This window comes from Enterobacter sp. BNK-34, assembly GCF_048684445.1.
In the GTDB taxonomy this organism is placed as follows: domain Bacteria; phylum Pseudomonadota; class Gammaproteobacteria; order Enterobacterales; family Enterobacteriaceae; genus Enterobacter; species Enterobacter pseudoroggenkampii.
Window position 1 is genome coordinate 282,565 of sequence record NZ_JBLQUA010000001.1, and the last position, 57,307, is coordinate 339,871.

The window sequence follows — 57,307 nt, forward strand, 5'->3', positions numbered from 1 at the left end:
CACGTGAAGGCTTCAACGGTATGGTGATTAAATCTCTGCGCGGTAAAGGCAAGAGCATTGAAATCAACAAGCTGAACAAAATCACTGCACTGTTCATGCTGCTCACCACCTGGGCGGTAGCAACGCTGAACCCAAGCATCCTGGGCATGATTGAAACCCTGGGCGGCCCGGTCATCGCGATGATTCTGTTCCTGATGCCGATGTACGCGATTCAGAAAGTCCCTGCTATGCGCAAGTACAGCGGTCATGTGAGCAACGTCTTTGTGGTTATCATGGGTCTTATCGCAATCTCTGCGATCTTCTACTCCCTGTACACCATGTTCTGATTATCACCCGCGCCGTCTTCGGACGGCGCACTCCTCCCTCTCTGACTGAAAGCAATGGACGCATCATGATTAGCGTATTCGATATTTTCAAAATCGGTATTGGTCCTTCCAGCTCTCACACCGTCGGACCAATGAAAGCCGGTAAGCAGTTCACGGATGACTTGATTGCACGCGGCATCTTGCATGACGTTACCCGCGTGGTTGTCGATGTATACGGCTCGCTTTCCCTGACCGGGAAAGGCCACCATACTGATATCGCCATTATCATGGGCCTGGCGGGAAACCTGCCGGATACCGTTGATATTGATGCGATCCCTGGCTTCATCCAGGATGTGAACACCCACGGTCGCCTGCTGCTGGCGAACGGTGAGCATGAGGTTGAATTCCCGGTTGATCACTGCATGAACTTCCATGCGGACAACCTGTCGCTGCACGAAAACGGCATGCGCATTACCGCACTGGCCGGCGACAAAGCGGTATACAGCCAGACGTATTACTCTATCGGCGGCGGTTTTATCGTCGACGAAGACCACTTTGGTCAAACCGATAACGCTTCTGTCGAGGTGCCGTATCCGTACAAAACGGCGGCGGATCTTCAGCGTCACTGCCAGGAGACGGGCCTTTCCCTCTCCGGCCTGATGATGAAAAACGAGCTGGCACTTCACAGCAAAGAAGAACTCGAACAGCACTTCACCAACGTCTGGGACGTGATGCGCGGCGGTATTGAGCGCGGGATCACCACCGAAGGCGTTCTGCCGGGCAAGCTTCGCGTGCCGCGTCGTGCTGCAGCGCTGCGCCGTATGCTGGTAAGCACCGACAAAACGACAACGGACCCAATGGCCGTCGTTGACTGGATCAACATGTTCGCCCTGGCGGTGAACGAAGAGAACGCCGCAGGGGGCCGTGTGGTCACCGCGCCGACTAACGGTGCCTGCGGTATCGTTCCGGCGGTGCTGGCGTACTACGACAAGTTTATCCGTGAAGTAAACGCCAACTCACTGGCACGCTACCTGCTGGTCGCCAGTGCGATTGGTTCGCTGTATAAGATGAACGCGTCCATTTCCGGTGCGGAAGTGGGCTGTCAGGGTGAAGTCGGCGTGGCGTGCTCCATGGCGGCGGCGGGTCTGGCCGAACTGTTGGGTGCAAGCCCGACCCAGGTGTGCATTGCTGCGGAAATCGGCATGGAACATAACCTGGGACTGACCTGTGACCCGGTTGCCGGACAGGTACAGGTGCCGTGCATCGAACGTAACGCGATTGCCTCCGTGAAGGCGGTGAACGCGGCACGTATGGCGCTGCGCCGCACCAGCGAGCCGCGCGTCTGTCTCGATAAGGTTATCGAAACCATGTACGAAACGGGTAAAGATATGAACGCCAAATACCGCGAAACCTCTCGCGGCGGCCTGGCGATGAAGATCGTGACCTGCGATTAAGCCTCTCAGGAAGCCTCGTTTTGCGAGGCTTCTTCCTGTTTTCCCCACCATTCATAGTTTCATGCTGCTGACAGTGTTACCCTTCCTGCATTAGATAGAAGGGAGATTATCTGTGGCCGTTCATTTACTTATCGTCGATGCACTTAACCTGATTCGCCGTATCCATGCGGTACAGGGGACGCCTTGTAAAGACACCTGTCTGCACGCGCTGGAACAGCTTATCCGCCACAGTGAACCCACCCATGCGGTCGCGGTATTTGATGACGAAGCCCGCAATACGGGCTGGCGGCACCAGCGTCTGCCGGACTACAAAGCCGGGCGCGCACCGATGCCGGACGATCTTCACGCTGAATTGCCCATGCTGCGCGCCGCATTTGAACAGCGGGGCGTCCCCTGCTGGGGGGCACAGGGAAATGAAGCCGACGATCTCGCGGCCACCCTGGCCGTAAAGGTGGCGAGTGCCGGGCATCAGGCCACGATCGTTTCAACGGACAAAGGCTACTGCCAGCTGCTCTCCCCCACTATCCGCATTCGCGACTATTTTCAAAAACGCTGGCTGGACGCGCCGTTCATTGCCAGCGAGTTTGGCGTCTCGCCTGAGCAACTGCCGGACTACTGGGGGCTGGCAGGCATCAGCAGTTCTAAGGTTCCGGGTGTCGCCGGTATTGGGCCGAAGAGCGCCGCACAGCTGCTGACCGATTTTCAGAGTCTGGAAGGAATTTACGCCCGTCTGGATGAGGTGCCAGAAAAGTGGCGCAAGAAGCTGGAGGCGCATAAAGAGATGGCGTTTATCTGCCGGGAAATCGCAACGCTACAGACGGATTTACAGCTGGACGGGAATTTACAGCAGCTGCGTTTAGAACGTTAATGCCCCCTCACCCTAACCCTCTCCCCATAGGGGAGAGGGAACTGCTCGGTGCGGTCTTTTCCCCCTCGCTCATTTGGGGAGAGGGCCGGGGTGAGGGGCAATCAGCGCACTATCGCTCGTCGCGACGTCCGCCGACCGCGGCCCACCAGCGACGAATATGCACCGTCACCTCTTCGCGGTCGTGATACAGCTGACGCGCCTGGATCTCCACGTTAATACCGTGTTCGTCCATCTGCTCCTGAATGTACGCAAGGTTCTGCGACACTTCCTCATAGCGCTTTTTCATCGGCAGCTTGAGGTTGAAAATGGTCTCACGACACCAGCCGTTCACCAGCCAGGAGGCCATCAGCGCGGCGACTTTTGCCGGCTTCTCAACCATATCGCACACCATCCACGAGATGTTGTTACGGTTCGGGCGATAGCGGAAACCATCTTCACGCAGCCACGTGACCTGTCCGGTGTCCATCAGGCTTTGCGCCATTGGACCGTTATCAACGGACGATACCCACATATTGCGTTTCACCAGTTGATAGGTCCAGCCGCCCGGGCACGCGCCAAGGTCGACGGCGTACATGCCGTTTGCCAGGCGCTCATCCCACTCATCCGCCGGGATAAAGACGTGGAACGCCTCTTCCAGCTTGAGCGTGGAACGGCTTGGCGCATCGGACGGGAAGCGCAAACGCGGGATGCCCATAAAGAAGGGAGAGTTGTTGGTAGTGTATGAATAGCCCGTATAACAGCAGCCCGGTGCGATAAAGAAGATATGCACCACCGGACGCTTCGGCGTTTCGTAGTTCGTCAGCACGCCCGCATCACGCAGCGCCGCACGCAGCGGCACGGTGAACTTACGGCAGAACTTCATCAGCTCTTTACTTTCGTTGGTATCCGCCACTTCAACGCGCAGATCGCCGCCCTTCTCCACCACGCCCTGCAGCATGCCGACAATGGGCGTGATGCGGTCTTCCGGCGGAAGATCCTTCAGCAGCTCACTCGCAACAAACATCTGACGCGCAAAGATCAGCGAGCTGAACGGCAGCTCGCGTGCCAGCTTGTCTGCGTCTTCAGGCTGATAGCATTCAAATACCACATAGCCCGCGTTCTCTTTTACGCGGGCAAAGCCGAAGACTTCGCGCTTCGCCGCTTTATCGGTAATTTCCGCGGCGCACTCTTTCTCAAACCCCGGGCGACAATATAAAACAACCTTATTCATGAACAACGCCCTTGCGTTTCAGACGGATAGCTCCGATAAACATTAATACCCAACCCGCCAGGAAGCTGAAGCCGCCGACAGGTGTAACGAACGCCCACAGGCGCAGATGTGAGAGCGCAAGGCAGTACAGGCTACCGCTGAACAACACGGTACCCAGCGCCATGAACACGCTGCTCCAGTAAAACCAGATACTGATACGGCGCTGCATCGCCACCGCCAGCCCAAAAATAGCCAGCGTATGGAACGCCTGATATTCAAGGCCGGTCTGGATCCAGCCCATCTCTACTGCGCCTAAAGATTTGCTTAAGACATGTGCGCCAAAGGCGCCCAGTGCAACAAAAATAAAGCCACTCACCGCGGCAAAAATCAGCATGAATCGGCTGGTCATGTTTAAGTCCTGAATTGATGCGTGCCCGGCACACAAACGTTATTGTTCATACCTGAAGCGGAATTTTTCTTGCTCGGTTGCCGCTTTCGCCAGTATCCACTGCCGGAAGGCGGCTATTTTACCCAGTTCTGCCTGACTGTCATGACAAACCAGATAAAACGCATTCTTGCTGACCAGTACATCATTAAAAGGGCAAACCAGGCGGCCTGCCTCAATTTCGGACTGCGCCATGACGTTGTTCGCCAACGCCACGCCCTGCCCGTGAATGGCAGCCTGTAACACCATCGCACTGTGGCTAAAGATGGGTCCCTGCTGCACGTTTATATGAGTAAGACCTAATTGACGGGTATAAGTTTGCCAGTCACGTCGAGAGGCATCATGCAAAAGCGTATGCTGAGCCAGGTCAGCGGGTGACTTCAGCGCCTTTTCACCTGTTAACAGCAGGGGAGAGCAGACCGGCAGGAGATATTCTGCGTATAATTTCTCAACACGCAAGCCCGGCCAGTTACCGCGACCATAAAAAATGGCGACGTCCACGTCATCTGCCAGCTTATCTTCCTGACGATCTACGGCCTGGATTCGAACGTCGATCCCCGGATAAGCTGAGTTAAAGCTTGAAAGTCTTGGCACCAGCCATTGAATGGCAAAACTGGGCAATAAACTGACGGTCAGGGCACCTTTTGCACTGCGAGCCTGCAGCTTACGCGTGGCTTCCGTAAGCTGTGAAAAAATCTCTTTAATATCCTGAAAATAGCTCTGCCCCTCTTCGGTCAACAGCAACGAACGGTTGCGTCGACGAAACAGCTTAAGGCCCAGAAAATCCTCCAGAGACTTGATTTGATGACTTACTGCGGCCTGTGTCACAAAAAGCTCATCGGCTGCGCGGGTGAAGCTCAGGTGACGTGCTGCTGCATCAAAAACACGTAATGCATTGAGGGGTGGCAATCGCTTTGACATGGTTATCTGGCTTAGATGTTAACGGATTTTAACAAACAGGAAACAACGTTTAACCTATTAGTTTTTTTTATCTGAGCCATTATAATTTGTCCGTTGAGGAACTACCAGCAAATACCTATAGTGGCGGCACTTCCTGAGCCGGAACGAAGAGCTTTTTTCGGAATGCGTGTTCTGAAGGGCTTTTGGCTTACGGTTGTGATGTTGTGTTGTTGTGTTTGCAATTGGTCTGCGATTCAGACCACGGTAGCAACGCTACCAATTTTTCACTTCCTGTACATTTACCCTGTCTGTCCATAGTGATTAATGTAGCACCGCCTATTTGCGGTGCTTTTTTTTCGCCTGCGATCTGTTAATGCTCGATCTCTTTCATCTCTTTCACGTCCGTGCGGTTGATCTGCTGCTTGTTTCCGTTAGCATCTTTGTATGAAATCATCCCGGTATCGTTATCAGTAGTCGGTTTCCCTTCCGATACGATAGAACGACCATCGTTGGTGTGCATCACGTAGTTGTTACCGGAACACGCGCTCAGGGCAAAAGTAAACGCACAGGCAGAAATGATTGCAGCTGTCTTATTCATGATTATTCTCCTTTAGCAATTAATGCTATTCAAACCTCGATTTATAACAGGCTAAAACATCCGCCTAACACTATTTAGCATAACCTGCTTTTTTAGGGTCATCAGGATAAGCAGACAATTCTGATAGATATCAACCTCCTTGCCCTGCCGCTGAAATTGCGCGACGATCGCTATATTGAAATGAGGAATCCCATGAACGCTTTCAGCCCTGCGCAGTTCCGCGCACAGTTTCCGGCCCTGGCCGATGCCGGTATTTATCTGGACAGCGCCGCCACCGCCCTTAAGCCCCAGGCGGTGATTGAGGCCACGCAGCAGTTCTACAGCCTGAGCGCCGGGAACGTGCATCGCAGCCAGTTTGCCGAAGCGCAGCGTTTAACCGCGCGCTATGAAGCGGCACGCGATCAGGTCGCACACCTGATCAATGCCGAAAGCGGGAAAAACATCGTCTGGACGCGCGGTACGACCGAGGCCATCAACATGGTGGCCCAGTGCTACGCGCGCCCGCTGCTTCAGCCGGGCGATGAGATCGTCGTTAGCGAGGCGGAACATCACGCCAACCTGGTGCCGTGGCTGATGGTGGCCGAGCAAACGGGTGCACGCGTGGTGAAGCTTCCACTGGGTGCAGACCTTCTGCCCGATGTGGCCCGTCTCCCCGAGCTGATTACCTCCCGCAGCCGCATTCTGGCGCTCGGACAGATGTCGAACGTCACGGGAGGCTGCCCGGACCTGGCTCAGGCCATTCGCATAGCCCATGCCAGCGGGATGGTGGTAATGGTCGACGGCGCCCAGGGCGTGGTGCATTTCCCCGCTGATGTGCAGGCGCTTGATATCGACTTCTATGCCTTCTCAGGACATAAGCTCTACGGGCCAACCGGTATAGGGGCGTTATATGGCAAGCCAGATCTGCTGGCAAAAATGACGCCGTGGCTCGGTGGCGGCAAAATGATTACCGAAGTGTCGTTCGATGGCTTCAAAACTCAGGACGTTCCCTATCGTCTGGAAGCCGGTACGCCGAACGTGGCGGGGGTGATTGGCTTAAGCGCGGCGCTGGAGTGGCTGGCAGAAACCGACATTGTCCAGGCTGAAAGCTGGAGCCGGGGACTGGCGACGCTGGCAGAGGAAGAACTCAAAAAGCGCCCGGGTTTCCGCTCGTTCCGCGTTCAGGACTCCAGCCTGCTCGCCTTTGATTTTGCGGGCGTTCATCATAGCGACATGGTGACGCTGCTGGCCGGATATGGCATTGCCCTGCGTGCCGGACAGCACTGCGCCCAGCCGCTGCTGACGGCGTTCGGCGTTAACGGTACGCTGCGCGCCTCGTTTGCGCCGTATAATACCCAAAGCGATGTCGACGCGCTGGTTGCCGCCGTTGACCGCGCCCTTGAAATACTGGTGGATTAATGACTAGCGCTGCTTTAGCCGGACATCCGTTTGGCACGGTCATCACAGAAGAGACCTTAAAACAGACCTTCGCCCCGCTCCAGCAGTGGGAAGATAAATATCGTCAGCTGATCCTGCTGGGTAAACAGCTCCCTGCGCTTTCAGACGATCTCAAAACGCAGGCGAAAGAGATCGCAGGCTGTGAAAACCGCGTCTGGCTGGGCGTGAGCGTCTCCGGCGAGAAGCTGCACTTCTTCGGCGACAGCGAAGGCCGCATTGTCCGGGGCCTGCTGGCCGTATTGTTAACCGCTGTGGAAGGGAAAAGCGCGGCGGAACTGCTGGCACATTCGCCGCTGGCGTTATTTGATGAGCTTGGACTGCGCGCGCAGCTCAGCGCCTCGCGCGGTCAGGGGTTGATCGCGCTCAGCGACGCGGTACTGGATGCCGCACGTCAGGCTCAGGCCTGACGTTCCGCCTTCGCCATCATTTTCTTAAGGGCGTGAGACACCGCCACAAAGCCGAAGGAGGCGGTCACCATCGTGGCCGCGCCAAAGCCTGAGGCACAATCCATTCTCTTTGGCCCTTCCGCCGTGCTTTTCATCGCACACACGGAACCGTCCGCCTGCGGGTAGACCAGCGCTTCGGTCGAGAACACGCAGTCGACGCCCAGCTTGCCTTTGCTGTTCTTCACCACGTTAAAGTCGCTCTTCAGGCGCTCACGCAGCTTGGCAGCCAGCGGATCTTGGATCGTTTTCGCCAGATCGGCCACCTGGATCTGCGTCGGATCGATTTGCCCGCCCGCGCCGCCCGTCGTGACCAGCGGCACCTTGTAGCGGCGGCAGTATGCGATCAGCGCCGCTTTTGGCCGTACGCTGTCGATGGCGTCAATCACATAGCTGTAGCCTTTACTCATATACTCCGCGACGTTATCTGCCGTCACAAAGTCGTCGATCACCGTCACGCGGCACTCCGGGTTGATCAAGCGGATACGCTCCGCCATGACCTCAGATTTTGCCAGGCCGACGCTATCACGCAGAGCGTGAATTTGACGGTTGGTGTTGGTGACGCACACGTCATCCATGTCAATCAGCGTGATTGCGCCAATACCGGTTCTCGCCAGCGCTTCTGCCGCCCACGATCCCACACCACCAATGCCCACGACGCAGACATGCGCATCCGCAAACAGCTGCAGGGCTTTTTCACCATATAAACGTGCCGTCCCGCCAAAACGCTGGCGCCAGGCGTCGCTGATTACCACAGACATAAAACCTCAGATGTAAAAAGGGTGAGGTTTTCCTCACCCTGAACAGTAATCCGTATTGCGCTCAGAATACCACAATCAGCCGCTGAATACGTTTCCGGCACCCGGCGCCGCCTTCAGTACCCACACGCGTCCGTAGTGGTTATACCAGCCCGCGCGGTGGCCAGCGTCAGGGCCAATGCCCTGATAGATATCGAAGTGCTGACCTTTGATCGCCCCGCCGACGTCCAGCGCCACCATCAGACGCAGCTCATACTGGCCGTTGAACTTGCCGTTGTTGTCCAGCAGAGGAACTTCAGCCAGCAGCGTGGTACCTGCAGGAATAATCGAGCGATCCGATGCTACCGACGCGCGGCCAATCAGCGGAACGGCACTCGCCCCTTTCACCGGGGCGAAGTTTTGCGGTTTGAAGAAGACGAACGACGGGTTCTGCTCCAGCAGCTCACGCACCTCGGCTTCGCTGTGTTTCTCGCCCCACTCGCGGATCGCCTGCATCGACATGTCTTCTTTCTTCACTTCGCCACGGTCGATCAGCACCTTGCCAATACTGCGATAGGCGTGGCCGTTTTTACCGGAATAGCTAAAGAAGTTAAGCGGTGAACCGTCGCCAAAATCAATGTAGCCGCTGCCCTGAACGTCCATGATGAAGTTATCCATCAGGGAGTTGCTGTAGGCCAGAACGTAGTTTTCGCTCAGCGCACCGGCGTAGATCTCAGCGCGAGACGGCAGACGGCCGCGTTTTGGCGGCATACGGTAGATAGGATACTGGAACTCGCCCTGACGCGAGTGTCGTGCCTGGATAACCGGGGTGTAATAGCCGGTAAACTGAACGTTGCCGTAGTTATCAGCCCCTTCCATCTGCCAGGCGTCGATACCAAACTGGCGCATGTTGCGCGTATCGCCGCCTGCTTTCAGCCAGTCCTGGACCGCGTTATACACGCTACTCTGGGTGCCATACAGACGCGGCGACGCGTTGCGGATCTGGTAGACCTGCTCGGAGAAATCACCGGCATTAATCGGTGCGCCGACCGCATCAGGCTGATTAACTAAAGAGAAAGGCTGGGATAACTTCCCGTCTTTATACTGTTGACCGCGATCGGTCGGTTTGGAAGAACAGGCCGCAAGAATCGCTACCATTGCGCCCGCCATCAGATACTTCGCCCAACGTCCTTTCATTATATCTCGTCTTTAAGTTGCCCATTTCCGCGTGATGAAGATAACAAACCGCCAGGGCTAATGAAATGCGATCGCATGCCCTTTGGCAAATTTTGCGCAAAAAGTAGTCCAAACAACGCCATGTCGTTCAATTTGCATACAAAATCATGATAAATGTGAAAAAGGGGTTGCATCACAAACCTATCCGAGTATAGTGCGCATCCACGGACGCGGGGTGGAGCAGCCTGGTAGCTCGTCGGGCTCATAACCCGAAGGTCGTCGGTTCAAATCCGGCCCCCGCAACCAATTAAAATTTGATGAAGTATCTTCTACGACTGTAGAAAGACGGACGCGGGGTGGAGCAGCCTGGTAGCTCGTCGGGCTCATAACCCGAAGGTCGTCGGTTCAAATCCGGCCCCCGCAACCAATCAAATTTGAAGAAGTAAGCTTCTACAAGAGTAGAAAGACGGACGCGGGGTGGAGCAGCCTGGTAGCTCGTCGGGCTCATAACCCGAAGGTCGTCGGTTCAAATCCGGCCCCCGCAACCAACACTTCTAAAACAATAAACACCCTTAAGGGTGTTTTTTTGTATCTGTCGTTTGTGAATTTGCCGGGCGTGAACCCGGCCAAAAGATCTACCCGCGCCGCGCCAGCGTCGCCCCGTCAGAGAAATACGCACGAATCCCTGCAAGAATCGACTCCGCAACCTCCTGCTGGAATTTTGCCGTCTTGAGCTTACGCTCCTCTTCCACGTTACTGATAAACGCGGTTTCAACCAGGATGGACGGGATATCCGGCGCCTTGAGTACCGCAAATCCGGCCTGTTCAACGCTGTTCTTATGCAGCTTATTGATGTTGCCCAGCTTGCCCAGCACCGCTTTACCAAACTTCAGGCTGTCGTTAATGGTCAGCGACTGCACCATATCGAACATAGTGTGGTCGACGTAGCGATCGCCACTTTTGCCCACGCCACCAATCAGGTCAGAGGCGTTCTGGGTGTCCGCAAGGTATCTCGCGGCGGTACTGGTCGCGCCTTTGGTCGAGAGCGCAAACACCGACGAGCCGCTTGGCTGACGGCTGGTAAACGCATCCGCATGGATCGACACGAACAAATCGGCGCGCTGCTTCTGCGCTTTCGCCACCCGGACCTTCAGCGGAATGAAGACATCCTCATTACGCGTCATATAGGCGCGCATATTACCTTCTTTATCGATTAAGGCCTTCAGACGGCGCGCAATTTGCAGTACCACGTCTTTTTCACGCGTACGGTATTTCCCCACCGCGCCAGAGTCTTCGCCGCCGTGGCCAGGATCAAGCATGATCACAATCGGACGATCGCGCCCTGCTTTCCCCGGCTGCGGACCGCTTTGCGCAGGTGGAACCTGACGCTCCAAATCGCCCTTGTTGTAATCCTCCAGCAGGGCAAGAAGCGGATCCTGAATATCCGTCGCATTGGCCGGGTAGAGATCCATCACCAGGCGCTCTTTGAAGGTCGCAACAGGCGCCAGGGCAAATAGCTGCGGCTTAACGTTCTGCTTCAGTTCAAACACCATGCGCACGGTTTGCGGATCGAACTGCCCGACGCGCGCCGATTTAATAAACGGATCGTCACCGCGGATCTGCGCCGCCATTCCTTTCAGCACGGAGTTGAGGTTAACGCCTTCGAGATCCACCACCACACGCTCCGGGTTGCTGAGGGCAAATTGCTTATATTTCAGCACGCGATTGGATTCGACCGTCACGCGCGTATAGGTCGACGATGGCCAGACGCGCACCGCCACGACCTGGCTGGTGGCGGCAAGACCGACCTGACTGACGCTAAGCAACCACATTGCCCCGGCCCCTTTTAACAAACGGCGGCGGCTTATTGCTGAATTGGATCCCGACATGCTTCTCCCGAGCAAGAACACTGACTGATATACAAAATGTCCAGATTGACCGAAAACTTTAACGAATGACGCATAAACTGTCATCTATAAAAGGGTAAACAATCATACGCTAACGCACGGATTACTTACCAATTTCTGTGGGTCGCGGAAAATTTGCGCTTGCACACGCGACCACAATCGAATAAAAATACACAAATTACGAATAAACATTCATTAAGGGTTGTGCCATGGTGAAGGAACGTAGAACCGAACTGGTCCAGGGATTCCGCCATTCTGTTCCCTATATCAACGCCCATCGGGGAAAAACGTTTGTCATCATGCTTGGCGGCGAAGCCATTGAGCATGAAAATTTTTCCAGCATCGTCAATGACATTGGCCTGCTGCACAGCCTGGGGATCCGCCTGGTGGTGGTGTATGGCGCGCGTCCGCAGATCGACGCCAACCTGGCCGCTCACCACCACGAGCCGATTTACCACAAACATACCCGCGTCACCGATGCCAAAACCCTGGAGCTGGTGAAACAGGCGGCGGGTCTGCTGCAGCTGGATATTACCGCTCGCCTGTCCATGAGTCTGAACAACACGCCGCTGCAGGGGGCGCATATCAACGTCGTGAGCGGCAACTTTATCATTGCCCAGCCGCTAGGCGTGGACGATGGCGTGGATTACTGCCACAGCGGCCGCATTCGTCGTATTGATGAAGAAGCCATTCACCGCCAGCTGGACAGCGGAGCCATCGTCCTGATGGGCCCGGTCGCCGTTTCCGTGACTGGCGAAAGCTTTAACCTGACGTCCGAAGAGATTGCCACGCAGCTGGCGATCAAGCTGAAGGCGGAAAAAATGATTGGGTTCTGCTCCTCCCAGGGCGTCGTGAACGATGAAGGAACAATCGTGCCGGAACTCTTCCCGAACGAAGCCCAGGCCCGCGTGGAAGCGCTGGAAGCCGAAGGCGATTACCACTCCGGCACCGTCCGCTTCCTGCGTGGCGCCGTGAAGGCCTGCCGTAGCGGCGTGCGCCGTAGCCATCTGATCAGCTATCAGGAAGACGGCGCCCTGCTGCAGGAGCTGTTCTCCCGCGACGGTATTGGTACGCAGATTGTGATGGAGAGTGCGGAGCAGATCCGCCGCGCCACCATCAACGATATCGGCGGCATTCTGGAACTGATCCGCCCGCTGGAACAGCAGGGTATTCTGGTGCGTCGCTCACGCGAACAGCTGGAGATGGAGATTGACAAATTCACCATTATTCAGCGCGATAACCTGACTATTGCCTGCGCCGCGCTCTATCCGTTCCCGGAAGAGAAGATCGGTGAAATGGCCTGCGTGGCGGTGCATCCTGATTACCGCAGCTCTTCACGCGGTGAAATGCTGCTTGAGCGCGTGGCGGCACAGGCGCGCCAGATGGGGCTGAGCAAGCTGTTCGTCCTGACGACGCGCAGCATTCACTGGTTCCAGGAGCGCGGGTTTACGCCGGTGGATATCGATTCTCTGCCGGAGACGAAGAAAGAGATGTACAACTATCAGCGCCGCTCAAAAGTGCTGATGGCTGACCTGGGATAATACGACGCCCTCACCGTCCGGCGAGGGCTTCGTTCAGAGGGACTCAAATATCGCGCCCAGCCCGCTTCGACGTTCCGTACGGGTGGCAATCGCCTGCACCAGCACGCGTTCATCGGTATAGAGCGACAGGCGCTGACGCGCGCGCGTTATGGCGGTATAGATCAGCTCTCGGGTAATGACGGGGGAAAGCTGCGTGGGCAGGATCAGCGCCGCGTGGTTAAATTCGGAGCCCTGGGATTTATGCACCGTCATCGCCCAGGCGGTTTCATGCTCGGGCAAACGGCTGGGCTGGAAAGACTTCACGCTCCCGTCCGGCATCTGGAACCAGACGCGCAGACCCTGACCGCAGTCGAGCGCAATCCCGATATCCCCGTTAAACAATCCCAGCGCGCTGTCGTTACGGGAGATCATCACCGGTCGCCCTTCATACCAGCGCGAGTGCGGGGTACGGTTAATTTTGCGTTTTTGCGCCAGCAGCTGTTCCAGCCTGTCGTTAAGACCCCGGACACCAAAGGGGCCTTCCCTCAGCGCACAGAGCAACTGATATTCGCCAAACGAGGCAATGACCTGCTCCGGCGTACTTTGCTGTTGTACGTCCGTCAGAAAGCGCTGGTACCCCTGCAGGGCGTCGTCAAGCATCGCCTGATACTCTTCCGCGCTTTGCAGCGATTTTTTCTCAATATCCGTAAAGGTTCCGTCAAATACCGCCGTGGTGGCGCGCCGGTCGCCCCGGTTCACCGCTGCCGCAAGCTGGCCGATGCCGGAGTCGCTGCCGAAACGGTAGCTTTTTTGCAGCAGACACAGGCTGTCGCGCAGCGCCCCTGCTAGCGAATGGTTTTCAGAGGTGAGCGAGCATCCGGTGAGACGGGCTAACTCCTGAGCGCGTTCAGCTGTATATCCCAGGCTGGCATAGGTGCAGATATCACCCAGTACCGCCCCCGCCTCCACGGAGGCAAGCTGGTCACGATCGCCGAGGAAAATGACGCGCGCGTGCGGCGGTAGCGCATCGATCAAACGCGACATCATCGTCAGGTCAATCATTGAGGCTTCATCCACCACCAGCACGTCAAGGTGCAGCGGATTACCGGCATGATAGCGCAGACGCTGGCTACCCGGCTGTGCGCCAAGCAAACGGTGCAGCGTGCTGGCCTCATTGGGGAAAAGCGCAAGCTGCTCCCCGGTTAGCGGCAGCTTTTGCAGCGCGCCGCCTAACGATTCCGTCAGACGTGCCGCCGCTTTACCGGTGGGGGCCGCCAGGCGAATACGGCACTTTTGCTCACCCGATAACTGAATCAACGCGGCAAGCAGTTTTGCCACGGTGGTCGTTTTCCCGGTACCCGGGCCGCCAGAAATCACTGAGATCCGTCGCGTTAAGGCTACGGCAGCCGCCACTTTCTGCCAGTCTGTCTCGTCGTCAGAGGTAAACAGCGCATCCAGCGTTTGCCGGAGCTGTGCTTCATCGCAGGGAAGCGGGGCGTTGGTCTCGCTGAAAAAGCGCGCTACCGTCAGTTCGTTACGCCAGAGCCGGTTAAGATACAAACGCTCGCTGACTAGGATCATCGGCGTCCCGGTATCGGCTCCGCTCACGGCAGGCGAGCCGAGTAATATCGCCTGCCAGTCCACTGCGTCACCCAGCAGCGCGAAGCACGCCTGTAAAACCGGAGGCATCTTCTCATCCACCGCCAGACGCGACAGCGGCAGACACACGTGCCCCTCCCCCGCGTCTTTGCTCAGAATGGCGGCGGCAAGCATGACGGCAGGCTCCTCGCCTGCCACCATCATGGCGAACTGCACATCCAGGTGGCGCAGTAATCGTTGTTCAACCGCGTCCAGCAGTAGCGCCTGCATCGTCATGCCACCTCCTCCGTGCCTGCAGCAAACAGGTTATCCATTTTTTCAATCAGTTCCGCAGCCGGACGCGTGCTAAAGACGCCGGAACGCGGGTCGTTAGCATCCACTCCGCGCAGGAACAGGTAAATTACGCCGCCAAAATGCGCTTCGTAGCGGTAATCAGCCATGCGATGGCGCAGGTAACGGTGCAGCGCCAGGGTATAAAGCTGGTACTGCAGATCGTAGCGATGCATCTGCATGGCCGCGGCCATCGCGTCTTGCGTGTAGGCTTCGCTGCTTTCACCCAGCCAGTTCGATTTGTAATCCAGCAGGTAGTAGCGTCCTTCGTGGCGGAAAACCAGGTCGATAAAACCTTTGAGCATCCCCTGCACCTGGCGGAAGTTCAGCGGCGGGCACCCGGCGGATAACGGATCGTACTCGCGGATCACCGCATCAAGCGCCTCTGCCCTGAGCGGACTGGCGATGGGGAGATAAAACTCCATCTCCACCTGCTTATCTTTGGTAGTCAACTGGCTAAGCGAGATCCCCTGCGCGGTGAGCGGAGCATGCAGAACCGCGCGGATCCAGTCGGTGAGAACCGGCTGCCAATGCGCGTCGTAACCACCACTCTGTAACATCTTCAGCACCCACTCTTCGGAAACCGGCTGGGTAAAATCCAGCTCTTCAAACAGGCTGTGCAAAAACGTGCCTGGAGAAGCGCCGCGCGGGAACTGGTGCGGCGTGAGCACCGGCTCAGCGGGTACGCTACCGGCCCCCGCGGCATCCACGTCCAGTTTTGGCATCAGATCCTGAGCGATACTCTGCCCGTGCTGTTGTAAACCGGAGTAGCTGGTGACGCGCCAGTCGTCGGCTATCGTACGCACAACCTGGCGGGCATGGAGCGCTGAATCACGCAGCTCCGGCATCTGCCAGCGGCTGTTGTCGGGCAGCGAAGGAATATGCAGGGCAACATGCTCAGTGCAAAGGGATTCGATGCACTGACGCAGGCCTGCCGCGTCTTTGGGTTCACCCTGCTGAATAAGCCGCCCCAGCGCGCTCAGATGAAAATCGCTCTCCCCGCTTTTTTCGCCACGGCGACGGAACAGAGGCGCAACGCCCAGGCTACAGTGCCAGATCGAACGGGTCAGCGCCACGTAGAGCAGGCGCAAATCTTCCGCCAGACGTTCAGCCTCTGCCAGCTCAACGCTGGACTCCGCGTTGCTGAGATCGAGCACCGCCTCAAAAGACTCGCGATCGTGGTAAAAGGCCTGATCCTGCACGCGGTAATTGGCAATAAACGGCAGCCAGACCAGCGGATATTCCAGGCCTTTCGATTTGTGAATGGTGACGATCTGCACCAGATGTTTATCGCTCTCAAGGCGCATCTGCTGGCTGGACGAATTGCTGTTCGGATCGGCAATCTGCTGCGCCAGCCAGCGCACCAGAGCGTGCTCGCTCTCCAGCTGCGTACCCGCTTCCTGCAACAGTTCGCTGATATGTAAAATATCGGTCAAACGGCGCTCGCCGCCTGCTGTCGCCAGCATATTCTCCGCAATGTGGCGCTGCGCCATGAGCTCGCGCACCATTGCCATTACCCCGCGCTTCTGCCATTTTTCGCGGTAGCGAACAAACTCTTCGACCACGGCATCCCATGCGGCTTCGTCATTGTTGAGCGCATCAATATCCCGCGCATTCAGCCCGAGCATCGCGCTCGCCAGTGCGCTGCGCAGCGTGCTTTCCCGCTCCGGGGCCAGCACGGCCTGCAGCAGCCATAGCATCTCCTGCGCTTCCAGCGTTTCAAAGACGCTGTCGCGGTTTGAGAGGTAGACGGAGGGGATATTCAGTAACGTCAGGGCGTCGCGGATGAGCGCGGCCTCCTGACGGCTACGCACCAGTACCGTAATATCCGATGCCTTTACGGGGGTGGGGTTATCCCCCTTCCACAGCAGCGCGTCACCGCGCGCGCCCGCACTGAGCCAGTCACGGATTTGCGCGGCACAGTGCTGGGCCATGGCATTTTGATAGTCGGCAACGCCGCAGCCTTCCCCATCCAGCAGCCAGAAGTTCATGGCAGGCTGCGTCTCGCCGTTGAACTCGAAGCGCAACGAGGCATTTTTCTCGGCAAATTTTACCGGCTGAAACGGGATCTCCCGGAACATAAACGCCGTATCCATGCGGCTGAAGAGCCCGTTGACGCTTTCCACCATGCCGGGAGAGGAGCGCCAGTTGGTATCGAGCGTGTAGTGCGCGTCAACCTCGCTGCGGGCTTTCATGTAGGTGAAAATATCCGCACCGCGGAAGGCGTAGATAGCCTGTTTCGGATCGCCGATTAACAGCAGCGCGGTGTCGGGCTGCTGGCGCCAGATACGGCGGAAAATGCGGTACTGCTGCGGGTCGGTATCCTGAAATTCGTCGATCATCGCCACCGGGAAACGGGTGCGGATCGCGGCGGCAAGCGCTTCACCGTTTTCACTGCACAGCGCCGCATCGAGGCGGCTCAGCATATCGTCGAAACCCAGTTCACCCCGGCGGCGTTTCTCACGCGCGACGGCTTCGCGAATTTCCGTCATGGCGCGGGTAATCATCAGATCGTTGAGCGTTAAGGGCTCCGCCAGCAGGGATTCAATCGCCACAAACAGGGGATGCTCAGGGACAATGCCGTCGGCTTTGGTCCGCTCAACCAGGAAACGTTGGGAGAATTTCTCCAGCGCGTCCGGGAGCTGGTAGCCTCGCGTCTCTTCCTGCGCCCAGGCGCCGATCTTGTCGATCCATTTCCCCTGATTGCCACGGTTAAACTTGCGTCGGTCAATCCCGGAATTTTCGATGATTGCGTCAATCTCGCCAACGGACTCAAGCCATTTTTGCTTGATGTCGGCAATCTGCGCGATGATCTTTTCATGCCGTGAGGCCAGCGTTTCATCTGCCGGCGGCGGGGATTTGATGACCGGCGCTTCCCCCTGCAGATAACGATCGATAGCGCGCAGCAGCGCCTCCGGGCCCTTCCACAACGCGTGTACGGCTTCGGCGATATCGCGCGGTAACGGATAGCAATGGCGACGCCAGAAATCCGCGCAGGCCTGATAGCGAAGCACGGATTCATCTTCAATAAGCTGCTGTTCGAACAGCATGCCGGATTCAAACGCATTCAGGCTCAGCATGCGCTGGCAAAAACCGTGAATGGTGAAGACGGACGCTTCATCCATCTGCCGTTCGGCGAGGAGCAGCCACTGTGCTGCCTGTTGCTTATCGGCAATCTCTTCCAGAAGGCTCGCGTAGAGAGGGTTATCCGTGCTCTGACGCAGACAGGCGATGCGCAGCTCGTGGATATTGGTACGAATACGGCCCCGCAGCTCAGCGGTGGCAGCCTCGGTGAAGGTCACCACCAGCAGCTCTTCCACGCTCAAAGGGCGTGGAAAAGCGGCGTTGCCGCCAAGCCCCAGCAGCAGACGCAGATAAAGGGCGGCGATGGTGAAGGTTTTTCCCGTTCCCGCTGAGGCTTCAATCAATCGTTCACCCTGCAGAGGTAAACGTAAGGGATCAAGGGACTCAGCGGTATCGGTCATTCTTTCTTACTCCAGGGCATAGATTGCTGCAGCGCGCTGACGCTTTTCCAGACTTTCCAGCCTTTCGGGTTCACGTACTCCGTTTTCCCGTTCTGGCTACCGGAAACCTGGGACAGGATGGTGATACCCTGCGGCTTAATGACCGCCTGATGGAAGAAGTCGGCAACCTTCTGCGGCGTCAGCTGTTTTATCTCGGCCACTACTTTATCACGCGAATCAAAATTCAGATTACCGCGATCGAAATCTTTGCTCAGCTGCGAGGCTTCTTCACCCAGCGTCTGCGGCGGCTGCATTACCTGCGCGATGACGGCCTGCTGGATCTGAGCAAACTCTTCCGGCTTCATCGCGCGCAGCTTTGCTTCCACCTGCGGGAAGAAGGCCTGGTAACGCTGCCAGAGATACGCCGGCTGTTTGTCGCTGCTTTGCAGCAGGAAGCCCAGCCCCCACTGTCGGCCGACGTTCATGGAGAAGGCAAATACCGCGTAGCCAAGCTGCTCTTCTGTGCGTAACTGGTTATAGAACCACGGCTGAATAATTTGTCCCAGCACGGCGCTCTGCGCTGAGCTGGCGAATTCATCATACCCCGTTGGCACAAAGACCGCGGCCAGCGCGGAATCCGTGCTGTTACCCGTCTTTTCAAAAATCACATTCTGCTTTTTCTCAACCAGCACGTCCTGGTTGCGGCACCACTCGTCGCCTTTCGAACCGAGCTGAGTGCGCACATTCTCCGCCAGGGTTTTGGCCTGCTCCTCACTCATGTTGCCGACGATCAGGAACTCCGGACGCGTGTTGGTTTTCAGCGCGTCACGGTACGCCAGCACGTCTTTTAAGGAGATCGAAGGCAACAGCGCGCGGCGGTCTTCTCGCTGGAAATAAGGAACCTGCGACAGCATTTGCGCTGGCATAAGCGCCAGATCGTAAGCTTTGCCCTTCTCGGCAGAATCCATCATCTGGGCGTACCACGATTTGGCCTGCTCAAGCTGCTCTTCCGTCGGCGTGTAGCTGAAATACCCTTCCAGCAGTGCCTGGAACAGCTGAGGCAAACGCTGGGTATAGCCGTTTGCATTGAGCATCAAACCGTTGTTGGCGTTGGTGGAAAAGCTGATGCCGCCCACGGCCGCCTGGTTGCTGAGCTGATCGAGCGCAATCCCGGCGAGATAGTCATTGAGCGCGAACATCACCTGATTTTTGGCGCTGTTCATCGCTTTCGGGTTACGCAGCACCACGCTGACATCGGCCTTTGGCTCGCTGGCGAAATAGCGGCTTGGGGTATACACGACGCGCAGCGTTGGCTCATCAATGATCAGCGCCGGGTGCGGGTAATCTTTAGTCGTTTTGGTCAGCGAGAAGTCATCCGGAATATAGGGGTTCAGCTCCGGCAGCTTCAACGCAATCTCCCCGGCCTTTTTCTGCCAGTCGGCGAAGGTCTGTGCGCTGATTTTATCTACCTGATAAGGGGCATCGACAAAGTACGCCGTCTTGTTATGCGGTTCGTTCGGGCTGATGTACCAGATGCGGGCATTCTCCGGCGTCATCATCGCCAGGCGAGCTTTTACCGCCCCGGCATCGTACCGGTCGGCAATATTCACCGCATCGAGGGTATGTTCCACCGGCACGCGGATCATGGTATCCGCCAGCCACTCAACGTAATCCATGTCGCGGGTGATGGACGGGTAGCGGAAATCGAGATCCAGCACGTGGGCAAGTTCATCAAAATAGCGCTTATCGACGCCTTTCTCGCGCAGTAAAGCGAGGTAGCTGAAGATAGCCGCCACGACTTCATCACGGTTGGCCTGTCCTTTGTCGGTCAGGGTGGCGGAGATCGCCAGCACGCCGCTATTGCCGTTCACAACCGGATCGGAGTCGGCGCGAATGCCTTCCACCAGCCCCTGTTTTTGCAGCCAGTCAGAAAGCGTACCCGGGCTACGGTTACCTATCAGGTAGGTGACCAGCTCATCGGTTTTACTGCGAAACTGTGCGGTGTTGTTATCGATGCGGAATTCCACGCGCAGCACTTTGCGCGGCAGCGCCGGCACGTAGTGGATAACGATGCCTTTTTGCGCGTCCGTAACCACCGGGACGTTTATTTGCGGCAGGTCGATATTTTTATTCGGCACCCGGCCAAACGTTTTAGCCGCCATGTCTGCCAGCTCCGGCAACGGTTTATTGCTGTAGATGACCGCTTTCATCAGGTTGGCGGAGTAGTATTTATCGCGAAACGCGTGCAGAGCATCCAGCACCGGGCTGTTCGGTTTGTCGCTTAACGTCTCAAGGTTACCGCCGGAGAAACGCGAACCCGGGTGTGCAGGGTTGATGGTTTCGGCACTGACCTGGGCCATGCGCATACCGTCTCGCGTGCGGGCCATGGTCAGCTCGGCATTCACCGCATTGCGTTCACGATCGGCATATTTTTTATCCAGCAACGGGGCGGCGATGGAATCAGCAAGGCGATCGACCGCCCCTTCCAGCGCATCATTTTCGACTTCAAGATAAAAGGCCGTGCGGTACGGTGCCGTGCTGGCATTGTGGCTGCCGCCATGCATTTTCAGAAATTCGGACAGGCTATCTGGCTGCGGGTATTTTTTTGACCCCATCAGCGTCATATGTTCCAGATAGTGTGCAAGCCCAGGATGAGCGTCAGGATCTTCCAGCGATCCAACCGGCACCACTAATGCCGAAAGGGATTTCACCGCCTGCGGATCGGAAACCAGCAGTACGGTCATGCCGTTATCAAGACGAATAGCCTGATATTGACGGGTATCTTTTTCGCTTTTACGAATAGTTTCCTGAACGGGTTGCCAACCGGAGTCTGCCTGAGTGACGGGTACCCAGAGGGCGAAAAACAAAACAAACGCTTTAAACAAGGTGCTACCTCTTTATCACGGCTACATCATTAACACATTGCGTGCTGGACACGCCAACATCTCTTTATTGGGTACATCAGTCCGTGATAAGAAGTGCATCATAAATGAACACCCCGTGCTGCGCAATTTTTATACAGCACTCAGGACTGATTAAATTTAAACAACGGCAGCAGGTAGCGCTGCGCCTCTTCCGTGATAGCCTCGAAGTACTCTGGCTCAAGGGTTCGCCATAAGCGCTGATACCAGACATCTTCACCTTCGCCACGCACCATCATGTTACCTTCATAGGCCTGCATAAATTTACTGCGTGCTTTCTGCAGCGAAGCCTCATCCGTTAACATCGCATCATTCTGCGCGTCATAACAGGCTTTTATCCACGCTCCGCCACTTTCCGGTAGTAACAGGAGCGGTTTGTTCATTCCCTGACGGTAGCCTTCAATGTACAAAGACAGATAACCTAACGCCTGCTCGGCTTCCATCGGCGGGAAGCGCCATTCCCCCTCTTTGCGCACGAAAATCCGGCTTTCGCCTTTATGCCCACCCGCACTGTAGACAAGATGTTCCAGCCAGAGTTGCAATCCCTGCGAAACGCTCAGCATGGAGGGCCGCCAGCGCAGCAGCCCGTCCGGCTGAACCTGGGTTAACCAGCCCGTGAGCTGTACCCCGTTGCAGTTGAGATCGATTTCAATACTTTTCCCCGGCTGTCGGCACGCTCTTACGCGCTCCGCCAGAGCGGTCATCTCCTGGCACTGCGCCTCCCAGACAATTTCCCCGAACGCGCCGTAGGGCAGCTGACCCGCAGCGCGGTAGCGACGGTAAAGCTTGTCCGCATCTTCCTCTTCAACCAGCGCATTCAGCAGCTGCAGGTTTAACTGGTAGCGCTCCAGACCTTCCAGCGTAAACGGCTCTGCCTCAGGAATTTCGCTCTCTTCAGAGCGGAAGTTGACCTGCAGTCGTTGCTGGAAGAAGGCGCGCACCGGATGCGCCCAAAACCGCTGAAGCTGTTCGAAGGTCAGAGTGTCGATTGGGCGCGGATCAAGTTCCTGAATGAAATCGGTATGCGCACTTCCCTCTTTTTTCGCCGCCGGTAGCCACTCCTGTGCATAGCTCTGGCGCTCGCTGGCAATATAGTTCACCGGATCAAACGGCATGCGGCTGTGGAAACAGGTGATATGGGCTTTCACCCTCTGCTCGCTTTCATCGCAGTTGCGCGCTTCATCTCCCGGCAGGTAGTGGCTCTGGCCGATATAGTCCACCAGCTCCTGCACCAGTACAGAGGGGAAACGCTCGCTGTTGTCCTGAATGGAACGACCGATATAGCTGATATAGAGCTTACTCTGAGCGGAAATGAGCGCTTCAAGGAAGAGGTAGCGGTCATCATCACGGCGGCTACGATCGCCCCGTTTTGGGTTTGCGCTCATCAAGTCGAACCCCAGCGGCGGCAGCGCGCGCGGATACACACCGTCGTTCATGCCAAGCAGGCAGACCACCCTGAACGGGATAGAGCGCATGGGCATCAGGGTACAAATATTGACAGGACCCGCCAGGAAACGCTGGCTGATTCGCTCCTGGTCAAGCCGCTGCGTCAGCTCATCCCGCAATAGCGACAGCGGGATGGCCTCCTGATAGTGGGAATTCACGCCTTCATCGATGATAGTCTGCCACTGGGTTTCAATGAGCGCCATGGCCGCTTCGGTGTCATTGTCCGGCAGGAAGAAATCATTGAGTAACGCCCTGCAGACCGGGAGCCATTCTTCAAGTGGACGCGGCTGCAACAGCGCATATCGCCAGCGGTTAAGCTGCATTAATAGCGACGCTAAATGCCCCACAAGTTCAGCAATTAACCCGCTGGACTCATCGTAAGGCAGCACCTCATTCCACTCGCCCTGGCTGCTCTCCATGGCGTAGCCCAGCAGCATACGCGTCAGGCCAAATCGCCAGGTGTGCTGCCCGGTTGGGGGAAGTTCGAACTCCTGAACGTTATCGTCATCGATCCCCCAGCGAACGCCAGACTCATTCACCCACTGACGAAGGTAGCGCAGGCCCTCTTCATTGATATTGAAGCGTGCAGCCAGCACGGGAACATCCAGCAATGCCAGGACATCTTCGGAGATAAACCGGCTATCCGGCAGTGACAGAAGAGTGATAAACGCCTGCAATACCGGATGCGACTGACGGGCACGACGGTCAGAGATAGCGTAAGGCAGGTATCGCTCGCCCGTCGCGCTGCCAAAGACGGCCTGAATAAAGGGACTGTAGCTGTCGATATCCGCCACCATCACCACGATATCGCGTGGCGTCAGATCGGGGTCCTCCTGCAGCATCGCCAGCAGCTGGTCGTGAAGCACTTCGACCTCACGCTGCGGGCTGTGGCAAACGTGGATCGTGACGCTGCGATCGTCAGGATCCAGTTTTCGCTTATTATCGCTGCGTTCGAACTCGTTCGCCGTCACGCCCATGACGGCACGGTTTTCCAGATCCAGGATATCTAACTGAATATTATGCAGCAGGCTGTCCGGGGCGATCTCAACAAAGGCATCCACGTCACCTTCTCCTGAGGACGTGATGTCTGAAAGCATATGAATGTAGTCACGTCCCAGCTTCCCCCATGAGGCAAGCAGCGGATTGGGCAGGTTCTGGATACCGTCTTCATCGAAAAGCTGCCCGGCAGTCGAGCCGTCTTTAAACAGCGGGACGGCACGTTCTTCAAAAAGGCGCTTTCTTTGGCGGCTCACCAGCCGCGCAAGCCAGCGTTCGTCGAGGATATCCCCCCAGTATTGTCGGCAGGGGTTGGTAAACAAAATATGGATATCAATATGCTTACCCAGCGCATTCAACGCCTTTAGATAGACAGGGGGTAATGCGGATATTCCGCAGATAAAAACGCGTGACGGCAGTCGGGCCGGGCGCTCCGACGCATTTTCAAGTATCGAGATAAACCGCTCGTAGAGATTGGCACGGTGCCACTTAGGCTGGCCCAGTTTCTCCGTATGCTCTACCAGCGCTTTCCACAGCGGGGCCTGCCATATTTGCGCCTCCGGCAGGCCTTCAACCAACTCGCCCGCTTCCCAACGAATTAACCAGTCAGAACGGTAAACAAGGTATTGGTCATAAAGATCGGCGGTGCGCGATGCCAGCTGGAAAAGCTTCCGCTTGTCGGTATCGTCATTGAGGTAGTGGCGCAGCATGGTGAATTCATCACGCTGCAGCATGTCCGGCAGCAGCGCCATCAGCTTCCAGCTCATGGCCTGTTTGTTGAAGGCGCTCTGCTCCGGGATATCCGGCAACACGCGGACAAACATCTCCCAGATAAAGCTCGCGGGCAGAGGGAAATCAATATTCGCGGCTATGCCAAACTTGCGGGAAAGCGACATTTGCAGCCACTGTGCCATACCGGTGCTCTGCACCAGCACCATTTCAGGCTCAAAAGGATCGTCAAGCCGCTCGCGCTCAACGATAAACTCCATCAGTGCTTCCAGCACATCCAGACGATTTGAGTGGTAGACCCTTAACATAGACGCTCCCGACTACTGGCTAACCGGGCAATGCAGACGCGTTATCTCACCGCGCCGCCCCAGAGGAGAAATTAGTGTAACCGTGATGCTGACACATCCTGCGAGCGTTGTCTGCCCCCGACTGGCCTGCCAGCCTGCGGGGAGAACATTTGTTGAGAGCTGAGACTGATTCCAGGCATGGTGCCAGAGCTGGCGATACTGGTTAAACACGCTAAACCGCGCCGCCAGCGCCCGGTGATAACCCGACAGAGCCGTCACGACGATCACCAGCAGCATCATCGCCAGCAGGACCTCCACCATGCTAAACCCTTTTTCTCGGCTCACGGCAGCTGACATAACGCCCTCTCCTTTAGTGGACAAAAATCACTCCAGCCGTGAGGCGAAAAGCGAATTTTCCCGTCGACAATCTCTCCTGCGCGCCAGAGCAGCAGGTCACTGTCTCCGGCAATCAGCAGCACACGCGCCTCACTCAGCTGGCGCAAACAGACTCGCCACGCCGATGTCTTTTTGCACTGAACCTGCAGCTCTGATGACCAGCTCTGAACCCGTCCCCACTCAAGCGCGGACTGTACCTTCGCCTGCTGCTGAAGCGAGCGGCTCTCGCCGCCAACGAGCGCGCTAAATGTTGTCAGCTGCTGATTGAGACCCGACAGGATCAGGGTACCGAGCACCAGTAAAAGCAGAACCAGGGCCAGTGAAGACATTCCGCGTTGACGATTCACAGGTTGTACCCCGTGACCGTATACGAAGCCTCCCAGGGCTCTCCCTGCCCGCCTTTACGCATCGCGGCCAGTTCGATATTTACCTCTGGCGCAAAACCGGCATGTTCAACTTTGCTCACCACAAAGCGCGTGATTACCAGCCTGTCCGGGTCCGTGAGCTTTTCCCACCCTTTTCCTTCACACGACGTCGCCCCACGCTGGGTTTCCAGCGCGCCGGATTCCAGACGAAAACCGGTGCTGTCATTTTCTGATGCGCTGCTATCCCAGTTGCCGTTACTGTTGGCATCCCAGCGTACAATGACGCAGCCTCCAAGCCTCGCGGTCACCAGCGCCTGTCCCTGACAGTTTCCCGCACAGTACCCCGCACGCTGAAGCTGTTTGCCCAGGGCAAACAGGTGTTGCCAGACCTCTTCCTTCAGCTCTCTCTGGCCGGATTGCAGTAAGACTGCCCGCTGCAAGCCGGGTAAAAAACGCGACGCGCTTATCAGCAAAAGGCTGCTAATCGCCGTGGCAATCAGCACTTCAGTCAGTGAGAAACCGCGCTGCCTCATCAACATGAACCTCCCTCAGAGACCTGACACATCCTGATGCGTCCTCCATTTGAGACAATAATCAGCCATGCTCCGGCACGGCTTTGAACGCGTATCCGCCCTGCCCACGCTGTATCCCTTAATCCATAAAACCCCAGCGACGGCGTGACCTCACTGACCTCGACCTCAGGCCAGGGCGGAATCAGCACAAAGGGACTCTCCTTCTTACAGCCCTGCACGGCAGAGCTCACCAGACAGTCCCCGCCTCCCACCCGCTGAAGGGTAATAAGATGGTCGCTGTTGTGCCGGTTGGCATGGTTGCGCAGAAACAGCAGGTAATCTCGCACCTGACTGGCGGTTTGCCACAGCCGCTGCTGTCGTTGCCAGCTGTCCCAGCCGTACAGACCTGAGGCGCTTAGGATAACGACAAGCGAAACGGCGACAAGCGTTTCGATAAGCGTAAAACCGTTCTCTTTTTTCATACCGGGAGTGTGGCGAAGCGCCGTGAAGATGACGAGCGACGGATCCTCGTTTTACGAGGTGTTGTCCGGAGAATTGGGAGAGGTGCAGCGCGTTGCACGCTTTCTGGATAGCGCATCGGGAAACGGGATAAAGGCGAAAAAAAACCGGCGCTAAACAGCACCGGTTGTGTCACGCTTTATCGCATCAGATAGCGACGGGCGCTTTGATGCCCGGATGCGGGTCGTAACCCTCAATCTCGAAATCATCAAAGCGGTAATCAAATATTGATGCCGGTTTGCGTTTGATAATCAGCTTCGGCAGCGCACGCGGTTCGCGGGTCAGCTGGAGATGCGTCTGTTCCATATGGTTGCTGTAAAGATGGGTATCCCCACCGGTCCAGACAAAATCACCCACTTCCAGGTCGCACTGCTGCGCCATCATGTGAACTAACAGCGCATAGCTGGCAATGTTAAACGGCAGGCCGAGGAACACGTCACAGGAGCGCTGGTAGAGCTGGCAGGAAAGCTTTCCATCCGCCACATAGAACTGGAAGAACGCGTGGCACGGTGCCAGCGCCATTTTATCCAGCTCGCCGACGTTCCAGGCGGAAACAATGATTCGGCGCGAGTCCGGATCGTTTTTCAGCTGGTTCATCACGGTGGTGATCTGGTCAATATGGCGGCCATCAGGCGTTGGCCATGCGCGCCACTGCTTACCGTAAACCGGGCCCAGGTTGCCGTTTTCATCTGCCCACTCGTCCCAGATTGAGACGTTATTTTCGTGCAGATACGCAACGTTGGTATCACCTTGCAGGAACCAGAGCAGTTCATGAATGATCGAGCGCAGGTGGCAGCGCTTTGTCGTCACCAGCGGGAAGCCTTCTTGCAGATTGAAGCGCATCTGGTGGCCAAAAATGGAGAGCGTACCGGTACCGGTGCGGTCGTTTTTCGGCGTGCCCTCATCGAGCACTTTTTTCATCAATTCAAGATACTGTTTCATGGTTCCTCAGGAAATTTGTTGCTGTGGACGACGACGATACGCCCAAATCATCATAATGGCACCCGCGACAATCATCGGAATGGAGAGGATCTGCCCCATGCTGATGTACTGTACCCACTCGCCGGTAAACTGTGCGTCAGGCTGGCGGAAGAATTCGACGATGATGCGGAACGCGCCATAGCCAATCAGGAACAGCCCGGAAACAGCCCCCATCGGGCGCGGCTTGCGAATAAACAGGTTGAGGATGATAAACAGCACCACGCCTTCCAGCGCCAGCTCATACAGCTGAGACATATGGCGCGGCAGAACGCCGTAGGTATCGAAAATGGACTGCCACTCCGGATGCGATGGCAGCAGCGCGATGTCTTCTGCGCGGGAGCCCGGGAAGAGCATCGTGTACGGCACGCTCGGGTCGACGCGGCCCCACAGTTCACCGTTGATAAAGTTGCCCAGACGACCAGCGCCGAGACCAAACGGGATCAGCGGTGCGATAAAATCTGAAACCTGGAAGAAGTTGCGTTTGGTGCGTTTGGCAAAAATCACCATCACCAGAATCACACCAATCAGGCCGCCGTGGAAGGACATGCCTCCGTCCCAGACGCGGAACAGATAGAGCGGATCGTTCAGGAATACTGGGAAGTTATAGAACAGCACATACCCGATACGGCCACCGAGGAACACGCCGAGGAAGCCCGCATACAGCAGGTTTTCAACTTCGTTTTTGGTCCAGCCGCTGCCCGGACGGCTGGCGCGACGGCCAGCGAGCCACATGGCAAAAATGAAGCCCACCAGGTACATCAGACCGTACCAGTGAAGCGAAACAGGTCCTACTGAGAAAATGACCGGATCAAATTCCGGAAAATGCAGATAACCACTGTTCATCTGTCACCACAAGATGTTGTTATTCCGCTGAAAGTGGACAGCGGTAGAAATGCGATTCTGCTGTAAGCAGAGGCTCCAAAGTTGCGAATCATAGCACAAGGCGGGCGCGGAGGATGCGCCAGAGATGTAAAAGATGTGTATAGGGTTTTATGCGCGCTGGCGCCCTCATCCACAGGGAGAGGGCGAAAAACGATTAGCGGCCACCGCGGATCAGACCGCCCATACCGCGTCGTTCCATAAACGCCGCGACCTGGTGGCGGACTTCCGTTGCCAGCTGCGCCTCAAGGCTGCGTTCAGCCAGCTCGCGGGCATCATTGATGTCGATATGCCGCAGCAGGTATTTCACGCGGGCGACGGCGCGACCGTTCATCGACAGATGGCGGAATCCCAGACCAATCAGGATCGCAACACACATGGAATCCCCGGCCATTTCACCGCACAGGCGTAAATCAATACCGTACTGCTCCGCTTCACGGGCGATCATCGCTAACGCGCGAATAATCGCCGGATGCAGGCTGTCGTAGATACTGGCGACGCGAGTATTGTTACGGTCGACGGCCAGGATATATTGCGTCAGGTCGTTCGTGCCGACAGAGATAAAATCAACACGGTTTGCCAACTGCGGCAGCATAAAGACCATAGACGGCACTTCAAGCATCACCCCAATCCGCGGTTTCGGGATCGCATAGCCGATCATCTCTTCCACTTCGCGGCCAGCACGTTCGATCAGCCGCCGGGACTCGTCGATCTCATCGATGCTGGTGACCATCGGCAGCAGGATGCTGAGATTGCCCGTCGCCGCGTTGGCGCGCAGCATCGCACGTACCTGGATCAGGAAGATCTCCGGCTGATCGAGCGTAATGCGGATCCCACGCCAGCCCAGGCACGGGTTTTCTTCGCTGATCGGCATATAGGGCAGCTGTTTATCCGCCCCGACATCCAGGGTACGCAGGGTGACAGGTTTGTCGTTAAACATCTGCAGCATCCCCTGATACTGTGCCACCTGCTCCTCTTCGGAGGGGAAACCACTCTGCAGCATGAACGGGATTTCAGTACGGTATAGGCCAATACCGTCGATGCGGCTGCCAAGCTTTTCTTCATGTTCAGGGCTTAAACCGGCGTTGAGCATGACTTTGATCCGCTCACCGCTCTTCAGCTGTGCGGGCAGGTTAACGTCATCTTCAGCCAGCTTGCTTAATTCATTCTCTTCGCTGATAAGACGCTGGTACTCCTGGAGCAGAACCGGCTCAGGATCGACCAGCAGCTCACCGCGATAGCCGTCGACCACCAGCGTACGTCGGTGCAGTACCGACGGCTGAATGTCCGCCCCCATAACGGTAGGGATACCCAGCGCGCGCACCATAATGGCGGCGTGTGAGTTGGCGGCACCATCGCGCACCACCACACCGGCCAGCCTGTCCTGGGGCAGTTCAGCCAGCGTCGTAGCCGAAAGTTCGTCGGCGACCAGAACAAACCGTTTTGGCCAGGCATTCGGGCCCTGAATGGTGTCATCAAGATGGAACAACAGGCGCTGCCCCAGCGCGCGCAGATCCCCTGCCCGCTCTTTCAGGTAACCGTCGGTCAGTGCTGCAAACTGGTCGGCAAATTTTTCGATGACCTTCTTAACCGCCCACTCCGCGACCGAGCCTTTATCCACTTCCGCAAAAAGCTCACGACGCAGACGCGCATCGGAGAGCAGGTGCGAATAGAGGTCAAAGATCGCCGCCGTCTCTTTTTGCGCGCCTGCGGCAAAGCGCTTGCTGTAACGACGAAACTCATTCGCCGCCTCTTCCAGCGCAGCGGTGAGACGCTCGCGCTCCAGCGCTTCATCAAGCGTTGAGGCTTCGTAAACCTGCTCCATCAGCGGCAGCGTAGCGTCCATCCAGCCTTCAGCTATCGCCACGCCTGGCGATGCCGGAAGGGCACGAATGCGCGTATGGCGATACTGACCAAAAAGCGCGGCAAGCTGGGACTGGGAGAGGATCGCAGCCATCTGCGTGGCCAGCGTGACGAGGAAAGACTCCTCGCTTTCGTCGTACTGACGTAGCTCACGCTGCTGGACGACCAGCACGCCGAGCAGCTGGCGACGCTGGATAATCGGCACGCCAAGGAAAGCGCGGAAGCGCTCTTCTTTTACGGAAGGGATGTACTTAAAGCTGGGGTGTTTTTGTGCGTCAGCAAGGTTGATGGGTTCAGCCAGCCGCCCGACCAGACCCACGATACCTTCATCAAATGCGAGCGTTACGGTGCGTCCACGTGGTTTTTTCAAACCACGGGTTGCCATCAGGTAATAGCAGCGCCGATCGTGGTCGGCCAGATACACCGAACAGACCTCGGTTTCCATCGCAAGACAGATGTCGGTGACCAGAATATTCAGCGCCTCGTTCAGACGCGGCGCGCTGGCCACCTTCTCGACTATTTCTCGCAAGCGGGTGAGCATGATTTGCGTAGCTTAACCTCTTTTACGTCGCCAGGCAGGTGCGCTCTGCGGCTTAGGCGGGATCTCCTGAAGCTGCATTACCACACTTGCAAACTCTTTCATCACCCTACGGTAAACATCGCGTTTAAATGACACGACCTGACGAACAGGATACCAATAGCTCACCCAGCGCCAGCCATCGAACTCCGGCGTACTGCTGGTTTGCATATTGATGTCTGAATCGTTGCCCACCAACTGCAACAGAAACCACTTTTGTTTCTGGCCGATACAAACCGGCTTTGTGTCCCAACGCACCAAACGTTTCGGTAACTTGTAACGCAACCAGTTGCGGGTCGAAGCCAGGATGCGAACATCTTTTCGGCTTAAACCGACCTCTTCAAAAAGCTCCCGGTACATCGCTTGTTCTGGGGACTCTCCCGGATTGATCCCGCCTTGCGGGAACTGCCAGGAGTGCTGACCATATCGCCGGGCCCACATTACCTGGCCCTGACGATTACAAATTACTATTCCTACGTTCGGGCGGTAGCCATCGTCATCAATCACCGGACTACCCCAAACTAAACCTTATATATGAATGATTGTTTCACACTACAGGGAGGCGGTAAACCACTCTCTTACAGGGCTGCAACCTAATAACATTTGAATAACTCACAAATAAGTGCTGAGTTATAAACAGATGAGTGGCAGTGAAGGGAATTTTATTCACCTTTTCTGTGGATATAGTTGTGAAGAAGTGTCTGATTACCGATGAACAACCTTAAACGCTGCCATATCCCCTCTTTCACCTGAATTCAATAATGCAATTATTTTCATAGAGTTAAATGTATTTCCATGAACACAAAACAGAATAACGTGACGATCATCACATCAGGGATCGTCGTGCTGATGAAAGATCGAACAGCGTCGGTTTTATCCACAGATTGTGCCAATAAGTTAGTCACAATTTGTTTGAAAATTCGATTTTCATCGCACGTCAAGGCTGTAAATTGAAACAGTAGTCAGGGTTATGCCCAGTTATCCCATTTTTCTGTGGATAACATGGTGTAAGATCCTGTTCATTGTCAGTGACCAGATTTGAACAACCGGTTTTCTGACTCGGGTGAAACGATTTCAAACCCATAAAAAAACCTATAAATCATATACATGGAATATTGGTACAGAAATAGTTAAACTCTATCCACAGGGGACAATTTCTTCGTTTATTTTTTAATCAAAAGGTTACCGTCATGCATCCGCTTACACCCTTGCTCTCACCGCCGTCCAGCGAGGGCCAGTTGCTCCAGCAGGCACAGCGTCTTGCGGGCTTTTCGCTTGGCGAGCTGGCGGCAATGGCAGGGCTTCCGATCCCAAAGGATCTTAAGCGGGATAAAGGCTGGATCGGCATGCTGCTTGAGCTGTGGCTGGGTGCCAGCGCAGGGAGCAAACCCGAGCAGGATTTTGCAGCACTTGGCGTGGAGTTAAAAACCATCCCAATAGATAGCCAGGGCAAGCCGCTTGAGACCACCTTTGTCTGCGTTGCGCCATTAACCGGCAACACCGGCGTGACGTGGGAAACCAGCCACGTTCGCCACAAGCTGAAGCGCGTGTTGTGGGTACCGGTTGAAGGCGAGCGACAGATCCCCCTGGCCGACCGTCGCGTTGGCGCGCCGCTGCTCTGGAGCCCGAACGAGGATGAAGAGCATCAGCTTCGGCTGGACTGGGAGGAGCTGATGGACATGATCGTTCTTGGGCAGGTAGAGCGCATCACCGCCCGACACGGAGAAGTTTTACAGCTGCGTCCGAAAGCGGCCAACAGTAAAGCGCTTACCGAGGCCATCGGCGCACAGGGTGAGCCGATACTGACGTTGCCGCGCGGTTTTTATCTTAAAAAGAATTTCACCGGCGCGCTCCTGGCACGTCATTTCCTGTTAAAAACATAGTTTTTTACTTATTTTGCGAGCTCTCAAACATAATCGACTGCTTTTTAAGATTTTACTGCTTCCTCAAGTCGCCATATCGGGTTAATACTAGATTATGATTTGATACGCGCCAGATCCAGATGAGGACGATAACGATGAAAAAATGGGCAGTGTTAGTTTCAGCAGTCGGTTTAGCGTTTGCCGTATCGGGCTGTAGCAGCGATTACGTCATGGCGACAAAAGACGGTCGAATGATCCTGACCGACGGAAAACCCGAAGTTGACGATGATACCGGTCTGGTCAGCTACCGCGACCAGGAAGGCAATAAAATGCAGATCAATCGCGACGAAGTATCGCAAATTATCGAGCGATAAACAGAGAGAGGTCAGTCGCTTGCTGACCTTTTTGATTTTTTTCTTCCCCTTTTGCTTCCCCTCTGCCATGTTTATATTCCTTTGTCGGGCACGCCCTGACGCGGTCTATAAGTCTACTGAGGAAGCCGGCTATGCATTATCACCGTATCCCCCACAGCGCTCTGGAAATAAGCCAACTGGGGTTGGGCACGATGACATTTGGTGAACAAAACAGCGAAGCCGATGCCCATGCACAACTCGATTACGCCGTCAGCCAGGGGATTAACCTGATTGATGTCGCGGAGATGTACCCTGTTCCGCCATGTCCGGAAACGCAGGGACTTACCGAAACCTACGTCGGTAACTGGCTGGCAAAACACGGCAACCGTGAAAAGCTGGTGATTGCCTCAAAAGTCAGTGGCCCCGCACGCAACAACGATACCGGGATCCGCCCGAATCAGATCCTCGATCGCAAGAATATTCGCGCTGCGCTGGACGCCAGCCTGAAGCGCCTGCAAACCGACTATCTCGATCTGTATCAGGTGCACTGGCCTCAGCGCCCAACCAACTGCTTTGGTAAGCTCGGCTACACCTGGAATGAGAGCGCCCCCGCCGTGACGCTGCTGGAAACGCTGGAAGCGCTGACCGAATGCCAGCGCGCGGGAAAAATCCGCTATATTGGCGTCTCTAACGAAACGGCCTTTGGGGTCATGCGCTATCTGCACCTGGCGGATAAACACGATCTGCCGCGTATCGTGACTATTCAGAACCCGTACAGCCTGCTTAACCGCAGCTATGAAGTGGGTCTGGCCGAAGTGACGCAGTATGAAGAAGTGGAACTGCTCGCCTACTCCTGTCTCGGCTTCGGCACGCTGACGGGGAAATACCTGAACGGTGCGAAACCGGCCGGGGCGCGTAACACCCTCTTTAGCCGCTTTACCCGTTACAGCGGCGAGCAGACGCAGAAAGCCGTTGCCGCCTATGTGGATATCGCGAAGCGTCACGGTCTTGACCCTGCGCAGATGGCGCTGGCCTTCGTGCGTCGTCAGCCGTTTGTTGCCAGCACCCTGCTGGGCGCGACCACGATGGAGCAGTTGAAAACCAATATTGCGAGTTTCAATCTGAACCTGAGTGAAGAGGTGTTAGCGGAGATTGAAGCGGTGCATCAGGTTTATACGTATCCCGCACCGTAATAAAAGCAAAACGGCAACGCACGTTGCCGTTTTTAGGGTTTGCTCCCTCTCCCTGTGGGAGAGGGCCGGGGTGAGGGCATCAGGCCGCACTTATCAGCGGCGACGTTGCCAGATCCACAAACCCACAATCGCCAGCGCAAACAGCCCACCAAACCCGACGCCAATCCCCACCACCGGCACGCCCACTTTTACCGCCAGCGAGTAGAGCCCCAGCATTAACAGCATTGCCAGGTTTTCCCCCAGGTTTTGTACCGCGATGGCATTGCCTGCCCCGACGGTCTGCTTGCCCCGCTCCTGCAGTAACGCGTTCAGTGGCACCACGAAGAAGCCCCCCAGAATACCAATCAAGATGAGGAGGACATACGCGGGCAATAACGCATGCTGCAGCGAGAAGATCAGCACCACGACGCCAATCAGGATCCCTGCGGGCATGCAGCGTGCGACCGTCTCGAGCGTTACCAGCTTCGCCGCCGCGCCAGCCCCCACCACAATGCCGATGGCCACCATCGCATTCAGATAGGTCGGCGTCGCGTTGTCAGTAATCCCCAGCGCCACCGGCACCCACAGCACCAGCAGGAAGCGCAGCGTGACGCCCGCCCCCCAGAACATACTGGTCCCCATCAGGGAAAAACGCGTTTCACCGTTACGCCACAGCACGCGGCAGGCGGTAAAGAAGCTGCCGGTCATCGGTTTAAAACGCCAGGATTGCCCCGGGCGAGCCACCGGCAGCTTAGGAATAAACAGGTTCGCCACGACCGCCCCGCCATACACCGCCGCGCATACGCCCAGTGCCGCCAGGACATGCCAGTCGGCCAGCACGCCGCCCGCAACGGATCCGAGCAGGATAGCGGCAATGGTTGACGACTCCATCAGACCGTTGGCTTTCACCAGCTTATCCCCGGTGGTCAGCTCGCCGAGAATGCCATACTTCGCCGGGGAGTAGGCGGCGGCGCCAATGCCCACCAGCGTATAGCCAATAAACGGATTAAAGCCAAAGCAAATGCTGGCCGCACCCAGCAGCTTGAGGCCATTGGCAAACATCATTACCCGACCTTTGGGGAAGCTGTCCGCCACCTGCCCGACGAACGGAGCAAAGATAATGTAAGCGCCCACAAACACCATCTGCAGGATCGGCTGACTCCAGTCGGGGTAAAACTCGGCTTTCAGCAGCGCCAGCGTGGCAAACAGCAGCGCGTTATCGCCGAACGCAGAGAGAAACTGTGCGGCGATGACGGCCATCATGCCTTTCGACCTGAGCGATGTGTTAGTGTGTACTGACTCATGCATTTTGCTGTTCCGCCTCTTCAACCATGCCTTTCAGGGTCACGAAATCGGGCTTCCCGCTACCCAGCACAGGGAGCTGTTTCAGGTAGCGAATATCGCGCGGCACGGCCAGTTCAGGAATACCGTGTTCACGCGCATAGCTCAGTAACCTGTCGCGCTTCAGCTCACCGTCGGTCGTAAACAGTACCAGCGCCTCACCTTTGCTGGCATCGCTCTTCACCACCGTGGCGTGCATCTTATCCGTGGACACGGCCGTCGCCAGCTGCTCAACCATTTCCAGAGAGACCATTTCACCGGCGATTTTGGCGAAGCGTTTCGCGCGTCCTTGAATCTGTACAAAGCCCTGTTCATCAAAACGGACGATATCACCGGTGTCGTACCAGCCGGTTTCAACCTCGCCGTTGACGTTTTCAGCTGTGGGCACCTCCAGCACGCCCGGGTTTTCCACGCGCAGATACCCGTTCATCACGTTTGGCCCTTTGAGCTGCAGACGGCCACCGTCCTCAATGCCCGGCACGGCCAGCAGACGCGCGTCCATCCCCGGCAGAATTCGGCCAACCGTGCCCGGTTTCGCCGCCATCGGCACGTTAATCGAGACCACGGGCGCACACTCGGTAACGCCATACCCTTCGAGAATGCGCAGGCCAAACTTGTCCTGCCAGATCTGACGCGTGCTCTCCTGCAGTTTTTCCGCACCGGCCACCACATACCGCACGCGATAGAAGTCATACGGATTGGCGAAACGCGCATAGTTGCCGAGGAACGTTGAGGTGCCGAACAGGACGGTGCAGTTACGGTCATACACCAGCTCCGGCACAATCCGGTAATGCAGCGGGCTTGGATAGAGGAACACTTCTGCGCCGGTCAGCAGCGGTGTAAACAGCCCCACCGTCAGGCCAAAGGAGTGGAACAGCGGCAGCGCCGACATAAAACGGTCATCCGCGGTAAAGTCAGCAATGCTTTTGATCTGCTCAACGTTCGCCAGAATGCTCTTGTGGCTGTGGACGACGCCTTTCGGGTTGCCCTCCGATCCCGACGTGAAGAGGATAATGGCGTCATCTTCCGGCTGCTGTTTGACCTGTGCCAGACGCGGCATCAGCAGGTGAGCAAAAATCCACAGCTTGTCGCCGGTGGTCACGTCGGCTTTCAGATCCTCCAGGAAGACCCAGCGCACCTGGGTGAGCTGCTCGGGAAGATGCCAGAGCTTGCCTTTGTCCAGGAACTGACGAGAGGTAAAGATGGTATTAATCTGGGCAGCGGTGATGGCGCTGGTCAGCCCTTTCACGCCCGCCGTGTAGTTCATCATCGCCGGGATCCGGCCCCGGGAAACCGCGCCGAAAATCACCGCCGCGCTGATGCCCGCGTTAGGCAGCATCAGGCCAATCTTTTCGCCCTTTTTGCTGTACTTCTCAAGAATGCGGCCCACAAACAGGGTCTTGGTCAGCAGTTTGCGATAGGTATCCGGGGTAAAGTTGATGTCTTCGATGCAGTTTTTCTTCGCGCCATAGCGGTGCTGCGCGGAAAGCAGAGATTCGTACAGCGTTTCGCGCGGACGCACGGCCATGCGCGCTTCCATCATAATCTGGTGCAGCATTTCCCCGGCGATTTTACGGCGATCGCGGGCACGCGGCGCGTCGGGCATCGGTAACGACGTTGGCGGCAGAATATGCAGCGTGATTTTGGGGAACAGACGCTGCTTCACCAGTCCCTTCAGACGGCTGAAATGGGTCAGCTCTGCGCCTTCAATTCGCAGCGGCACCACGGTCGCTTTTGACTTCGCCGCGACAAACCCCGCACCGTCGTAGATTTTCATCAGCGAACCGGTCACGGAGATACGCCCTTCCGGGAAAATGACCACCGGACGACCCTGCTCGACCAGACGCACCAGATGCTTAATCATCATCGGCTTTGTCGGGTCGAGCGGCACAAAATCAATCAGCGGCGTGAGCCAGCGCATGTACCACTGCTGGCTGATGGAGGTATAGACCGCAAATACCGGGCGCACGGGCAGAAACAGCGCCAGCAGGATACCGTCTATAAAGGAAACATGATTTGGTGTGATAAGAACGCGTTCGCCGCGAAGCGCCTGGGCATCGCCAGTGACGCGGATGCGAAAGAGAATACGGAACAGTGTACGGAAGAACCCAAATAGCATCTCAACTCCCTTTGCCAGCCAGTGTGGAGGGTTGATAGTAAATGGTGGCAGATTACACGAGAAGTGATACGGGAGCGACAGCAAAAGTGGAGGCGAAAAAAAACCTGCGCATCCGCGCAGGTTGGTGCAAGAGATGAGTACGAAACCGTACTAAGAATTCTCACCAATCAATACCTCTGGGATCTCAACTGTATCAATCTCATTAACATCCTCGCCATCGGACAATCGCAACAGCCTGAGGCAAAGTGTAACCAAAGGTTCAGATTGACATTCTTCAGACATGACTGCGCGTGTAACGATTACACCGCCAGGGTTGTTCTGCGTCACGTTTGTGGAGAGCGGAAATCCGCTCCCCTTGAATGCGCGCCGCTTTTCCGCAACACTATTTGGTGTGTAAACGCTTACCCCCAATAAGAAGGTAATGAATGGCGACAATAAAGGATGTGGCCCGTCTGGCAGGTGTGTCGGTGGCAACCGTCTCCCGCGTGATTAACGACTCCCCAAAAGCCAGTGACGCATCACGCCAGGCGGTACAAAGCGCCATGGAATCCCTGAACTATCATCCCAATGCCAATGCCCGCGCGCTCGCCCAGCAGTCCACAGAAACCATTGGTCTGGTGGTAGGAGATGTCTCCGATCCCTTTTTCGGCGCGATGGTGAAAGCCGTTGAGCAGGTTTCTTATCAGACAGGCAATTTTTTGCTGATCGGCAATGGCTATCATAATGAACAAAAAGAACGCCAGGCCATCGAGCAGCTGATCCGCCACCGCTGCGCGGCGCTGGTAGTACACGCCAAAATGATCCCGGATGCCGAACTGATTCATCTGATGAAGCAGATCCCCGGGATGGTCATCATCAACCGCATTATTCCCGGGTTTGAAAAACGCTGCGTGGCGCTCGACGACCGCTACGGCGCGTGGCTTGCGACCCGTCATCTGATTCAGCAGGGCCACACCCGGATTGGCTATCTCTGTTCAAACCACCCGATTTCTGATGCAGAAGACCGTCTGCAGGGCTACTACGATGCCCTGCGCGAAAACGGACTGCCGTGCAATGACCGCCTGGTGGCCTATGGCGAACCGGATGAGAGCGGCGGTGAACAGGCCATGACCGAGCTGCTGGGTCGCGGACGGAATTTCACGGCGGTTGCCAGCTATAACGACTCGATGGCCGCAGGGGCAATGGGGGTGTTGAACGACAACGGGATTGAGGTACCGGCAGAAATTTCGCTGATTGGCTTCGACGACGTGCTGGTCTCCCGCTACGTGCGCCCACGCCTGACCACCGTGCGCTACCCGATTATCACCATGGCCACACAGGCCGCCGAGCTGGCGTTAGCGCTGGCGGAACAGCGCCAGCCGCCGGATATTACGCATCTGTTTAGCCCGACGCTGGTTCGTCGTCACTCCGTTGCGTCGCCTGCGGAAGCGCAGAGCGAATAACGGTAGAGGTGAACCCGCGTGTTGGGGTATTCCAGCCCATCACCGATATACTGCCAGCCGTAACGTTCGTAGAAGTCGCGGCAGGCAGACCAGAGGTACAGTTCTTCATATCCCGCCTGCGCGGCCCAGGTAATAACATGCTGCTGTAACTTTCCTGCCAGCCCCTTGCCTCGCGCCGCGTCGTCAACGTACAGCGCCGCCAGCCACGGAAAGAGATCCTGACGGGTGATCAAATCGCAGCGCCAGATCCCCACCGTGCCAATAAGCTGTTGATCTTCTACGGCAATAAAGGTCAGCGGTAATTTTCCCGGCGTCTGGCTGTGCTCAACGATGCTGTGGAAAAATTCCCGGGGAAGCCCTTCGCCAAAGGCCTGCCAGATCCAGTCAGTAACCTGCTCAGCATACTGCGGTGCATCGTAAAGCGGGAGGATAACAGTCTTTTTCACGTTTCACCTGCGTATTCTCATTAATGGGCTGGCCTGACGCCTCCAGCTCGTTTTGGCGATTATTTTACCAGAGTCAGACTATTTAGTTTTACTTCAGGCAGGCCAGACAAATCGTTACCGAAAAGCGTGATCGTGGCGGAATTTTTGCGCTTCCCGCATCGCTTATACGGCGTAAGCTCTGTGTTAAACTGCAGATCATTACGTGAAAGCAGGAATGTAGAATGGTAACAATGCTGGATGTCTCACTGCGCGCGGGCGTGTCAAAGGCCACGGTATCGCGCGTGCTGAACGGCACGGGTCAGGTTAAAGAGAGTACGCGTCAGCAGGTGTTTGCGGCGATGGAAGAGCTGGGCTATCGGCCGAACTTTCTCGCGCGCTCGCTGGCTAACCAGACCAGCAACAGCATTGGTCTGGTCGTCTCGACCTTCGACGGCTTTTACTTTGGCCGTCTTCTCCAGCAGGCGTCGCGGCAGACCGAAACCCACGGGAAACAGCTTATCGTCACCGACGGTCACGACGCGCCGGAACAGGAAGAACAGGCGGTGCAGATGCTCGCCGATCGCCAGTGCGATGCCATCGTGCTTTATACGCGCTATATGAGCGAAAAAGCGATCATCAAACTGATGAACACCGTAAAAACACCTCTGGTGGTCATTAACCGTGAAGTGAGCCAGGCGCCGGATCGCTGCGTGTTCTTCGAACAGCAGGATGCCGCGTTTAAGGCCGTGGATTATCTGATCGAACAGGGCCATCGGGAGATCGCCTGTATCACCGTCCCGATCCATACCCCAACCGGGAAAGCGAGGCTGATGGGCTATCGCAAGGCGCTGGAAAAGCACGGCATCCGTCTGGACGAGCGTCGGATAAAGTACGGCGATGCGGGAATGACCGGGGGATATGAGCTGTGCAAGGAATTGATTGCCGACGGTGTATCGTTTAGCGCCCTGTTTGCCTGTAACGACGATATGGCGCTGGGCGCGTCCAAAGCGTTACACCAGGCGGGGCGTAAAATCCCGCAGGATATTTCACTGTTCGGCTTTGACGACGCCCCAAGCGCGAAATGGCTGGAGCCTGCGCTCTCGTCGGTTTATCTGCCCATCGACAATATGATTGTCACGGCCATCGATCAGGCGATCCGGCTGGCAAAAAACCAGCCGGTCGATGCCATCCCGCCGTTTACCGGCACGCTGGTCTTACGCGATTCGGTCACGACGGGGCCGTACTTTCATCAGATGAGCTCTAACGCCAGCAGTTCCTGAATGGTCTGGCGGCGGCGGATCAGCCGCGCCTTGCCGTTATCAAACAGCACTTCCGGCAGCAGCGGGCGGCTGTTGTAGTTAGATGACATAGACGCCCCGTAAGCGCCGGTGTCGTGCAGCACAAGATAATCACCCGGTTTGACCTCTGGCAGCGCGCGGGTCTCCACTTTGCCGCCCTCCTGCTGGGTAAACACGTCACCCGATTCGCACAGCGGCCCCGCAACGACCGTCTCAACGCGTGGTGCCTGCGATAAATCGCGGCCGTCGGCAGCCAGGGCGGTAATGTGGTGATAGCTGCCGTACATGGACGGACGCATCAGATCGTTAAAGCCTGCGTCAATCAATACGAAGTGGCGAGACCCCATCTCTTTCACGCTGCGCACCTGCGAAACCAGCACGCCGGCTTCCGCCACCAGGAAACGGCCCGGCTCAATTTCCAGTTTTACCGCGTGGCCCAAATGCGCGGCGATTTGATCGCGCGCAGCGCTCCACAGACCGTAATAGTGATCGGTATCAATCGCCTCTTCGCCCTCGCGATAAGGAATGGAGAGACCGCCACCGGCAGAGATCGCCTCCAGATCCTGACCGAAGTCGACAACCTGACGCACCATCGCGCCGCACACCTGCTCCAGGTGGCCGTAATCGACGCCAGAGCCAATGTGCATATGAATCCCCACCAGCTTCAGGCCGTAGCGCTGTAATACCGCCAGCGCGGCAGGCATATTGGCATACCAGATCCCGTGCTTGCTGTTTTCGCCGCCGGTATTGGTTTTTTGGCTGTGGCCATGACCAAAGCCCGGGTTCACGCGCAGCCAGACGCGATGGCCGGGTGAAACCTCGCCCAGCTGCTCCAGCATATCCACAGAGCCGGCATTCACCGGGATCTGCAGCTCGTGGACGCGCGCCAGCGTCGCATCGTCGATCACATCGGCGGTAAAGACGATCGCGTCACCGTCGGCTTTCGGATCGTATCCGGCCGCCAGCGCGCGCTCGATTTCGCCGAGTGAAACGGAGTCCACCTTCACGCCCTGCTCACGCATCAGGCGCAGAATGTGGATATTGGAGCAGGCCTTCTGGGCAAAACGCACCACGTCAAACTGATGCAGGGCGGCGATCTTCTCGCGAACGATCTGCGCGTCGTAGACCCACACCGGGCAGCCAAATTCGGCGGGCAGGCGCAGCAGGTTGTCGGCGTTCAAATCGGTATCAGTCTGGTTCAGCGGGCGTGGCATGGTCTTCTCCGGGTAAATGCGTTTTCATGATTACGCCACAGCACAAAGAGAATAAAAAATATCGTTTTATCGCGAGTCTATGCAAAAATGATATGGTCAGTTCTCTGCTTTCAGGTGCCCTATGCCCGCCGTCAATTTACGCCATATCGAGATTTTTCACGCCGTGATGACCACCGGTAATCTCACCGAAGCCGCACAGATGCTGCATACCTCGCAGCCGACGGTGAGCCGCGAGCTGGCGCGCTTCGAGAAAGTGCTGGGGTTGAAGCTGTTCGAACGTACCCGGGGCAGGCTTCACCCGACGGTACAAGGGTTACGCCTGTTCGAGGAAGTTCAGCGCTCCTGGTACGGGCTGGATAGAATAGTGAGTGCCGCGGAAAGCCTGCGCGAGTTTCGTCAGGGCGAGCTGTCGATCGTCTGCCTGCCCGTCTTTTCGCAATCCTTTTTGCCGATGCTGCTGCAACCCTTTCTGGCCCGATACCCGGAGGTCAGCCTCACCATCGTGCCTCAGGAATCACCTCTGCTTGAAGAGTGGCTTTCGGCTCAGCGCCATGATTTAGGCCTGACCGAAACCGTCTCCACGCCAGCGGGAACGGCGCGCACGGAGTTGCTCTCGTTAGATGAAGTGTGCGTTCTGCCCGCCGGGCATCGGCTTGCCGGTAAGGCGGTGCTTACACCGGAGGATTTCCACGGGGAAAACTACATCAGCCTGTCGCAGACCGACAGTTATCGACAGCTGCTGGATACGCTGTTTGCCGAGCATCAGGTCAAACGCCGAATGGTGGTAGAAACGCACAGCGCGGCCTCGATTTGTGCGATGGCACGCGCAGGCGTCGGCGTCGCGGTGGTGAATCCGCTCACGGCGCTGGATTATGCGGAAAGTGGGATTGTTGTACGTCGGTTTAGTGTCTCAGTTCCTTTCACCGTTAACCTAATCCGCCCACTGCATCGTCCGGCGTCGGCGCTGGTGGAGGCGTTCAGTGAACATCTGCAAGGAGGGTTAAGTCTGTTGGCTGGACAGCTAAATAAGATGTTGAATCAGACGCCCCACTGAACAGAGGGCGTCTGAAAACTCAGTTAAAACGTTTCGCGATGGCCGCAACACGCTCGCCGAATTTCACAGCGGTTTGCAGATCGCCGCTGGCAATGGCGCCAGCATCAGCATCTGATGGAGACTGCACCAGCAAACCGACTGAACCGCCCAGATTATTAATGTCCTGACGGGTTGCCGCGAGAGTATTTGACGGCGGCAGCCCCAGGCTCACCCATATCCCACCGTGCTGAGAGGCCAGCGTTTGCAGGTATTGCAACGACACCTGCTTATCACCGTTCAGGCTGGCGCTGTTGCTGAAGCCCGCGAACACTTTGTCCTGCCAGCTACGCACGAACCAGGCTTTTGAGGTCGCATCAGCGAATTTCTTAAACTGCCACGGTACGCTTCCCATGTAGGTTGGCGCGCCAAAAATAATCGCTCTGGCATCGTTAAGTTTTTGCCAGTCGCTTTCCTGAATATCGCCATTGCTGTCAATGGCGATCAGCTCAGCCTGCGCGCCCTCGGCGACTGTTTCAGCAACGCGTTTGGTGTGGCCGTAGCCAGAATAATAGATAACTACAACGCTCATGATAGATCTCCTGATGCAATATTGCCTTGTGAGTCAAACGATTAAGACGACTTTAAAATTGCTCTGCGAGCCCGTTGCCATTTTCGGTTCCCTGGTATCAAATAGAAACCTTACGTCGTTTTATACACGCAAACATTCACGGGCGTAAGAAGGCACCTTTATCTCACCTGGTTACCTCGAGGGAACCACCATGACCCAAACAGCAGTTCTGAAAAAGGAGATGCCTCCTTACAACGTGTTCGATGAACGCTGCCCGACCCGCGGCGTGCTGGCGCGTATCGCCGATAAGTGGGCACTGTTAATTCTTGCGCGCCTTGAGAATGGGCCGATGCGCTTTAGTCATCTTCAACGTGATATTCAGCGAATCACCAAAAAGGTGCTGACCCAGTCTTTACGCAAACTGGAACGTGATGGGCTGGTGTCGCGAAAGATATTCGCCACGGTACCTGTAACCGTCGAGTACAGCCTGACGCCGCTTGGCCAGACGTTAACCGAAACGGTGACTGTGCTTGCGCACTGGGTGGAAAATAATATTGATGCCATTGTGGCGGCGCAATCCGCTTATGACGCCGCCAACACGTAAACCTAAACCGGGTGCTCAGGACAACATAAACGCCACGGCATCGGCGGCATGAATTGCAGTGGTATCAAATACCGGGAGAGGGCTTCGCTCGACGGGTACCAGCAAACCAATCTCAGTGCAGCCGAAAATCACCCCTTCGGCCCCCTGCAGCCTAAGTTTATCGATAACGCTGACGTAATACGCGCGGGAAGCTTCGCTGAAGGTACCGAGGCAGAGCTCGTCAAAGATAATCTGATTGATGCGCGCCCGATCTTCTTCATCCGGGATCAGGCTTTCTATCCCAAATTCACTGTGCAAACGTCCACGATAAAAATCCTGCTCCATGGTGTAGCGTGTACCCAAAAGCGCTACGCGGCGCATTCCGGATGCCGCAATCGCACGCCCGGTCGCGTCCGCGATATGCAGAAACGGCAGCGAGCAGCGGTCCTCAATATGCGATGCCACTTTGTGCATGGTATTGGTACACAGCACTATCCCCTCGGCGCCGGCACGCTCCAGTCCCAGCGCCGCCTGAGCCAGGATCTCTCCGGCTTTATCCCACTCACCGCTCGACTGGCAGGCTTCGATTTCATGGAAATCAACGCTATGCAGCAGCAGACTTGCGGAGTGCAGACCACCCAGACGCTGCTTTACCCCTTCATTAATCAGGCGGTAATAAGGGATTGTTGATTCCCAGCTCATACCACCTAACAGGCCGATCGTTTTCATCATCCCTCCTTATCTTTGGTCTCTTTTTTTAACACAACCGATGCACATAAAAAAAGGCGCTCTATTGAGCGCCTTTTTAAACTGCAGATTTTATTTCGCCACCGGCTCTGGCGGCGAAGTACGGGTGTGCATCGCCTCGCGCAGTAACACGCTACCGCAGGCAAACAGGCCCCCAAGAAGCGCCGCCAGAACGACAATCAGAGCCTTGCCCGGGCCATCCTTTTTCACCGGCATGGAGGGTGAAAGCTGGTACCTGAATGGCTCAAGTTTAACATCGGCAAAGGAGAGATTTTTCAGCTGTGCCAGGTAGTATTCCCGGTTCTGAAAGTCCGCATTCAGTTCAGTCACGTCCTTCAGATTTTTTTCAATCTTCAGTTTTTGCGCGATACCGTCAGCACCGAGCGCAACGGAATAATCCGGGTCATCCTTTACGGCCTGCCCGTTGCTGTAGACCGGCTTCTTGATACCGGCGGCATTCGCCACTTCCAGGGAATAATTCAGTCGCTGCAGGTTGGTATTGTGAACATTGGTCAGACGAACACGATCCAGTTCCAGCTGCTGCTCAACAACGTTCGTTTTCAGGGCGATCTGGTTGCGGATATTCTGCACCGTCTCTTTTTCGACGATAGCCACGATATAATTGATATACCCCTCCAAAACGGTTTGCGCATCGCCTGCTGTTGGTGCAGTGAAGCTCAATGTCCAGGAGACAAAAGGCACTTTATCCGCGTCTTTTCCCTGATCGTCATTCATCGCTTTCATTCTGTCTGAGATGTTGACTATCGCGCGATGCAGATCGAGCGGATCCACCTCAACACCTTTAAGCTGCGATATCACATAAGGAGAGGATTTCATGTACTCTTCGAGCAATGACTGCGACTGAAACTTTTTAATAAAGAGATCAAAAATTTCTGGACGGGTAATTTTCACGTCCACGTCAAGCACCTGCAGCGCAACCAGCATCTGGCGCAGCGGATTCCACTGCGACTGCTCTGCCGGGGTGATCACCGCTTTACTGGTCCATTTCTGCGGCAGTAAAAATGAAACGGCCAGCCCCACCAGCGCGAAAGCAATGACGATGGCGACGATACGTTTTTTCGCCGCCAGAAGGACCTCAAAAAGTCCCAGAAGATCGATCTCTTTTGCGCTTACAGCCGGGCCGGCATAACGGGGAAAGTCGAGGTCCGTGCTTTTTTTGAAATCCATTTCTGACATAGTGATTCTTCTTTTTCCGGATGCAACGCATCTCTTAACATTGATGGCGGTGGTCCGATAATACATCAACATAAGAAAAATCCTAATGCCTGTTCCCTCTCTGTGTCTACTCCCTACCAGAGTTAGTGGTGATCTTAGTCACATTTTTATTGTGATTAAGCCACCTTTCCCTTTCCAGTTACGGCACGAATTAAAACCTTCGGACGGGCAAAAAATCACCCGCCGATGTTCCGCAGTTTCTCTCCAGCCATCAGCTTGCGCTCGATGTGTTCCAGCGTCACGCCTTTGGTTTCCGGGATCAGCCAGAACGTGACGCCAATAAATGCCACATTCAGTACCGTATAGAGCCAGAACGTTCCCGCTGCGCCAATCGCGTCCAGCAGCGTCAGGAACGTCGCGCCGATGATCATGTTCGATACCCAGTTGGTTGTCGTGGAACAGGTGATGCCAAAGTCACGGCATTTAAGCGGCTGAATCTCGGAGCACAGGATCCACACCACGGGCGCGGCGCTCATCGCGTAGCCTGCGATGCACATCATGGTCATCCCGACAGAAAGCCAGGAAAGTCCGCTTGACGCCGTGCCGTTATCAAATTGCATCAGGCAGTAACCGAGGATCAGCGTGCCGAGCGCCATCACGCTAAAGCCAATCTTCAGCGCAGGTTTACGGCCGGCTTTGTCCACGGTGAATACCGCAATAAAGGTGGCGAACATGAAGGTCAGCCCGACCACCAGGGTGGCGATCATCTGCTGTTCCGTGGTGGTGAACCCGGCCATTTTAAAAATACGCGGCGCGTAGTACATGATGATGTTCATGCCGGTGAACTGCTGCATCGCCTGCAGCAACATGCCGAGGAAGACCGCCCGGCGCACGTTGCGGTTGATCTTAAATAGCGCCCAGCCACCCTGCTTCAGCTTCAGGCTTTCGCGGATCTCGTTCAGCTCTTCCCGCGCTTTCTCCGAGGTATCGCGCAGCATGCGCAGGACCTCTTCTGCCTCCACGTGGCGCCCTTTTTGCGCCAGCCAGCGCGGACTGTTCGGCAGGAAAATCACTAAGACAATCAGCACCACCGCTGGCAGCGCCAGCACGCCGAGCATTGCGCGCCAGTTGCCGCTGTAGCTGAAGTACGTGTCAGACAGGAACGCCAGCACAATACCCAGCGTGACCATCAACTGATACATGCTGATCATCTTGCCGCGCACGTTTTCACTCGCCATTTCGGAGAGATAAAGCGGCGCTGTGTAGGAGGCAATCCCCACCGCCACGCCCAGCAGCACGCGGGAAAGCAGCAGCACTTCTACGTTTGTCGCAAACGCGGAGCCGATCGACCCCGCGACGAACAGAATCGCCCCGACCATCAGGCTGTATTTGCGCCCCAGGCGGAACGACAGCCAGCCGTTAAACAGCGCCCCGATGGCCGCGCCGAGCATCATGCTGCTCACCACCCACTCCTGCAGACGGTTACTGAGGGTAAAGTGATCGGTAATAAACGGCAGCGCTCCGGCAATGACGCCGATATCCAGTCCAAATAACAGGCCCGCCACGGCGGCGGCAATAGAGACAAACTGGTTCATGCGCCGGGTATCACGCAGCGCAGCGGGCATTAGGGTAGAGTCATTGATAGATGTCATATTTTTCCTGCCTCAACAGCAAAATTCGTTAACTGAAATTACGAGAAAGCGAGGAAAAGTGTCAGGCGGGAATTCGTGAAGATATGGATTATTTCGCTATGGCATCGCGATCTGTGATGGACATTACAATTTCAACTAATGCTGAAATTGCCACGTTTTTTATTAATTACCTAATATTTAAGCAATAAAAATGTGATACGCGTCATTCGTGAATTCTCATTATGGATTTTTCATCTTATGTCATATGGATAATGGTAATTTTTAGCCAAAAAAAACCTCCACCCGAGGGCAGAGGTTCGTCATGCAGGTGGAATTAACGTGCCAGCCAGCCGCCATCGACCGCCACGGTGTAGCCGTTGATGTAATCCGATGCCGACGAGGCCAGAAAGACCACCGGCCCCATCAGATCGCGCGGAAGACCCCAGCGCCCCGCCGGAATACGATCGAGGATTTCCGCGCTACGCTGCTCGTCTGCACGCAGCTGCTGCGTATTGTTGGTCGCCATGTAGCCCGGCGCAATCGCATTCACATTGATGTTGTGCTTCGCCCACTCGTTTGCCAGAAGGCGGGTCACGCCCATCACGGCGCTTTTGGACGCGGTGTACGACGGCACGCGGATGCCGCCCTGGAACGAGAGCATGGAAGCAATATTCACGATCTTGCCGCCGTTCCCCTGCGCGATAAAGTGCTTTGCCGCCGCCTGGGACATGAAAAATACGCTCTTGATGTTCAAATCCATCACGTCATCCCAGTCGCGCTCGCTGAAGCTGATCGCATCTTCGCGGCGAATCAGCCCGGCGTTGTTGACCAGAATGTCGATATGACCGAATTCCGCCACCGCGCGATCCAGCAGTTCAGGAATGGCATCGATTTTACGCAGGTCGGCGGTCAGGCTCAGGAAACGGCGGCCCAGCGCCGTCACGCGTTCGAGGGTTTCAGTCGGTTCAACGATATTAATTCCGACGATATCGCAGCCCGCTTCCGCCAGGCCTAGCGCCATCCCCTGCCCCAGCCCGGTGTCACAGCCGGAAACCACAGCCACTTTCCCCTGCAGAGAGAATGCATCCAGAATCATGTTTATTCCTTACTCTTTCAGAGCCTGTCACTCACAGGCAGGTTTATGCTTCACTGCCCGCGACTAGCGCAAATCGCTGACCGCAACATGGTCCATATCATCGAAGACCTGATTTTCGCCCACCATTCCCCAGATAAAGGTGTAAGCTTTCGTCCCTACGCCGGAGTGAATAGACCAGCTCGGTGAAATCACCGCCTGCTCGTTGTGCATCACGATATGGCGCGTTTCCTGCGGCTGTCCCATCATGTGGAACACGCAGGCGTCTTCCTCCATGTTGAAGTAGAAGTAGACCTCCATTCGGCGCTCGTGGGTATGGCACGGCATGGTGTTCCACAGGTTGCCTGGCGCAAGCTCGGTCAATCCCATGCTGAGCTGGCAGGTCTCCAGCACGTCCGGCACGAAGTATTTATTGATGGTGCGGCGGTTGCTGGTGAGGTTGTCGCCCAGCGTCACGGGCGCGACGTCTGCCGGGGTCACTTTTTTTGTTGGACAGGTGGCGTGAGCCGGCGCGCAGTTATAGTAAAACTTCGCAGGCTTGCTGCCGTCGATGCTGGCAAAGACCACGTCTTTCGCCCCTTTACCCACGTACAGTGCCTCGCGATGGCCAATCTCATAGCAGTGTCCGTCTACGGTGATGGTGCCCGGCCCGCCGATGTTGATCACCCCCAGCTCGCGACGCTCGAGGAAATAATTTACGCCCAGCTGTTTACCGACCTCGCCGCCCACGGAGACGGTTTTCGTGACGGGCATAATGCCGCCCACAATAATACGGTCGATATGGCTGTAGACCATGGTGTACCTGTCGGCCTCGAATATCTGCTCGACTAAAAATGCCTTGCGCAGCCCCTGAGTATCCAGCGTTTTGGCGTGCGCGCTGTGGATGCTTTCTCTGACGTCCACGGTAACCTCCAGATGTGGTCATGCCCGAAGGCAGAAATAAACGAAACAGCGTTCCGTTTTTCATATTGAACGCATACTATCGGCATAAAGCGGGCTTTTCAATTATATTTAAAACAATGTTTCATTTTTATTTTTGTTTATGACGAAAATGATGTTCGGATCACAATTAAACCGTAGGGAGAAAAAGGGCGCGAAAAAAAACCTCCCGGAGGAGGTCATTTTCAATAAGGAGAAGTTAGCGTTCGATGGCCAGCGCCACCCCTTGCCCGCCGCCTATACAGAGCGTGGCAATCCCTTTGCGGGCATTGCGTTTTTTCATTTCGTGGACCAGCGAAACCAGGATCCGGCAGCCGGACGCCCCGATCGGATGGCCCAGCGCGATCGCGCCGCCGTTAACGTTGACCCGAAGGGGATCCCACTCCAGCATTTTTCCGACGGAGATCGCCTGCGCGGCATAGGCTTCGTTCACTTCGATCAGATCCACATCCGAAAGCTGCCACCCCGCACGCTCCAGACAGCGGCGGGTCGCGTAGACCGGTGCGATCCCCATTAACGCAGGATCAACCCCCACGCTGGCGAACGCCTTAATGCGGGCCAGCACGGGAAGATCGAGTTCGAGGGCTTTGCTTTCGCTCATCATCATCACGGCGGCAGCGCCGTCGTTAATGGAAGAGGCATTTCCCGCCGTCACCGAGCCCTGCATTTCAAACGCAGGATTCAGCCTCGCCAGCCCTTCAGCACTGGCGTCGGTGCGCGGCTGTTCATCGGTATCCACGACAATAAACTCACCGCTCTGACGCTGCGTGCTGACAGGGACAATTTCGTCGCGAAAACGACCGGAATCAATCGCCGCACGCGCTTTTTGCTGCGAGCTCAGCGCGTAGGCATCCTGCACTTCACGGCTGATGCCGTACTCGCGCGCCAGGTTTTCCGCCGTCACGCCCATATGATAGTCATTGAACGCATCCCACAGCCCGTCATGCACCAGGCTGTCGAGCAGCTGACTGTTGCCCAGCTGTGCGCCGGTACGGCTGTCGGTCAACACGTGCGGCGCGCGGCTCATATTCTCCTGCCCGCCCGCAATGATCACGTCCGCTTCACCACACTGAATGGCCTGCGTCGCGAGATGCAGCGCTTTTAATCCTGAGCCACAGACGTCGTTAATGGTGATGGCGGAGACGGTATTGGGCAGCCCCCCCTTCAGCGCCGCCTGACGCGCAGGGTTTTGCCCGGCACCGGCCGTGAGGACCTGTCCCAGGATCACCTCATCAACTTCATGTGCTGCGATCCCGCTACGTTCCACCAGCGCTTTCACCACCACGCTTCCCAGGTCAACCGCCGAGTGACGCGCAAGCGCTCCCTGAAAACAGCCGATAGCTGTACGCAACGCACCCACTATTACGACATCTTTCATCACGACCTCTGTGTTAAATGACATGACGATAGTAGAGGATTGTTACTGGCAATTATCTTAATTGTTTAAAAATAGTGAGTTTAATCACAAGGATCAGCGCGCATCCTGCAGATACTGCCGCAGCCAGCTTCCGGCAACGCCGGGAGGGGATCGCTTATTCCACAGCAGATCGATGCCGATCGCCCGCGGCCAGCCGGGAACATTGAGCTGTACCAGGGATTTCGCGGCGGCAAACTCATCCACCAGCGCGCACGGCAAGACGCACCAGCCAAATCCCTGAACCGCCATACTCAAGAGTAACAGGTAATTCGGTGCTGACCAGACGGGCCCGCGCGCGATCTCAGCCTCGCGCTCAAGATAGGTGCTCAGCCGCAGCTCTCGCCAGCCGTGGAGCTCGTCACGCTGAACGTCATGTTGTCCGGCCAGCGGATGCGTGGTCGCGACATAGATCGCCATGCGGGTCTGCATCGGCAGCCGGATGGCGCCGATATCCGTAGGATAACCGTCTCGCGCTTCGGTGAGGCCAACCTGCGCTCGCTCCTTTTGCAGCAGATCGATCACGTCCTCCTCCTCGCCAATCAGACATTCGAATTCCGTATGGGGAAAGCGCGCGTCAAACTGTTTCATCATCTCTTCCAGCACGTCCGGGTTAAGGGTATCGGAAAGGACAAACGTCAGACGCGCCTCCGTTTGCGCCGTTAACGACACCGCCAGCTCGTCCAGCCGCGTGCTGGCGGCCAGGATGGCCTGCACGTAGCCCAGCACCTGTTCCCCCTGGGCCGTTAACACCGGCTGGCGCGCCGAGCGGTCAAACAGCTCGAAACCGAGATCGGCTTCAAGATTGGCAATGGACGTGCTGATCGTCGACTGGCTTTTACGCAGCCGGCGGGCGGCCGCAGAAAAAGAGCCCGCCGCAACGGTCTCGACAAATGCGTTAAGGGCTTCGGGTGAATAGCGCATAACCTATCTACTTTAACGATGGATACTATCTTTAATATATCAGCTTTAGCGATGAAAATAGGCCACATCAACGCCTATACCGGCGAATTAATGAGGTCTGTGATTATGCAACATCAGGATGCACTCCAACGTAAACTGCCGGAGCGGATCTTTCATGCTGTCTGTTTTGAAGGGATTGCGACGGCGATCCTCGCCCCTACGGCGGCGTGGCTCATGCAGCGTTCCGTGGTGGAGATGGGTGGGTTGACCATTATTCTGGCCACCACCGCCATGCTGTGGAACATTATTTATAACTTCGGCTTCGACCGTTTCTGGCCGGTTCAGCGCGTCAAACGTACGGCAAAAGTGCGTGCGCTGCATGCGCTGGGGTTTGAATGCGGGTTTATTGTGATTGGCGTGTCGATTGTCGCCGCCGTGCTGGGCGTCACCCTGCTTCAGGCATTCACGCTGGAAATAGGTTTCTTCCTGTTCTTCCTGCCGTACACCATGTTCTACAACTGGGCATACGATTGCCTTCGCGATAAATTTCTTAAGCGTCGCCAGCAACGGCGCGCCCTGGCAGGCTAAACCACCTCTGGCCGGACGCCCGTTCCGGCCAAACTCCTTCGAAGCAACTGCGCTCTCCGTGCATAACTATGGTAAATTGCACTCCATTCCGATGGTTTGATAGTTGATACGTTGCTCTAATGTCGAAAATTTGGTCAAAAGATGAGACTCTCTGGAGTTTCGCTCTCTACGGCACGGCCGTGGGCGCAGGAACGCTGTTTTTGCCCATTCAACTGGGCTCAGCAGGCGCTATCGTCCTGTTTATTACTGCCCTCGTGGCCTACCCCTTAACCTACTGGCCGCACCGGGCGCTGGCGCAATTTATCCTGTCGTCCAAAACAAAAGGCAACGAAGGGATCACCGGCGCCGTGTCGCACTACTACGGCAGGAAGATTGGCAATCTGATCACCACGCTCTATTTCATCGCCTTCTTTGTGGTGGTGCAGATTTATGCGGTGGCCATCACCAACTCACTCACGGAACAGCTGGCGAAACACCTGACGGTGGATACCGCCGTTCGCGTGCTGGTCAGCCTGGGGGTGGTGCTGGTCCTGAATCTGATCTTCCTGATGGGACGGCATATCACGATAAAAGTGATGGGCTTCCTGGTGTTTCCGCTGATTGCCTACTTCCTTTTTGTCTCGCTCTATCTGATCGGCAGCTGGCAACCTTCGCTGCTGACCAGCCAGATGGCCGTCGATCGCCATACGCTGCACCAGGTCTGGATTTCGATTCCGGTGATGGTGTTTGCGTTCAGCCATACCCCGATTATCTCCACATTTGCCGTTGATCGTCGCGAGAAATTTGCCGACGGCGCAATGGATAAATGCAAGAAAATCATGAAGGTGGCGTACCTGATTATCTGCCTGAGCGTGCTGTTCTTTGTCTTCAGCTGCCTGCTCTCTATTCCACCGTCGTACATTGTGACCGCCAAAGAGCAAGGGGTGACGATCCTGTCCGCGCTGTCGATGATGCCTTCTTCACCGGCGTGGTTGGGGATTTCCGGGATTATCGTGGCGATTATTGCGATGTCGAAATCGTTCCTCGGCACCTATTTTGGGGTGATTGAAGGGGCAACGGAAATCGTGAAGTCGTCGCTCAATCAGGTGGGCGTGAAAAAGAGCCGCGCCTTTAACCGCGCGATATCCATTATGGGGGTGTCGTTAATCACCTTTGCCGTCTGCTGCATTAACCCGAACGCCATTTCGATGATTTACGCCATCAGCGGCCCGCTTATCGCCATGATCCTGTTTATCATGCCGACGCTGTCGACGTATCTGATCCCCTCCCTGAAACAGTACCGTTCCATTGGCAACCTGCTGACGCTGATCGTCGGGGTGCTGTGCGTGTCGGTGATGTTTGTCGGCTAATCTCCTTTGATGCCCGGCGCTCTGCCGGGCATGTCATTCAGTCTCGTCCCGTGACGTCCAGCGGAAAAGGTCTGTCCTGCACCACCGTTTTCATCACCAGCGTAGAGCGAAGATGCTGCACGCCAGGCATGGCGGAAAGCTTCTCGTCATAGAGCTTCTGGAAAGCGGAGAGGTCGCGGGTCACGACGTGCATCAGATAATCGGGATCGCCAAACAGACGCTGCGCCAGCACGATCTGCGGAATTTCCTCCACCGCCGCTTCAAACGCGCTAACCGCCTTTCGGTCCCCCTCTTTCAGCGTCGCAAAGACGATCGCCAGGAAGTTAAACCCCATTTTAGCCGGATCCAGGCTGGCACGATATCCCGTTATGGCCCCGCTTTGCTCCAGCGCCCGCACGCGACGATGGCACGGCGAGAGGCTCAGATTCACTCTTTCAGCCAGCTCGGTAAGGGATAAGCGGCCATCTGACTGTAGCTCAGCAAGAATTTTTCGATCGATGCTATCCATGTGGAAGATTTTCTCAATTTCACCGTGTTATGAGCATAACATTGAAAGCCTATTTCGCAGGGTTAACGATATTCTTTTTCGCAACGTTTGACGCACTGCGGGAGTTTTCAGGACGATGGAAATGAGTATTGTGGCCGGCTTTTGGGTGGTTTCTTTTCTGCTTATCATGACCCCGGGGGCCGACTGGGCCTACGCAATTAGCGCCGGGATCAACGGCCGCCGCGTGGTACCGGCGGTTATGGGGCTGATGTCCGGGCATCTGCTAGCCACGTTGATTGTGGTGGCAGGCGTGGGGGTACTGATTGCTCAACATCCGCTGGCGTTAGCCGGGCTGACCGTGGCGGGAGCGCTGTATCTCCTGTGGCTTGGCATAACGTTGCTGCGTCACCCGGCAGCACCGGAAAAGACCACCCAACACGCGGGAAACTGGACGCAGTGGGCGGTGAAAGGGCTCTGCATTAGCGGCCTAAACCCGAAGGTTTTTTTGCTGTTCCTGGCCCTGCTTCCGCAGTTTACAGACCCGACCGGAAGCTGGTCGATAGCGATGCAGATGGCTGCGCTTGGGATGATGCACCTTATCACCTGTACGCTGGTCTATCTGCTGGTGGGGTATGGTTCGAAAGCGGTGCTGGCGACCCGACCCCAGGCGGCGCGTCTGGTGAGCAGGGCATCGGGAGGGTTGATGGTGCTGATAGCGCTGGTATTGCTGTATGAGCAGGTGAGATAAAAAAACACCGGCCATCGCCGGTGTTATTTACGCGCGAATATCGTCATATTCCCGCGTTTTATCAAACTCATGCTTCGCGAACGGGCACAGCGGAATAATTTTGCGGTTCTCACCGCGCATCTTCTCCACCACTTTTGCCACCAGCTGTTTACCGACCCCCTGCCCTTTCAGGCTCTCATCCACATCGGTATGCTCAATGATGCTCAGGTGCTCGCCGGTCGGCACGAAGACAATCTCCGCGACCTGATTACCGTTCGCATCATTCACGTAAAACTTGTTATGGCCTTCCAGAATATCCATGGTTCCTCGCTTATTTTTGGCGATACTTCAGCGCACCGCTCGGGCAGGTATCAATTACGCGGACAACCGTTTCAACGTCCACTTCATCGGGAATAATCCACGGTTTACGTTTCAGATTAAACAGCTTTGCGCTCCCACGCACGCAGTTACCGGAGTGTTTGCAGATCCCGGTGTTGAAGTAAACGTCAATTTTCTCGCCGGTATAGGCCCGGTAACCCGCATCCAGTAGCTCTTTATCCATGACATTGCCTCTGTAATTATTATCGTGCTGAATGAAGAATAGCCTGACGGGATCCTGATGGCTATAACGCCGAAAACGAAAAGCCAGGTCACAACTCTTTTCTTGCCACATTGCGTCCGCTATTTGCCCATGTCAGGCTCGGCAAATGTCACTTTTACATAACATCCGCAGGTTGAATGAAACGCAGACTCTCTTTTCAGGTAAAGCTATTTTTAGCGCTGGTGTGCTTCTCCTGCCTGCTATTAGTTCTGCTGGGAACGATCCTGTTTCATTTTATTGACCGGCAGCTCCATCACGATCTCGGCCAGCGCGCCCGGGTTCAGGCCAGCCAGATCGCGCTGATGCCGGGTCTGGCGGCAATGGTTGCGGCCAGAGATATCCCCGGCATCGCCCGGTTAATTCAGCCGCTGCGCGCCGAAAGCGATGCCAGCTACATTGTGATTGGCGATACCGAGGAACAGCACCTCTATCATTCGGAATCCCCGGAGCGCATTAATTTACCGATGATCGGCGGGGACAATGCGGAGGTGTTAAAGGGTAAAACCATTATTTCCGTGCGTCAGGGTGGGATTGGCGTGTCGCTACGCAGCAAAGCCCCCATCTTCAATGCGCAGCATCAGGTGATTGGCATTGTCTCGGTCGGCTATCTGACATCCTATATTGCCAACATAAATGCCCGCATTCTCTGGCAGTCCGGGCTGTACGGCGCGGGTCTTCTTCTGCTGCTGTTTATGTTCTCCTGGCTGTTTACCCGCAATCTCAAAAAACAGATGTTCCGACTGGAGCCGAAAGATATCGCTCAGCTGGTTTTGCAGCAGCGCGCGCTATTAGAAGCCATGTATGAGGGGGTATTTGCCGTCAATGAAGAGAAGCAGCTGATTTTAATTAACCGCGCCGCACGAGAAATGCTGGATATCCGGCAAAGTGAGAAAGAACTTATCGGCAAACCGCTGGAAGACGTTCTGCAGACGTCACCGGGCTTTTTATCTCAGCGCTACGCCTCGGTGAGCAGCGGCCGCCACGACCAGATTGCTGTTCTTAACCAGCGCGAGGTGATCGTCAACCGCGTGGCGATTGAGGTTGAACCCGGCGTTGAAAGCGGCTGGGTCTACAGCTTTCGCGACAAAAATGACATCAACACCCTCAGCAGCCAGCTCAGCCAGATCAAGCGCTATGCGGATAACCTGCGCATTATGCGCCACGAGCAGCTGAACTGGACCGCCACGCTGGTGGGATTACTGCAGATGAAACACTATGACGAGGCGATCCGTTACATCCAGATACAGTCCGAAGGCGCGCAGCGCGTGCTGGATTTTGTCTCCGCCCGCTTTTCCTCTCCCGCGCTGTGTGGTCTGCTGTTAGGAAAATACGTCAGCGCGCGCGAGAAAGGGATCGAGCTGCTGTTTGACCCCGCCTGCCAGCTCACCCGTATGCCCGC

51 protein-coding genes and 3 tRNA genes (2 of these 54 running past the window's edge) are annotated in these 57,307 nt (G+C 56.1%); 20 read left to right on the top strand and 34 right to left on the bottom strand.

The window, feature by feature from the left end; translation table 11 throughout:
* From ACMGG5_RS01475 to xni, 3 genes are all read left to right on the top strand, one after another.
* Positions 1–326, top strand: the 3' portion of a protein-coding gene (locus ACMGG5_RS01475) for an HAAAP family serine/threonine permease (protein WP_024909280.1). The gene continues 970 nt to the left of window position 1, outside the view; the window shows 326 of its 1,296 coding nt (coding positions 971–1,296); the start codon falls outside the window, past its left edge; it ends in the stop codon at positions 324–326.
* 65 nt (positions 327–391) lie between these two features.
* Entirely contained in the window at positions 392–1,759 is a 1,368-nt protein-coding gene (sdaB, locus tag ACMGG5_RS01480) for an L-serine ammonia-lyase II (RefSeq protein ID WP_032648113.1), read from the top strand.
* 112 nt (positions 1,760–1,871) lie between these two features.
* Positions 1,872–2,627, top strand: a complete 756-nt coding sequence (gene xni / locus ACMGG5_RS01485; protein WP_021241892.1) for a flap endonuclease Xni — start codon at positions 1,872–1,874, stop codon at positions 2,625–2,627.
* A 109-nt stretch (positions 2,628–2,736) separates the two neighbouring features.
* Here the strand turns inward: xni and rlmM are convergent, their stop codons facing one another.
* The 4 genes from rlmM to ACMGG5_RS01505 form a co-directional block, all read right to left on the bottom strand.
* Positions 2,737–3,837, bottom strand: a complete 1,101-nt coding sequence (gene rlmM / locus ACMGG5_RS01490; protein ID WP_420277393.1) for a 23S rRNA (cytidine(2498)-2'-O)-methyltransferase RlmM — start codon at positions 3,835–3,837, stop codon at positions 2,737–2,739.
* The gene (locus tag ACMGG5_RS01495; protein WP_023309031.1) at positions 3,830–4,225 is read right to left on the bottom strand and encodes a DUF423 domain-containing protein; all 396 of its coding nucleotides are present in this window, start codon (positions 4,223–4,225) and stop codon (positions 3,830–3,832) included. The genes rlmM and ACMGG5_RS01495 overlap by 8 nt, the downstream gene beginning before the upstream one ends.
* Before the next feature lie 39 nt (positions 4,226–4,264).
* A complete protein-coding gene (gcvA, locus tag ACMGG5_RS01500) occupies positions 4,265–5,182 on the bottom strand; it encodes a glycine cleavage system transcriptional regulator GcvA (protein ID WP_024909282.1) in 918 nt (305 codons plus the stop codon).
* A 349-nt stretch (positions 5,183–5,531) separates the two neighbouring features.
* The gene (locus ACMGG5_RS01505; protein ID WP_008499648.1) at positions 5,532–5,759 is read right to left on the bottom strand and encodes a YgdI/YgdR family lipoprotein; all 228 of its coding nucleotides are present in this window, start codon (positions 5,757–5,759) and stop codon (positions 5,532–5,534) included.
* A gap of 192 nt (positions 5,760–5,951) precedes the next feature.
* On the opposite strand from ACMGG5_RS01505, the gene csdA reads away from it, so the two are divergent.
* Both csdA and csdE read left to right on the top strand, forming a co-directional pair.
* Positions 5,952–7,157 (top strand): cysteine desulfurase CsdA, encoded by a 1,206-nt coding sequence (gene csdA / locus ACMGG5_RS01510; protein ID WP_420277394.1) that lies wholly within the window; start codon positions 5,952–5,954, stop codon positions 7,155–7,157.
* Complete coding sequence (gene csdE / locus ACMGG5_RS01515; protein WP_024909284.1) at positions 7,157–7,603, top strand: cysteine desulfurase sulfur acceptor subunit CsdE; 447 nt, start codon at positions 7,157–7,159, stop codon at positions 7,601–7,603. Before csdA ends, csdE begins: the two co-directional genes overlap by 1 nt.
* Here the strand turns inward: csdE and tcdA are convergent.
* Entirely contained in the window at positions 7,594–8,400 is an 807-nt protein-coding gene (gene tcdA / locus ACMGG5_RS01520) for a tRNA cyclic N6-threonylcarbamoyladenosine(37) synthase TcdA (RefSeq protein ID WP_008499651.1), read from the bottom strand. The two genes, csdE and tcdA, sit on opposite strands and share 10 nt — an antisense overlap.
* Positions 8,401–8,475: 75 nt before the next feature.
* Positions 8,476–9,573, bottom strand: a complete 1,098-nt coding sequence (gene mltA, locus ACMGG5_RS01525) for a murein transglycosylase A (protein ID WP_023309035.1) — start codon at positions 9,571–9,573, stop codon at positions 8,476–8,478.
* A gap of 208 nt (positions 9,574–9,781) precedes the next feature.
* On the opposite strand from mltA, the gene ACMGG5_RS01530 reads away from it, so the two are divergent.
* The 3 genes from ACMGG5_RS01530 to ACMGG5_RS01540 all read left to right on the top strand — a co-directional run bounded on the left by ACMGG5_RS01530 (position 9,782) and on the right by ACMGG5_RS01540 (position 10,100).
* Positions 9,782–9,858 (top strand) — tRNA-Met (locus ACMGG5_RS01530).
* Positions 9,859–9,902: 44 nt separating this feature from the next.
* A tRNA-Met gene (locus tag ACMGG5_RS01535) sits at positions 9,903–9,979 on the top strand.
* A 44-nt stretch (positions 9,980–10,023) separates the two neighbouring features.
* Positions 10,024–10,100 (top strand) — tRNA-Met (locus ACMGG5_RS01540).
* A gap of 87 nt (positions 10,101–10,187) precedes the next feature.
* Here ACMGG5_RS01540 and amiC read toward each other — a convergent pair.
* Entirely contained in the window at positions 10,188–11,441 is a 1,254-nt protein-coding gene (amiC, locus tag ACMGG5_RS01545; RefSeq protein WP_032648118.1) for an N-acetylmuramoyl-L-alanine amidase AmiC, read from the bottom strand.
* Positions 11,442–11,668: 227 nt separating this feature from the next.
* On the opposite strand from amiC, the gene argA reads away from it, so the two are divergent.
* The gene (gene argA, locus ACMGG5_RS01550) at positions 11,669–13,000 is read left to right on the top strand and encodes an amino-acid N-acetyltransferase (protein ID WP_008499655.1); all 1,332 of its coding nucleotides are present in this window, start codon (positions 11,669–11,671) and stop codon (positions 12,998–13,000) included.
* A gap of 33 nt (positions 13,001–13,033) precedes the next feature.
* Here argA and recD read toward each other — a convergent pair whose 3' ends face one another.
* From recD to rppH, 12 genes are all read right to left on the bottom strand, one after another.
* Positions 13,034–14,854, bottom strand: a complete 1,821-nt coding sequence (gene recD / locus ACMGG5_RS01555) for an exodeoxyribonuclease V subunit alpha (protein WP_157189674.1) — start codon at positions 14,852–14,854, stop codon at positions 13,034–13,036.
* Positions 14,851–18,393 carry an exodeoxyribonuclease V subunit beta gene (recB, locus tag ACMGG5_RS01560; protein WP_420277395.1) on the bottom strand — a complete coding sequence of 1,181 codons (3,543 nt, stop codon included), beginning with the start codon at positions 18,391–18,393 and terminating at the stop codon, positions 14,851–14,853. Before recB ends, recD begins: the two co-directional genes overlap by 4 nt.
* Positions 18,390–21,257: a pitrilysin gene (gene ptrA, locus ACMGG5_RS01565; protein ID WP_420277396.1), complete on the bottom strand. Its 2,868-nt coding sequence runs from the start codon at positions 21,255–21,257 to the stop codon at positions 18,390–18,392. Before ptrA ends, recB begins: the two co-directional genes overlap by 4 nt.
* Before the next feature lie 140 nt (positions 21,258–21,397).
* Positions 21,398–24,772 carry an exodeoxyribonuclease V subunit gamma gene (gene recC / locus ACMGG5_RS01570; RefSeq protein ID WP_420277398.1) on the bottom strand — a complete coding sequence of 1,125 codons (3,375 nt, stop codon included), beginning with the start codon at positions 24,770–24,772 and terminating at the stop codon, positions 21,398–21,400.
* Between the two features lie 12 nt (positions 24,773–24,784).
* Complete coding sequence (locus ACMGG5_RS01575; protein WP_024909292.1) at positions 24,785–25,108, bottom strand: prepilin-type N-terminal cleavage/methylation domain-containing protein; 324 nt, start codon at positions 25,106–25,108, stop codon at positions 24,785–24,787.
* The gene (locus ACMGG5_RS01580; protein ID WP_420277400.1) at positions 25,093–25,494 is read right to left on the bottom strand and encodes a DUF2509 family protein; all 402 of its coding nucleotides are present in this window, start codon (positions 25,492–25,494) and stop codon (positions 25,093–25,095) included. Before ACMGG5_RS01580 ends, ACMGG5_RS01575 begins: the two co-directional genes overlap by 16 nt.
* A complete protein-coding gene (locus ACMGG5_RS01585) occupies positions 25,491–26,051 on the bottom strand; it encodes a prepilin peptidase-dependent protein (protein ID WP_420277401.1) in 561 nt (186 codons plus the stop codon). Before ACMGG5_RS01585 ends, ACMGG5_RS01580 begins: the two co-directional genes overlap by 4 nt.
* Positions 26,045–26,506, bottom strand: coding sequence for a prepilin peptidase-dependent protein (locus tag ACMGG5_RS01590; RefSeq protein ID WP_420277402.1), 462 nt, complete (start codon positions 26,504–26,506; stop codon positions 26,045–26,047). Before ACMGG5_RS01590 ends, ACMGG5_RS01585 begins: the two co-directional genes overlap by 7 nt.
* Positions 26,507–26,690: 184 nt before the next feature.
* The gene (thyA, locus tag ACMGG5_RS01595) at positions 26,691–27,485 is read right to left on the bottom strand and encodes a thymidylate synthase (protein WP_014885081.1); all 795 of its coding nucleotides are present in this window, start codon (positions 27,483–27,485) and stop codon (positions 26,691–26,693) included.
* 6 nt (positions 27,486–27,491) lie between these two features.
* Positions 27,492–28,367, bottom strand: a complete 876-nt coding sequence (lgt, locus tag ACMGG5_RS01600; RefSeq protein ID WP_023309046.1) for a prolipoprotein diacylglyceryl transferase — start codon at positions 28,365–28,367, stop codon at positions 27,492–27,494.
* Between the two features lie 193 nt (positions 28,368–28,560).
* A complete protein-coding gene (gene ptsP / locus ACMGG5_RS01605; protein ID WP_024909296.1) occupies positions 28,561–30,807 on the bottom strand; it encodes a phosphoenolpyruvate--protein phosphotransferase in 2,247 nt (748 codons plus the stop codon).
* 12 nt (positions 30,808–30,819) lie between these two features.
* Positions 30,820–31,350 carry an RNA pyrophosphohydrolase gene (gene rppH, locus ACMGG5_RS01610; RefSeq protein ID WP_013098553.1) on the bottom strand — a complete coding sequence of 177 codons (531 nt, stop codon included), beginning with the start codon at positions 31,348–31,350 and terminating at the stop codon, positions 30,820–30,822.
* Positions 31,351–32,033: 683 nt separating this feature from the next.
* On the opposite strand from rppH, the gene mutH reads away from it, so the two are divergent.
* The 3 genes from mutH (at position 32,034) to ACMGG5_RS01625 (ending at position 34,251) form a co-directional block, all read left to right on the top strand.
* The gene (gene mutH / locus ACMGG5_RS01615) at positions 32,034–32,726 is read left to right on the top strand and encodes a DNA mismatch repair endonuclease MutH (RefSeq protein ID WP_032648136.1); all 693 of its coding nucleotides are present in this window, start codon (positions 32,034–32,036) and stop codon (positions 32,724–32,726) included.
* A gap of 134 nt (positions 32,727–32,860) precedes the next feature.
* The gene (locus ACMGG5_RS01620; protein ID WP_008499668.1) at positions 32,861–33,079 is read left to right on the top strand and encodes a YgdI/YgdR family lipoprotein; all 219 of its coding nucleotides are present in this window, start codon (positions 32,861–32,863) and stop codon (positions 33,077–33,079) included.
* 131 nt (positions 33,080–33,210) lie between these two features.
* Positions 33,211–34,251 carry an NADP(H)-dependent aldo-keto reductase gene (locus tag ACMGG5_RS01625; RefSeq protein WP_420277403.1) on the top strand — a complete coding sequence of 347 codons (1,041 nt, stop codon included), beginning with the start codon at positions 33,211–33,213 and terminating at the stop codon, positions 34,249–34,251.
* A gap of 93 nt (positions 34,252–34,344) precedes the next feature.
* Here ACMGG5_RS01625 and lplT read toward each other — a convergent pair whose 3' ends face one another.
* Together lplT and aas are read right to left on the bottom strand one after the other, a co-directional pair.
* Positions 34,345–35,538, bottom strand: coding sequence for a lysophospholipid transporter LplT (gene lplT / locus ACMGG5_RS01630; RefSeq protein ID WP_420277405.1), 1,194 nt, complete (start codon positions 35,536–35,538; stop codon positions 34,345–34,347).
* Positions 35,531–37,690, bottom strand: coding sequence for a bifunctional acyl-ACP--phospholipid O-acyltransferase/long-chain-fatty-acid--ACP ligase (gene aas, locus ACMGG5_RS01635; RefSeq protein WP_407820475.1), 2,160 nt, complete (start codon positions 37,688–37,690; stop codon positions 35,531–35,533). Before aas ends, lplT begins: the two co-directional genes overlap by 8 nt.
* A 425-nt stretch (positions 37,691–38,115) precedes the next feature.
* Here aas and galR point away from each other — a divergent pair, with 425 nt between their 5' ends.
* Complete coding sequence (gene galR, locus ACMGG5_RS01640; protein WP_048990698.1) at positions 38,116–39,132, top strand: HTH-type transcriptional regulator GalR; 1,017 nt, start codon at positions 38,116–38,118, stop codon at positions 39,130–39,132.
* On the opposite strand, the gene ACMGG5_RS01645 is transcribed toward galR, so the two are convergent.
* Positions 39,093–39,578, bottom strand: coding sequence for a GNAT family N-acetyltransferase (locus tag ACMGG5_RS01645; RefSeq protein ID WP_420277406.1), 486 nt, complete (start codon positions 39,576–39,578; stop codon positions 39,093–39,095). The two genes, galR and ACMGG5_RS01645, sit on opposite strands and share 40 nt — an antisense overlap.
* Before the next feature lie 221 nt (positions 39,579–39,799).
* Here ACMGG5_RS01645 and ACMGG5_RS01650 point away from each other — a divergent pair, with 221 nt between their 5' ends.
* The gene (locus tag ACMGG5_RS01650; RefSeq protein WP_032648146.1) at positions 39,800–40,837 is read left to right on the top strand and encodes a LacI family DNA-binding transcriptional regulator; all 1,038 of its coding nucleotides are present in this window, start codon (positions 39,800–39,802) and stop codon (positions 40,835–40,837) included.
* Here the strand turns inward: ACMGG5_RS01650 and lysA are convergent.
* Complete coding sequence (gene lysA, locus ACMGG5_RS01655) at positions 40,807–42,069, bottom strand: diaminopimelate decarboxylase (RefSeq protein WP_420277408.1); 1,263 nt, start codon at positions 42,067–42,069, stop codon at positions 40,807–40,809. The two genes, ACMGG5_RS01650 and lysA, sit on opposite strands and share 31 nt — an antisense overlap.
* A gap of 121 nt (positions 42,070–42,190) precedes the next feature.
* On the opposite strand from lysA, the gene ACMGG5_RS01660 reads away from it, so the two are divergent.
* Positions 42,191–43,123 (top strand): LysR family transcriptional regulator, encoded by a 933-nt coding sequence (locus ACMGG5_RS01660; RefSeq protein ID WP_407859004.1) that lies wholly within the window; start codon positions 42,191–42,193, stop codon positions 43,121–43,123.
* A gap of 19 nt (positions 43,124–43,142) precedes the next feature.
* Here the strand turns inward: ACMGG5_RS01660 and ACMGG5_RS01665 are convergent, their stop codons facing one another.
* Positions 43,143–43,691, bottom strand: coding sequence for a flavodoxin family protein (locus tag ACMGG5_RS01665; protein ID WP_032645441.1), 549 nt, complete (start codon positions 43,689–43,691; stop codon positions 43,143–43,145).
* Positions 43,692–43,881: 190 nt separating this feature from the next.
* On the opposite strand from ACMGG5_RS01665, the gene ACMGG5_RS01670 reads away from it, so the two are divergent.
* Entirely contained in the window at positions 43,882–44,274 is a 393-nt protein-coding gene (locus ACMGG5_RS01670; RefSeq protein ID WP_073961475.1) for a winged helix-turn-helix transcriptional regulator, read from the top strand.
* A gap of 15 nt (positions 44,275–44,289) precedes the next feature.
* Here the strand turns inward: ACMGG5_RS01670 and ACMGG5_RS01675 are convergent, their stop codons facing one another.
* The 7 genes from ACMGG5_RS01675 to ACMGG5_RS01705 all read right to left on the bottom strand — a co-directional run bounded on the left by ACMGG5_RS01675 (position 44,290) and on the right by ACMGG5_RS01705 (position 52,177).
* Positions 44,290–44,982, bottom strand: coding sequence for an aspartate/glutamate racemase (locus tag ACMGG5_RS01675; RefSeq protein ID WP_420278595.1), 693 nt, complete (start codon positions 44,980–44,982; stop codon positions 44,290–44,292).
* A 90-nt stretch (positions 44,983–45,072) separates the two neighbouring features.
* The gene (gene wzz(fepE) / locus ACMGG5_RS01680; protein WP_420277409.1) at positions 45,073–46,197 is read right to left on the bottom strand and encodes an LPS O-antigen length regulator Wzz(fepE); all 1,125 of its coding nucleotides are present in this window, start codon (positions 46,195–46,197) and stop codon (positions 45,073–45,075) included.
* Between the two features lie 215 nt (positions 46,198–46,412).
* Positions 46,413–47,828, bottom strand: a complete 1,416-nt coding sequence (locus ACMGG5_RS01685) for a sugar porter family MFS transporter (RefSeq protein WP_024909313.1) — start codon at positions 47,826–47,828, stop codon at positions 46,413–46,415.
* A gap of 313 nt (positions 47,829–48,141) precedes the next feature.
* Positions 48,142–48,903, bottom strand: coding sequence for a 2-dehydro-3-deoxy-D-gluconate 5-dehydrogenase KduD (gene kduD / locus ACMGG5_RS01690; RefSeq protein WP_024909314.1), 762 nt, complete (start codon positions 48,901–48,903; stop codon positions 48,142–48,144).
* Positions 48,904–48,966: 63 nt separating this feature from the next.
* Positions 48,967–49,803 carry a 5-dehydro-4-deoxy-D-glucuronate isomerase gene (gene kduI, locus ACMGG5_RS01695; RefSeq protein WP_061714518.1) on the bottom strand — a complete coding sequence of 279 codons (837 nt, stop codon included), beginning with the start codon at positions 49,801–49,803 and terminating at the stop codon, positions 48,967–48,969.
* A 235-nt stretch (positions 49,804–50,038) separates the two neighbouring features.
* Positions 50,039–51,217, bottom strand: coding sequence for an acetyl-CoA C-acetyltransferase (locus ACMGG5_RS01700; RefSeq protein ID WP_024909316.1), 1,179 nt, complete (start codon positions 51,215–51,217; stop codon positions 50,039–50,041).
* Between the two features lie 93 nt (positions 51,218–51,310).
* Positions 51,311–52,177 (bottom strand): LysR family transcriptional regulator, encoded by an 867-nt coding sequence (locus tag ACMGG5_RS01705; protein ID WP_032648159.1) that lies wholly within the window; start codon positions 52,175–52,177, stop codon positions 51,311–51,313.
* Positions 52,178–52,282: 105 nt separating this feature from the next.
* Here ACMGG5_RS01705 and ACMGG5_RS01710 point away from each other — a divergent pair, with 105 nt between their 5' ends.
* Positions 52,283–52,744: a multidrug/biocide efflux PACE transporter gene (locus ACMGG5_RS01710; RefSeq protein ID WP_024909318.1), complete on the top strand. Its 462-nt coding sequence runs from the start codon at positions 52,283–52,285 to the stop codon at positions 52,742–52,744.
* 119 nt (positions 52,745–52,863) lie between these two features.
* Positions 52,864–54,093 carry an amino acid permease gene (locus ACMGG5_RS01715; protein WP_024909319.1) on the top strand — a complete coding sequence of 410 codons (1,230 nt, stop codon included), beginning with the start codon at positions 52,864–52,866 and terminating at the stop codon, positions 54,091–54,093.
* Positions 54,094–54,130: 37 nt separating this feature from the next.
* Here the strand turns inward: ACMGG5_RS01715 and ACMGG5_RS01720 are convergent, their stop codons facing one another.
* On the bottom strand, positions 54,131–54,601 hold the full coding sequence (locus ACMGG5_RS01720) for an Lrp/AsnC family transcriptional regulator (RefSeq protein WP_024909320.1): 471 nt from the start codon (positions 54,599–54,601) through the stop codon (positions 54,131–54,133).
* A 115-nt stretch (positions 54,602–54,716) separates the two neighbouring features.
* Between ACMGG5_RS01720 and ACMGG5_RS01725 the strand changes: the two genes are divergently transcribed.
* Positions 54,717–55,328, top strand: coding sequence for a LysE family translocator (locus tag ACMGG5_RS01725; RefSeq protein ID WP_290093892.1), 612 nt, complete (start codon positions 54,717–54,719; stop codon positions 55,326–55,328).
* Between the two features lie 27 nt (positions 55,329–55,355).
* Here ACMGG5_RS01725 and ACMGG5_RS01730 read toward each other — a convergent pair whose 3' ends face one another.
* The gene (locus ACMGG5_RS01730; RefSeq protein WP_008499687.1) at positions 55,356–55,628 is read right to left on the bottom strand and encodes a GNAT family N-acetyltransferase; all 273 of its coding nucleotides are present in this window, start codon (positions 55,626–55,628) and stop codon (positions 55,356–55,358) included.
* A gap of 10 nt (positions 55,629–55,638) precedes the next feature.
* Entirely contained in the window at positions 55,639–55,869 is a 231-nt protein-coding gene (gene yjdI / locus ACMGG5_RS01735) for a 4Fe-4S mono-cluster protein YjdI (protein WP_008499689.1), read from the bottom strand.
* A 176-nt stretch (positions 55,870–56,045) separates the two neighbouring features.
* On the opposite strand from yjdI, the gene ACMGG5_RS01740 reads away from it, so the two are divergent.
* Positions 56,046–57,307, top strand: the 5' portion of a protein-coding gene (locus ACMGG5_RS01740; RefSeq protein ID WP_048990720.1) for an ATP-binding protein. 367 nt of this gene lie beyond the right edge of the window; 1,262 of the gene's 1,629 nt are visible here — the first part of the coding sequence; the start codon lies at positions 56,046–56,048; its stop codon lies beyond the right edge, outside the window.

Excerpts from the sequence above, each read along its gene's own strand:
- ACMGG5_RS01730 (WP_008499687.1), bottom strand. The coding sequence starts at position 55,628 with ATGGATATTCTGGAAGGCCATAACAAGTTTTACGTGAATGATGCGAAC.
- ACMGG5_RS01660 (WP_407859004.1), top strand. The coding sequence starts at position 42,191 with ATGCCCGCCGTCAATTTACGCCATATCGAGATTTTTCACGCCGTGATG.
- ACMGG5_RS01710 (WP_024909318.1), top strand. The coding sequence starts at position 52,283 with ATGCAACATCAGGATGCACTCCAACGTAAACTGCCGGAGCGGATCTTT.
- mltA (WP_023309035.1), bottom strand. The coding sequence starts at position 9,573 with ATGAAAGGACGTTGGGCGAAGTATCTGATGGCGGGCGCAATGGTAGCG.
- amiC (WP_032648118.1), bottom strand. The coding sequence starts at position 11,441 with ATGTCGGGATCCAATTCAGCAATAAGCCGCCGCCGTTTGTTAAAAGGG.
- ACMGG5_RS01670 (WP_073961475.1), top strand. The coding sequence starts at position 43,882 with ATGACCCAAACAGCAGTTCTGAAAAAGGAGATGCCTCCTTACAACGTG.
- ACMGG5_RS01650 (WP_032648146.1), top strand. The coding sequence starts at position 39,800 with ATGGTAACAATGCTGGATGTCTCACTGCGCGCGGGCGTGTCAAAGGCC.
- lplT (WP_420277405.1), bottom strand. The coding sequence starts at position 35,538 with ATGCATGAGTCAGTACACACTAACACATCGCTCAGGTCGAAAGGCATG.
- ACMGG5_RS01495 (WP_023309031.1), bottom strand. The coding sequence starts at position 4,225 with ATGACCAGCCGATTCATGCTGATTTTTGCCGCGGTGAGTGGCTTTATT.
- recC (WP_420277398.1), bottom strand. The coding sequence starts at position 24,772 with ATGTTAAGGGTCTACCACTCAAATCGTCTGGATGTGCTGGAAGCACTG.
- argA (WP_008499655.1), top strand. The coding sequence starts at position 11,669 with ATGGTGAAGGAACGTAGAACCGAACTGGTCCAGGGATTCCGCCATTCT.
- ACMGG5_RS01675 (WP_420278595.1), bottom strand. The coding sequence starts at position 44,982 with ATGAAAACGATCGGCCTGTTAGGTGGTATGAGCTGGGAATCAACAATC.
- ACMGG5_RS01685 (WP_024909313.1), bottom strand. The coding sequence starts at position 47,828 with ATGACATCTATCAATGACTCTACCCTAATGCCCGCTGCGCTGCGTGAT.
- mutH (WP_032648136.1), top strand. The coding sequence starts at position 32,034 with ATGCATCCGCTTACACCCTTGCTCTCACCGCCGTCCAGCGAGGGCCAG.
- csdE (WP_024909284.1), top strand. The coding sequence starts at position 7,157 with ATGACTAGCGCTGCTTTAGCCGGACATCCGTTTGGCACGGTCATCACA.
- gcvA (WP_024909282.1), bottom strand. The coding sequence starts at position 5,182 with ATGTCAAAGCGATTGCCACCCCTCAATGCATTACGTGTTTTTGATGCA.
- ACMGG5_RS01705 (WP_032648159.1), bottom strand. The coding sequence starts at position 52,177 with ATGCGCTATTCACCCGAAGCCCTTAACGCATTTGTCGAGACCGTTGCG.
- ACMGG5_RS01715 (WP_024909319.1), top strand. The coding sequence starts at position 52,864 with ATGTCGAAAATTTGGTCAAAAGATGAGACTCTCTGGAGTTTCGCTCTC.
- galR (WP_048990698.1), top strand. The coding sequence starts at position 38,116 with ATGGCGACAATAAAGGATGTGGCCCGTCTGGCAGGTGTGTCGGTGGCA.
- recB (WP_420277395.1), bottom strand. The coding sequence starts at position 18,393 with ATGACCGATACCGCTGAGTCCCTTGATCCCTTACGTTTACCTCTGCAG.
- ACMGG5_RS01620 (WP_008499668.1), top strand. The coding sequence starts at position 32,861 with ATGAAAAAATGGGCAGTGTTAGTTTCAGCAGTCGGTTTAGCGTTTGCC.
- ACMGG5_RS01720 (WP_024909320.1), bottom strand. The coding sequence starts at position 54,601 with ATGGATAGCATCGATCGAAAAATTCTTGCTGAGCTACAGTCAGATGGC.
- rlmM (WP_420277393.1), bottom strand. The coding sequence starts at position 3,837 with ATGAATAAGGTTGTTTTATATTGTCGCCCGGGGTTTGAGAAAGAGTGC.
- lysA (WP_420277408.1), bottom strand. The coding sequence starts at position 42,069 with ATGCCACGCCCGCTGAACCAGACTGATACCGATTTGAACGCCGACAAC.
- ptsP (WP_024909296.1), bottom strand. The coding sequence starts at position 30,807 with ATGCTCACCCGCTTGCGAGAAATAGTCGAGAAGGTGGCCAGCGCGCCG.
- yjdI (WP_008499689.1), bottom strand. The coding sequence starts at position 55,869 with ATGGATAAAGAGCTACTGGATGCGGGTTACCGGGCCTATACCGGCGAG.
- recD (WP_157189674.1), bottom strand. The coding sequence starts at position 14,854 with ATGACGATGCAGGCGCTACTGCTGGACGCGGTTGAACAACGATTACTG.
- ACMGG5_RS01725 (WP_290093892.1), top strand. The coding sequence starts at position 54,717 with ATGGAAATGAGTATTGTGGCCGGCTTTTGGGTGGTTTCTTTTCTGCTT.
- kduD (WP_024909314.1), bottom strand. The coding sequence starts at position 48,903 with ATGATTCTGGATGCATTCTCTCTGCAGGGGAAAGTGGCTGTGGTTTCC.
- ACMGG5_RS01590 (WP_420277402.1), bottom strand. The coding sequence starts at position 26,506 with ATGAAAAAAGAGAACGGTTTTACGCTTATCGAAACGCTTGTCGCCGTT.
- lgt (WP_023309046.1), bottom strand. The coding sequence starts at position 28,367 with ATGAACAGTGGTTATCTGCATTTTCCGGAATTTGATCCGGTCATTTTC.
- ACMGG5_RS01625 (WP_420277403.1), top strand. The coding sequence starts at position 33,211 with ATGCATTATCACCGTATCCCCCACAGCGCTCTGGAAATAAGCCAACTG.
- csdA (WP_420277394.1), top strand. The coding sequence starts at position 5,952 with ATGAACGCTTTCAGCCCTGCGCAGTTCCGCGCACAGTTTCCGGCCCTG.
- tcdA (WP_008499651.1), bottom strand. The coding sequence starts at position 8,400 with ATGTCTGTGGTAATCAGCGACGCCTGGCGCCAGCGTTTTGGCGGGACG.
- ACMGG5_RS01585 (WP_420277401.1), bottom strand. The coding sequence starts at position 26,051 with ATGTTGATGAGGCAGCGCGGTTTCTCACTGACTGAAGTGCTGATTGCC.
- thyA (WP_014885081.1), bottom strand. The coding sequence starts at position 27,485 with ATGAAACAGTATCTTGAATTGATGAAAAAAGTGCTCGATGAGGGCACG.
- aas (WP_407820475.1), bottom strand. The coding sequence starts at position 37,690 with ATGCTATTTGGGTTCTTCCGTACACTGTTCCGTATTCTCTTTCGCATC.
- ACMGG5_RS01665 (WP_032645441.1), bottom strand. The coding sequence starts at position 43,691 with ATGAGCGTTGTAGTTATCTATTATTCTGGCTACGGCCACACCAAACGC.
- ACMGG5_RS01575 (WP_024909292.1), bottom strand. The coding sequence starts at position 25,108 with ATGTCAGCTGCCGTGAGCCGAGAAAAAGGGTTTAGCATGGTGGAGGTC.
- ACMGG5_RS01505 (WP_008499648.1), bottom strand. The coding sequence starts at position 5,759 with ATGAATAAGACAGCTGCAATCATTTCTGCCTGTGCGTTTACTTTTGCC.
- sdaB (WP_032648113.1), top strand. The coding sequence starts at position 392 with ATGATTAGCGTATTCGATATTTTCAAAATCGGTATTGGTCCTTCCAGC.
- ACMGG5_RS01700 (WP_024909316.1), bottom strand. The coding sequence starts at position 51,217 with ATGAAAGATGTCGTAATAGTGGGTGCGTTGCGTACAGCTATCGGCTGT.